General features: G+C 38.6%; 58 protein-coding genes (2 of these 58 cut by a window edge). 45 read left to right on the plus strand and 13 right to left on the minus strand.

The features are described from left to right. From SPK86_RS08195 to SPK86_RS08205, 3 genes are all read left to right on the plus strand, one after another. Positions 1-134, plus strand: partial view of a YbgA family protein gene (locus tag SPK86_RS08195; protein ID WP_284141638.1) — the 3' portion only. Its footprint begins 838 nt before the window's first position; 134 of the gene's 972 nt are visible here — the last part of the coding sequence; its start codon lies beyond the left edge, outside the window; the stop codon is at positions 132-134. Further along, entirely contained in the window at positions 131-565 is a 435-nt protein-coding gene (locus SPK86_RS08200) for a hypothetical protein (RefSeq protein ID WP_330949083.1), read from the plus strand. The genes SPK86_RS08195 and SPK86_RS08200 overlap by 4 nt, the downstream gene beginning before the upstream one ends. A 126-nt stretch (positions 566-691) precedes the next feature. Next, entirely contained in the window at positions 692-2,215 is a 1,524-nt protein-coding gene (locus SPK86_RS08205) for a phytoene desaturase family protein (RefSeq protein ID WP_330949084.1), read from the plus strand. An 18-nt stretch (positions 2,216-2,233) separates the two neighbouring features. On the opposite strand, the gene SPK86_RS08210 is transcribed toward SPK86_RS08205, so the two are convergent. Beyond that, complete coding sequence (locus SPK86_RS08210) at positions 2,234-2,857, minus strand: TetR/AcrR family transcriptional regulator (RefSeq protein ID WP_284141641.1); 624 nt, start codon at positions 2,855-2,857, stop codon at positions 2,234-2,236. Between the two features lie 168 nt (positions 2,858-3,025). Between SPK86_RS08210 and SPK86_RS08215 the strand changes: the two genes are divergently transcribed. From SPK86_RS08215 to argF, 16 genes are all read left to right on the plus strand, one after another. Further along, positions 3,026-5,257, plus strand: a complete 2,232-nt coding sequence (locus tag SPK86_RS08215; RefSeq protein WP_330949085.1) for an MMPL family transporter — start codon at positions 3,026-3,028, stop codon at positions 5,255-5,257. Between the two features lie 475 nt (positions 5,258-5,732). Further along, positions 5,733-6,896 (plus strand): CdaR family transcriptional regulator, encoded by a 1,164-nt coding sequence (locus tag SPK86_RS08220; protein WP_284141643.1) that lies wholly within the window; start codon positions 5,733-5,735, stop codon positions 6,894-6,896. Positions 6,897-6,987: 91 nt separating this feature from the next. Further along, positions 6,988-8,394: an FAD-linked oxidase C-terminal domain-containing protein gene (locus SPK86_RS08225; RefSeq protein WP_330949086.1), complete on the plus strand. Its 1,407-nt coding sequence runs from the start codon at positions 6,988-6,990 to the stop codon at positions 8,392-8,394. Further along, positions 8,394-9,758 (plus strand): (Fe-S)-binding protein, encoded by a 1,365-nt coding sequence (locus SPK86_RS08230; RefSeq protein ID WP_443089767.1) that lies wholly within the window; start codon positions 8,394-8,396, stop codon positions 9,756-9,758. The genes SPK86_RS08225 and SPK86_RS08230 overlap by 1 nt, the downstream gene beginning before the upstream one ends. Positions 9,759-10,223: 465 nt before the next feature. Continuing rightward, positions 10,224-11,138 (plus strand): cytochrome aa3 quinol oxidase subunit II, encoded by a 915-nt coding sequence (qoxA, locus tag SPK86_RS08235; RefSeq protein WP_284140297.1) that lies wholly within the window; start codon positions 10,224-10,226, stop codon positions 11,136-11,138. Between the two features lie 126 nt (positions 11,139-11,264). Beyond that, a complete protein-coding gene (gene qoxB, locus SPK86_RS08240) occupies positions 11,265-13,220 on the plus strand; it encodes a cytochrome aa3 quinol oxidase subunit I (RefSeq protein WP_284140296.1) in 1,956 nt (651 codons plus the stop codon). After that, the gene (qoxC, locus tag SPK86_RS08245; protein WP_284140295.1) at positions 13,210-13,806 is read left to right on the plus strand and encodes a cytochrome aa3 quinol oxidase subunit III; all 597 of its coding nucleotides are present in this window, start codon (positions 13,210-13,212) and stop codon (positions 13,804-13,806) included. The genes qoxB and qoxC overlap by 11 nt, the downstream gene beginning before the upstream one ends. 1 nt (position 13,807) lies before the next feature. Next, entirely contained in the window at positions 13,808-14,098 is a 291-nt protein-coding gene (qoxD, locus tag SPK86_RS08250) for a cytochrome aa3 quinol oxidase subunit IV (RefSeq protein WP_284140294.1), read from the plus strand. A gap of 123 nt (positions 14,099-14,221) precedes the next feature. Next, the gene (locus tag SPK86_RS08255; RefSeq protein ID WP_330949088.1) at positions 14,222-14,380 is read left to right on the plus strand and encodes a hypothetical protein; all 159 of its coding nucleotides are present in this window, start codon (positions 14,222-14,224) and stop codon (positions 14,378-14,380) included. 18 nt (positions 14,381-14,398) lie between these two features. After that, entirely contained in the window at positions 14,399-14,728 is a 330-nt protein-coding gene (gene csaA, locus SPK86_RS08260) for a chaperone CsaA (protein WP_284140292.1), read from the plus strand. Between the two features lie 33 nt (positions 14,729-14,761). Next, positions 14,762-15,118, plus strand: a complete 357-nt coding sequence (locus tag SPK86_RS08265) for an MGMT family protein (RefSeq protein WP_284140291.1) — start codon at positions 14,762-14,764, stop codon at positions 15,116-15,118. Positions 15,119-15,190: 72 nt separating this feature from the next. Continuing rightward, positions 15,191-15,559, plus strand: coding sequence for a CidA/LrgA family protein (locus SPK86_RS08270; RefSeq protein WP_284140290.1), 369 nt, complete (start codon positions 15,191-15,193; stop codon positions 15,557-15,559). Continuing rightward, positions 15,552-16,241 (plus strand): LrgB family protein, encoded by a 690-nt coding sequence (locus SPK86_RS08275; RefSeq protein WP_330949089.1) that lies wholly within the window; start codon positions 15,552-15,554, stop codon positions 16,239-16,241. The genes SPK86_RS08270 and SPK86_RS08275 overlap by 8 nt, the downstream gene beginning before the upstream one ends. 318 nt (positions 16,242-16,559) lie before the next feature. Continuing rightward, positions 16,560-17,819 (plus strand): argininosuccinate synthase, encoded by a 1,260-nt coding sequence (locus SPK86_RS08280; protein WP_284140288.1) that lies wholly within the window; start codon positions 16,560-16,562, stop codon positions 17,817-17,819. Then, positions 17,816-19,258 (plus strand): argininosuccinate lyase, encoded by a 1,443-nt coding sequence (gene argH, locus SPK86_RS08285; protein ID WP_284140287.1) that lies wholly within the window; start codon positions 17,816-17,818, stop codon positions 19,256-19,258. Before SPK86_RS08280 ends, argH begins: the two co-directional genes overlap by 4 nt. Then, positions 19,251-20,216: an ornithine carbamoyltransferase gene (gene argF / locus SPK86_RS08290; protein ID WP_330949090.1), complete on the plus strand. Its 966-nt coding sequence runs from the start codon at positions 19,251-19,253 to the stop codon at positions 20,214-20,216. The genes argH and argF overlap by 8 nt, the downstream gene beginning before the upstream one ends. 57 nt (positions 20,217-20,273) lie before the next feature. On the opposite strand, the gene SPK86_RS08295 is transcribed toward argF, so the two are convergent. Together SPK86_RS08295 and SPK86_RS08300 are read right to left on the minus strand one after the other, a co-directional pair. Further along, positions 20,274-21,275, minus strand: a complete 1,002-nt coding sequence (locus SPK86_RS08295; RefSeq protein ID WP_443089768.1) for a M14 family zinc carboxypeptidase — start codon at positions 21,273-21,275, stop codon at positions 20,274-20,276. An 86-nt stretch (positions 21,276-21,361) separates the two neighbouring features. Then, complete coding sequence (locus SPK86_RS08300) at positions 21,362-23,143, minus strand: glycoside hydrolase family 3 protein (RefSeq protein ID WP_330949093.1); 1,782 nt, start codon at positions 23,141-23,143, stop codon at positions 21,362-21,364. Positions 23,144-23,460: 317 nt separating this feature from the next. On the opposite strand from SPK86_RS08300, the gene SPK86_RS08305 reads away from it, so the two are divergent. The 3 genes from SPK86_RS08305 (at position 23,461) to SPK86_RS08315 (ending at position 25,640) form a co-directional block, all read left to right on the plus strand. Next, a complete protein-coding gene (locus SPK86_RS08305) occupies positions 23,461-23,733 on the plus strand; it encodes a hypothetical protein (RefSeq protein ID WP_330949094.1) in 273 nt (90 codons plus the stop codon). Between the two features lie 441 nt (positions 23,734-24,174). Further along, a complete protein-coding gene (locus SPK86_RS08310) occupies positions 24,175-25,095 on the plus strand; it encodes a methyl-accepting chemotaxis protein (protein ID WP_284140283.1) in 921 nt (306 codons plus the stop codon). Positions 25,096-25,436: 341 nt separating this feature from the next. Next, positions 25,437-25,640: a CDGSH iron-sulfur domain-containing protein gene (locus tag SPK86_RS08315; RefSeq protein ID WP_284140282.1), complete on the plus strand. Its 204-nt coding sequence runs from the start codon at positions 25,437-25,439 to the stop codon at positions 25,638-25,640. A 52-nt stretch (positions 25,641-25,692) separates the two neighbouring features. On the opposite strand, the gene SPK86_RS08320 is transcribed toward SPK86_RS08315, so the two are convergent. Next, positions 25,693-26,415 carry a hypothetical protein gene (locus SPK86_RS08320; protein ID WP_330949095.1) on the minus strand — a complete coding sequence of 241 codons (723 nt, stop codon included), beginning with the start codon at positions 26,413-26,415 and terminating at the stop codon, positions 25,693-25,695. Next, positions 26,408-27,004, minus strand: a complete 597-nt coding sequence (locus SPK86_RS08325; protein WP_284140280.1) for a sigma-70 family RNA polymerase sigma factor — start codon at positions 27,002-27,004, stop codon at positions 26,408-26,410. The genes SPK86_RS08320 and SPK86_RS08325 overlap by 8 nt, the downstream gene beginning before the upstream one ends. A gap of 195 nt (positions 27,005-27,199) precedes the next feature. Between SPK86_RS08325 and SPK86_RS08330 the strand changes: the two genes are divergently transcribed. Further along, positions 27,200-27,349, plus strand: a complete 150-nt coding sequence (locus SPK86_RS08330; protein WP_284140279.1) for a hypothetical protein — start codon at positions 27,200-27,202, stop codon at positions 27,347-27,349. 111 nt (positions 27,350-27,460) lie between these two features. Here the strand turns inward: SPK86_RS08330 and SPK86_RS08335 are convergent, their stop codons facing one another. After that, the gene (locus SPK86_RS08335) at positions 27,461-28,522 is read right to left on the minus strand and encodes an NAD(P)/FAD-dependent oxidoreductase (RefSeq protein WP_330949096.1); all 1,062 of its coding nucleotides are present in this window, start codon (positions 28,520-28,522) and stop codon (positions 27,461-27,463) included. A 288-nt stretch (positions 28,523-28,810) separates the two neighbouring features. Between SPK86_RS08335 and SPK86_RS08340 the strand changes: the two genes are divergently transcribed. The 3 genes from SPK86_RS08340 to SPK86_RS08350 are packed head-to-tail and all read left to right on the plus strand — an operon-like array spanning position 28,811 to position 30,856. Then, positions 28,811-29,566 carry an SDR family NAD(P)-dependent oxidoreductase gene (locus tag SPK86_RS08340; RefSeq protein ID WP_284140277.1) on the plus strand — a complete coding sequence of 252 codons (756 nt, stop codon included), beginning with the start codon at positions 28,811-28,813 and terminating at the stop codon, positions 29,564-29,566. Position 29,567: 1 nt separating this feature from the next. Further along, the gene (locus SPK86_RS08345; protein WP_330949097.1) at positions 29,568-30,002 is read left to right on the plus strand and encodes a MarR family winged helix-turn-helix transcriptional regulator; all 435 of its coding nucleotides are present in this window, start codon (positions 29,568-29,570) and stop codon (positions 30,000-30,002) included. 47 nt (positions 30,003-30,049) lie between these two features. Next, positions 30,050-30,856, plus strand: coding sequence for an SDR family NAD(P)-dependent oxidoreductase (locus tag SPK86_RS08350; protein WP_284140275.1), 807 nt, complete (start codon positions 30,050-30,052; stop codon positions 30,854-30,856). A gap of 199 nt (positions 30,857-31,055) precedes the next feature. Here SPK86_RS08350 and htpX read toward each other — a convergent pair whose 3' ends face one another. Next, the gene (gene htpX / locus SPK86_RS08355; RefSeq protein WP_284140274.1) at positions 31,056-31,928 is read right to left on the minus strand and encodes a protease HtpX; all 873 of its coding nucleotides are present in this window, start codon (positions 31,926-31,928) and stop codon (positions 31,056-31,058) included. A gap of 212 nt (positions 31,929-32,140) precedes the next feature. On the opposite strand from htpX, the gene SPK86_RS08360 reads away from it, so the two are divergent. The 3 genes from SPK86_RS08360 to SPK86_RS08370 all read left to right on the plus strand — a co-directional run bounded on the left by SPK86_RS08360 (position 32,141) and on the right by SPK86_RS08370 (position 34,995). Further along, positions 32,141-32,626: a PaaI family thioesterase gene (locus tag SPK86_RS08360; RefSeq protein WP_284140273.1), complete on the plus strand. Its 486-nt coding sequence runs from the start codon at positions 32,141-32,143 to the stop codon at positions 32,624-32,626. Positions 32,627-32,696: 70 nt separating this feature from the next. Next, on the plus strand, positions 32,697-33,341 hold the full coding sequence (locus SPK86_RS08365) for a LytTR family DNA-binding domain-containing protein (RefSeq protein ID WP_284140272.1): 645 nt from the start codon (positions 32,697-32,699) through the stop codon (positions 33,339-33,341). Positions 33,342-33,498: 157 nt separating this feature from the next. Continuing rightward, positions 33,499-34,995 (plus strand): acetyl-CoA hydrolase/transferase family protein, encoded by a 1,497-nt coding sequence (locus SPK86_RS08370; protein WP_330949098.1) that lies wholly within the window; start codon positions 33,499-33,501, stop codon positions 34,993-34,995. A 176-nt stretch (positions 34,996-35,171) separates the two neighbouring features. Here SPK86_RS08370 and SPK86_RS08375 read toward each other — a convergent pair whose 3' ends face one another. Beyond that, entirely contained in the window at positions 35,172-35,801 is a 630-nt protein-coding gene (locus SPK86_RS08375; protein WP_284140270.1) for an NUDIX hydrolase, read from the minus strand. A 370-nt stretch (positions 35,802-36,171) separates the two neighbouring features. On the opposite strand from SPK86_RS08375, the gene SPK86_RS08380 reads away from it, so the two are divergent. The 7 genes from SPK86_RS08380 (at position 36,172) to SPK86_RS08410 (ending at position 41,592) form a co-directional block, all read left to right on the plus strand. After that, positions 36,172-37,224, plus strand: a complete 1,053-nt coding sequence (locus SPK86_RS08380; protein ID WP_284140269.1) for a fatty acid desaturase — start codon at positions 36,172-36,174, stop codon at positions 37,222-37,224. Between the two features lie 237 nt (positions 37,225-37,461). Continuing rightward, positions 37,462-38,580, plus strand: a complete 1,119-nt coding sequence (locus tag SPK86_RS08385) for a sensor histidine kinase (protein WP_284140268.1) — start codon at positions 37,462-37,464, stop codon at positions 38,578-38,580. A gap of 34 nt (positions 38,581-38,614) precedes the next feature. Continuing rightward, positions 38,615-39,214, plus strand: coding sequence for a response regulator transcription factor (locus SPK86_RS08390; protein ID WP_284140267.1), 600 nt, complete (start codon positions 38,615-38,617; stop codon positions 39,212-39,214). Positions 39,215-39,521: 307 nt separating this feature from the next. Next, on the plus strand, positions 39,522-40,124 hold the full coding sequence (wrbA, locus tag SPK86_RS08395; RefSeq protein ID WP_284140266.1) for an NAD(P)H:quinone oxidoreductase: 603 nt from the start codon (positions 39,522-39,524) through the stop codon (positions 40,122-40,124). A 141-nt stretch (positions 40,125-40,265) separates the two neighbouring features. Then, positions 40,266-40,844 carry a TetR family transcriptional regulator gene (locus tag SPK86_RS08400; protein ID WP_284140265.1) on the plus strand — a complete coding sequence of 193 codons (579 nt, stop codon included), beginning with the start codon at positions 40,266-40,268 and terminating at the stop codon, positions 40,842-40,844. A 95-nt stretch (positions 40,845-40,939) separates the two neighbouring features. Beyond that, the gene (locus tag SPK86_RS08405) at positions 40,940-41,278 is read left to right on the plus strand and encodes a DMT family transporter (protein WP_284140264.1); all 339 of its coding nucleotides are present in this window, start codon (positions 40,940-40,942) and stop codon (positions 41,276-41,278) included. Further along, on the plus strand, positions 41,278-41,592 hold the full coding sequence (locus SPK86_RS08410) for a DMT family transporter (RefSeq protein WP_284140263.1): 315 nt from the start codon (positions 41,278-41,280) through the stop codon (positions 41,590-41,592). The genes SPK86_RS08405 and SPK86_RS08410 overlap by 1 nt, the downstream gene beginning before the upstream one ends. Before the next feature lie 54 nt (positions 41,593-41,646). Here the strand turns inward: SPK86_RS08410 and SPK86_RS08415 are convergent, their stop codons facing one another. Further along, positions 41,647-42,654: an LLM class flavin-dependent oxidoreductase gene (locus tag SPK86_RS08415; protein ID WP_330949099.1), complete on the minus strand. Its 1,008-nt coding sequence runs from the start codon at positions 42,652-42,654 to the stop codon at positions 41,647-41,649. A 179-nt stretch (positions 42,655-42,833) separates the two neighbouring features. On the opposite strand from SPK86_RS08415, the gene rlmN reads away from it, so the two are divergent. The 3 genes from rlmN to SPK86_RS08430 all read left to right on the plus strand — a co-directional run bounded on the left by rlmN (position 42,834) and on the right by SPK86_RS08430 (position 45,360). Continuing rightward, a complete protein-coding gene (gene rlmN / locus SPK86_RS08420) occupies positions 42,834-43,907 on the plus strand; it encodes a 23S rRNA (adenine(2503)-C(2))-methyltransferase RlmN (RefSeq protein ID WP_284140261.1) in 1,074 nt (357 codons plus the stop codon). A 116-nt stretch (positions 43,908-44,023) separates the two neighbouring features. Next, a complete protein-coding gene (locus SPK86_RS08425) occupies positions 44,024-44,677 on the plus strand; it encodes a DUF421 domain-containing protein (protein ID WP_284140260.1) in 654 nt (217 codons plus the stop codon). A 152-nt stretch (positions 44,678-44,829) separates the two neighbouring features. Next, positions 44,830-45,360, plus strand: coding sequence for an isochorismatase family protein (locus tag SPK86_RS08430; protein ID WP_330949100.1), 531 nt, complete (start codon positions 44,830-44,832; stop codon positions 45,358-45,360). Between the two features lie 45 nt (positions 45,361-45,405). Here SPK86_RS08430 and SPK86_RS08435 read toward each other — a convergent pair whose 3' ends face one another. After that, a complete protein-coding gene (locus SPK86_RS08435; protein ID WP_284140258.1) occupies positions 45,406-46,674 on the minus strand; it encodes a GGDEF domain-containing protein in 1,269 nt (422 codons plus the stop codon). Positions 46,675-46,883: 209 nt separating this feature from the next. Here SPK86_RS08435 and SPK86_RS08440 point away from each other — a divergent pair, with 209 nt between their 5' ends. After that, a complete protein-coding gene (locus SPK86_RS08440) occupies positions 46,884-47,576 on the plus strand; it encodes a VOC family protein (protein WP_284140257.1) in 693 nt (230 codons plus the stop codon). 52 nt (positions 47,577-47,628) lie between these two features. Here SPK86_RS08440 and SPK86_RS08445 read toward each other — a convergent pair whose 3' ends face one another. After that, a complete protein-coding gene (locus SPK86_RS08445) occupies positions 47,629-48,363 on the minus strand; it encodes an SDR family NAD(P)-dependent oxidoreductase (RefSeq protein ID WP_284140256.1) in 735 nt (244 codons plus the stop codon). Between the two features lie 241 nt (positions 48,364-48,604). Between SPK86_RS08445 and SPK86_RS08450 the strand changes: the two genes are divergently transcribed. The 4 genes from SPK86_RS08450 (at position 48,605) to SPK86_RS08465 (ending at position 53,953) form a co-directional block, all read left to right on the plus strand. Beyond that, positions 48,605-49,594: a LacI family DNA-binding transcriptional regulator gene (locus tag SPK86_RS08450; RefSeq protein WP_284140255.1), complete on the plus strand. Its 990-nt coding sequence runs from the start codon at positions 48,605-48,607 to the stop codon at positions 49,592-49,594. 178 nt (positions 49,595-49,772) lie between these two features. Continuing rightward, the gene (locus tag SPK86_RS08455) at positions 49,773-51,170 is read left to right on the plus strand and encodes a sucrose-specific PTS transporter subunit IIBC (protein ID WP_330949101.1); all 1,398 of its coding nucleotides are present in this window, start codon (positions 49,773-49,775) and stop codon (positions 51,168-51,170) included. Positions 51,171-51,243: 73 nt separating this feature from the next. Beyond that, on the plus strand, positions 51,244-52,188 hold the full coding sequence (locus SPK86_RS08460; RefSeq protein WP_330949102.1) for a carbohydrate kinase family protein: 945 nt from the start codon (positions 51,244-51,246) through the stop codon (positions 52,186-52,188). A gap of 316 nt (positions 52,189-52,504) precedes the next feature. Next, complete coding sequence (locus SPK86_RS08465; RefSeq protein WP_330949103.1) at positions 52,505-53,953, plus strand: glycoside hydrolase family 32 protein; 1,449 nt, start codon at positions 52,505-52,507, stop codon at positions 53,951-53,953. Between the two features lie 77 nt (positions 53,954-54,030). Here the strand turns inward: SPK86_RS08465 and fdhD are convergent, their stop codons facing one another. Together fdhD and SPK86_RS08475 are read right to left on the minus strand one after the other, a co-directional pair. Next, a complete protein-coding gene (fdhD, locus tag SPK86_RS08470) occupies positions 54,031-54,822 on the minus strand; it encodes a formate dehydrogenase accessory sulfurtransferase FdhD (RefSeq protein ID WP_284140251.1) in 792 nt (263 codons plus the stop codon). A gap of 19 nt (positions 54,823-54,841) precedes the next feature. Continuing rightward, on the minus strand, positions 54,842-57,193 hold the full coding sequence (locus SPK86_RS08475; protein ID WP_330949104.1) for an FdhF/YdeP family oxidoreductase: 2,352 nt from the start codon (positions 57,191-57,193) through the stop codon (positions 54,842-54,844). Positions 57,194-57,462: 269 nt separating this feature from the next. On the opposite strand from SPK86_RS08475, the gene SPK86_RS08480 reads away from it, so the two are divergent. After that, on the plus strand, positions 57,463-57,671 hold the start of the coding sequence (locus tag SPK86_RS08480) for a hypothetical protein (RefSeq protein ID WP_330949105.1). 367 nt of this gene lie beyond the right edge of the window; only the first 209 of its 576 coding nucleotides appear in the window; it begins with the start codon at positions 57,463-57,465; its stop codon lies beyond the right edge, outside the window.

A 57,671-nucleotide genomic window follows, 5' to 3' on the forward strand; every position in this document is an offset into this window, starting at 1 on the left:
ATAATGAGGAATATATCTTAGAGCAAACGATCTTTCGGCCTTATCCAGAAGGGTTTGTCAGTCATATTGAAAAAATAAGCTCATCGTTAATTCGCCTAAAGGTAGAGAATGAAAGTGGGGTGCATCATCTGTGAGAACGTGGCGTGAACTGCGCTGGGCTGTATTAGCAGGGCTTGTTGCGGGTGTTCTTTTGGGGTTGTTTTTAAAAGGGGTAGAAGCGATAACAGCAATAAACGTTTATACATTATTGTTAAATGTAGACTTTGTCCCAATGCTGAATGAATTGACTATGTCGGAAGGGATAGAATTTACACTACATCTCGTAGTGTCCATCGTATTAGCTGTTGCTTTGCTTTGGTTAATGAAAAGTCGGTTATGGTCAAAAAATAAATCGATGTCCATACTTTTGCTCATAAATGTCGGTATCGGATTTTTGTTGTTCCCTTTAACTTTGCTTTCTGAACGAACACCTTCCATATGGTCAGGTGAAGCATTACTTTTTTGGTTGTTCGGGCATGCATTATATGGCGTTATATTAGGCCTCTTTTTTAAAAAGAGTGCCTAATTTTTTTGCTTGTCCAACGGTGATATAAAAATTATTAACTTAATAGTTGGCAATCTAATAAACTATTTGTATAATGTTTGTATAAGGTTTGTATAACTTTATTTTGAAACTTGGGGAGGAACAATTATGAGTAAACGAACGATCGTTGTTGGTGCAGGTCCCGGTGGCTTAGCAGCTGCGATGCTGTTAGCGGGGAAAGGCTACGACGTAACTGTATATGAAAAGCAACCATATATTGGTGGGAGAAATTCAGAAATAAAGCTTGGTGACTTTCGCTTTGATATGGGACCAACCTTTTTAAATATGCCACATATTATGGAGGAGCTATTTCAAGCTGTTGATCGTAATGTCCACGATTATTTAGAATTAATCGAACTAAATGAGATGTATGAATTAACTTTTGCTGATAAAAAATTGGCGATGACACGAGATCGCGAGCTAATGAAAGAACGAATTGAGGAATTATTTCCTGGAAATAGCAAGGGCTATGATCAATTTATGCAGGACATAGGAAAGAAAATGGAGGTTCTAACTCCGTTACTACAACAGCGAATGAGTAAGATCACTGACATGCTTTCACCTAAAGTGCTTCGTGCACTTCCAGAGCTTGAGTTGGGCAAATCATTATTTGATGTTCTCTCGCGCTATTTTACCGAGGATGATTTAAAAATTGCTTTTACCTTTCAATCAAAATATTTAGGAATGTCCCCATGGGAATCTCCGGGTGCATTTGCCATATTATCTTATATGGAGCATGCCTATGGGATTTATCATATAAAAGGGGGATTAAATCAGCTTCCGAAGGCAATGGCTCAGGTTGTCAAAGAGTATGGAGGTCGCATCCATCTGAATCGTGGCGTAAAACAGCTTTGGACAGAAGGAAAGGATGTAAAAGGGGTTATATTAGAAAGTGGTGAACGTGTAGAGGCAGACGAAGTTATTGTGAATGCCGATTTTGCTCATGCAATGGTAAATTTAGTGGAAAAGGGTGTGCTGAAAAAGTACCGAGAAGAAAAGCTAGCTAAAAAATCTTATTCTTGCTCTACATTTATGCTATATCTTGGTCTGAACAAAGAAGTAGATCTTCCACACCATTCGATTATATTCGCAGACGATTATGTGAAAAACGTAGAAGAAATTACGAAATCATTTAAGCTATCAGATGATCCATCAATCTATGTGCAAAACGCTGGTGTGACAGATTCCACGCTTGCACCAGAAGGGAAATCAGCACTCTATGTATTAGTTCCAGTGCCAAATAATGAAAGCGGGTTAAACTGGGAAAAGGAAAAGGAAGGCTTTCGTCAGCTTGTATTAGAAAAACTCGCTGCAACGCTCAACATGGAAAACCTTGAAGAAGCAATTGAGGTCGAACGTATGATTACTCCAGCAGACTGGGAAAACGAAATATTTGTTTATAAAGGGGCTACCTTTAATTTAGGTCACCAGCTATCACAAATGATGATATTTCGACCGCATAACCAGTTTGAGGAGCTTCAGAGTTGTTGGCTTGTTGGTGGGGGAACACACCCAGGGAGTGGCTTGCCAACAATTTTAGAGTCAGCAAGAATTACTGTAAATGAGATTTTAAACGCACACGGAAAAGAAAAAATTGCTCAAACAGGCTTACCTATTTTAGAGCACGTATAAAAACATTTGAATTGACAGTTATTCGTTTGCGATGCTCTTCCAGAAGAAATTAATAATATTTAAAACCGAATCATCGACAGATGCGAAAAGGCCGTTATTGTCTGTATCTCGATAATTCCCGATTTTTAATAGTGAAATAAATGCATGTGCTGCAAAAAGAGGATCTATTTGTCTGATTTCCTTTGTATGCATGGCCGTTGCTAATGCGTTAGCGACAACACGATATATTTTTGCTTCTGCTTCTTGCATTGCTTTTATTTGCGTTTCAGATAATGAATTTTTGGTTCCTTTGATCATATCGTCCATATCAATATGCACGGTTGCATTTAAATAAGCTGAAGCAACTTGATAAAGCCGTGTATATAGTGGTGCATCTTCTGAGAGAATTTGAATCATAATTTGATGCACGCGCTCCATCATTTGAGTCATTGTTTCGGAATATAAATCTGCCTTTGTTTGGTAATAATAGTAAACAGTTGCTTTTGTTACTTGGCAGCTTTTAGCAACATCATCCATGGAAACGTCCTTATAGCCGTTTTCGAGAAATAGCTGGGCGGCTTTTTGTAAAATTAACTGATCAGTTGGCAGCTTTTGATGATTAGCAGGTGGTCTACCAGGGGTGCGTTGTTTTTTATGATTCATTGCATTTCTCTCCTCATACATTCATTCGGAAACAGTATACCACATATTGATTAATATACGAGGAAAAAAACAGTTGGAAATTAACCTACCAGTATATATAATTAAAAAAGAGTTTATTTTGTAAGTATTAATCGAAATTATTTTTTAAAGTAGGGAAGGGGAGTATCGATGAAAAATGGCATTTCGAAGTGGGGGGGAATTGTAGCAGGAGCGCGCTCAAGATGGATGACAATATTCATTTGGGTGCTACTTGTTGCAATATTTTCCTTCGTATGGCCACAGGTTAATGATCGAGAAACAAAATCAAATCAGCTCTTACCAGAGGATGCAATGTCAGTAGAGGCATCAAAGCTTACGGAGGAGCAGTTTTCCGATGATGCAGGAACACCTTTATTGCTTGTCTGGTATCGAGATGGTGGATTGGACACGGCGGATTATGAACAAATTCAACAAGTATATGGGGAGCTTGTTGAAAATCCGTTAGCATATCAAGCAATGATACCGCCATTTCATAAGTTGCCTCCACAAGCGCTACAGCAGGAGGCGTCATCAGACGGAGAAGCATTGACCACACCTATATTTTTTGAGCCAGATACAGCAACAGAATTGTTAGAAGATGATCTAGAACGGCTTAAAAAAGTAATCTCAAACAGTGTTGGAGAAGAGGTGTTTGATAAGGATTTAGAAAAATCTGGGCTTCATGTTCGTCTAACAGGACCCATCGGCATTCAAACAGATGCGGTATCATTATTTAGTCAAGCAGATGTAACGCTTCTTATTGCAACCGTGTTGCTCGTGTTGGTGTTATTAGTTGTTCTGTATCGATCACCAATTCTTGCGCTTGTTCCACTAATTGCTGTTGGGGTTGCTTATGGATTAATTAGTCCTCTGCTAGGCTTGCTAGCAGATAAAGGTTGGATAGAAGTTGATGCACAAGCAATCTCCATTATGACCGTATTATTATTCGGTGCTGGGACAGATTATTGTTTATTTCTAATTTCTAGGTATCGAGAAGAATTACGAATCGAAGCAGATAAATATGTTGCATTACGAAAAGCTGTAAGTGGAACCGGTGGAGCAATTATGATTAGCGCGATGACAACGGTTATGGGGTTATTGACATTAGGGCTTGCTTATTATGCATCCTATGATCGTTTTGCAGTTCCTTTTAGCTTATCCATATTCATTATGGGAATTGCAGCATTAACCTTATTACCGGCTATTTTAGCATTGCTAGGCAGATTTGCTTTTTTCCCGTTTATTCCTAGAACAGAAGCGATGATTCAAAATCTTGAAGAAAAGAAAGGTAAAAAGCTAAAACGTCCGAAATCGCAAAGTCGCTTCTATCGAGTAATCGGTCGTTGGGTGACAGAAAAGCCATGGACGATTATTATCACTTGTGTAGTCGTATTAGGAGGCCTTGGTCTTTTTGTTCCAAAAATGCAGTATACGTATGGCTTACTTGAATCGTTTCCAGAAGATATGCCTTCTCGAGAAGGATTCACCGTCATTTCAGAGCATTACCCACCAGGTGAAATTGCGCCTGCTCAGGTTATCGTACAAACAGATGGACAAGAAATTGCATTAAAAGAAAAGCTATCAGCGCTTTCCATTGTTGAAAATGTTAGTGATCCTACAAAAGGATCAAAGGATCCATCTCTACAGGAATGGTCAGTTACATTAGCGGTTGATCCTTACTCAACAGAGGCAATTGCAGCAGTTCCAAAGCTCCAAGAAATTGCAGAAAATAGCTTAAAGGATGCAGGAGTAAAAGAAGTAAACTCAAAGGTATGGATTGGTGGAGAAACAGCAACACTTTATGATACGGAGGAAGTAACGAGTCGAGATCAATCCATTATTATACCAGTCGTATTACTTATTATTGCTTTGTTATTAGTAGTTTACCTTCGTTCAATCGTTGCTATGGTTTATTTGTTAGCTACGGTTGTGTTATCCTACTTAGCAGCATTAGGGCTTGGCTGGATTATTATTCACTACGGTCTTGGAGCAACTGCAATGCAAGGCTTAATCCCGGTTTATGCCTTTGTGTTCTTAGTCGCACTAGGAGAAGATTATAATATTTTTATGGTATCAAGCATTTGGAAAAAGCGGCGTTCCATGCCTTTAAAACAAGCGATAGCTGAAGGAGTTGGAGAAACAGGAACTGTTATTAGCTCAGCGGGCTTAATTTTAGCAGGAACATTTTCTGTTTTAGCGATGCTACCACTTCAAGTGCTCGTTCAATTTGGCTTAGTAACAGCGATTGGCGTACTGCTCGACACATTTGTCGTTAGACCATTGCTCGTTCCGGCGATAACGACTGTTTTAGGGCGGTATGCTTTCTGGCCGGGAAAACTGTGGAAGCTAAAGGATAAAGAAAGACAAGAAGAAGTTCAATAACGAATAGCTAAATAAAGGCTTGACGCTGTTCCATGAAGGTTTGGGACAGCGTTTTTTATTATTTTGAAAACTATAAGATTGCTTGCGTGAGGAAAAATGCTTTATAGAACAATAGCCAGTCTAGCTCTCTGTTTTTAAACGAGCCTTGGCATCACACAATAATCGATCGGGTTTATCAGGATAACGATAAGAGCTATCTAATAGAGTGTAATGTTTCAAGTCCATAATAGTTTCCTTGTATACTATAAAAAGAAGAATTGTTGATATTGTCGAAAGATGAAAACAAGTATAAGAAAGGGTTTATATTGAATTTATTTCCGGGGAAATAGTCTATACAAGTGAATACCAATCAATAGCATCGAAAGAAGTTATGATAGAAGTAACGAAAGAAATGAGAAACATGTCAAAATGAAGCGATCAATTAGGATGTTGATCGACTTCTGTTGGCTAAATTTATAGAAGGTAGGTGGTAAGTGTGCGTTCCGTTTTTCAAAAAAATAAATTGTATCATTCCATCGTTCAAGAAATTAAAGGGCTCATAAATGAAGATGTCATTTTAACCGATGAAGAAGGGACAATTGTTGCTAGTACAGAAGAAAAACGAGTAGGGGCATTCCATGAAGGAGCATGGCTGGCAATGCAAAAGAAGGAAAAAATGATTATGACAAAAGAGCGGACACGAAGCTTGCAGGGAGTTCGAAAAGGAGTTGTTTTACCAATTATTATGGAAGGTTCTCCATTGGGAGTTCTTGGAATTACCGGCGATCCATCACTTGTTGAGCCGTATGCGATGGTTGTTCGTAAGGTAACAGAATTGTTTATTCAAGATTCGACCAACCGAATATATCAAGAAGAGCATGCAAGAGAATTAGAGCTTTTTATTTTTGATTGGCTCCACCATTCAGGTAATTTTGAGGCCTTATACAAGAGAAGTCGTTTCTTTCCTATTGACATGCATAAATATGTGCAAGCGATTGTTTTTCGCAGTGTAGATAAAGCGATTCATTTATCGTTTAAAGAAATGGAAGCATTGTATGATAAGTGGGGAAGTAAGGAGAAGGGATTATTCGTTCGTCTTGGAAGTGAAAAGCTCGTTTTACTTTGTTCAAAAATGGAAAAAAGTGAATTAAAGCATAAGGTACGTGAATTTCAAGAGGGAATGAAAGAACGGTTGGGAATCGATATTGTTGCTGGAATAGGAGAAGTCGTGAGCGCAGAAATGCTGTCCGAATCATTTAAACAGGCTGAATGGGCATCACGCATCGCGTATAAGAAAGCGCCGATTATTTTTGAAACAGAATTAAAATTTGCAATGCTGCAGCATGAATTAAAGCCGGAGACGAAGCTAGAATTTATTCGAAGAATAATAGGGACATTGAGTGATGAGCATGTTTTATTAACTACGCTAGAGAGCTGGTTCGCACATGATATGGCAATTCAAAAAACGGCAGATTATATGCATCTGCATCGAAATACGCTGCACTATCGCTTAAAAAGAATTACCGAAATAACGGCTTTAGATTTAGATAAGGTTGAAGACCTCGTTAACTTATACATTGCAGTCCTATTTTGGAAGGAAATACATGCAATCGAATCATTTGAAAACAAGAATTTGTTCACAAGAACAAATTATATTTAAAATAGGCCTATATTTTTATTTGCGCGCACATATATTTTTCTCGCTCGATTTCATACAATAGAATTAATATGAATAGATTAGGAGAATGCGTATGCTATGTGAGGAAATAAAGGCGAAATTTATAGATATCGTTGGAGAAGCAAATTTCGAAGATAATAATGCAAGCTTGCTTGCTTATTCCTATGATTCGACACCAAGGTATCAAACTATTCCAGACGCAGTGATTGCACCACGTACGAAGCTTGAGGTTGCAGCAGTTGTCAACGTATGCAATACATACAAAATCCCGATCGTTCCACGTGGTTCTGGCACCAATTTATGCGCCGGAACAACGCCTGTTGAAGGTGGGATTGTACTAATCTTTAAAAATATGAATCAAATTATCGAAATCGATCAAGAAAACCTTACGATGACCGTTCAACCTGGCGTATATACAAAGGATATTTTGGAAGCGGCACTATCGGTGGGCCTGTTTTATCCGCCTGACCCTGGATCGATGCATATATCTCAAATCGGTGGCAACATCAGTGAGAACTCGGGCGGATTACGCGGACTTAAATATGGCGTTACGCGCGATTATGTGCTTGGACTGGAAATCGTTCTTCCAAACGGAGAAATCATCCAAACAGGAGGAAAGCTTGCGAAGGATGTTGCAGGCTATGACTTAACGCGTTTGTATATTGGAGCAGAAGGGACACTTGGTATCATTACCGAGGCCGTTTTAAAGCTAATCCCACAGCCAGAGACAAAGAAAACCATGCTTGCGCTTTATCATGATCTAGAAGCAGCAGCGCAATCTGTTTCTGCAATTATTGCGAATCGCATCATTCCAGCAACATTGGAATTTTTAGATCAGGCAACGGTAAAAGTTGTTGAAGATTTTGCGCAGATCGGGCTACCTACTGAAGCGAAGGCGATATTATTAATTGAACAGGATGGACCTGAAGAGGTTGTGGCAAGAGATATAAATAAAATAGGCCTACTTTGTAAAGAAAACGGCGCATTTGCTGTACAAGTAGCAAAAACTGCCGAAGAAGCCTTGCAGCTAACGGAGGCAAGAAGAACTGCATTATCTGCATTGTCTCGACTAAGACCAACAACGATTCTAGAGGATGCTACTGTTCCTCGATCAGAACTGGCAAAAATGGTACGGGCTATTAATGAAATTGCCAAGAAGTATAATGTGACGATTTGTACGTTTGGTCATGCTGGGGATGGTAATCTTCATCCAACCTGTTTAACCGACGCACGTGATGAAGAAGAAATGGCATTGGTTGAAAAGGCATTTGAAGAAATCTTTGCGAAAGCGGTTGAGCTTGGGGGAACGATTACAGGAGAGCATGGAGTAGGGATGATGAAGCTTCCGTATCTTCATTTAAAGGCTGGGGCAGCGGGTGTGGAAGCGATGCGAAGTATTAAAAAGGCACTTGATCCGAATTTCATTATGAATCCAGGAAAAGTGTTTGCAATGTCTCCTCGAGAAGGTGTGGTGGAATGATGGACGCACGAGAGAAAACGCGTATACAGCAAGCATTTAAAGAAAAAATAGATTACGATGAATTGATGAATTGCACACGGTGTGGGTTTTGTTTGCCTACTTGTCCAACTTATATAGAAACTGGCAGAAATGAAGTTCATTCACCAAGAGGCCGGATTGCGTTAATGAAGGGGCTTGTTGATGGCCTGATTGAGCCAAGTGAAGAAGTAAAGCAATCGATTGATATGTGCTTAGGGTGCAGAGCCTGTGAACCGGTTTGTCCATCAGGAGTAAAATTTGGTAGATTGCTTGAGCAAGCAAGAGACGCTATTTATCAAAGCCATCACCGTTCACTACCAGAGAAAATAATGAAAGGCATATTTTTTAAAAATTTGTTTCCTTATCAAAATCGCATGATTGGATTAACCGGACTGCTCGGGTTTTATCAACGCTCAGGCACACAAAAGCTCGCACAAGCAATTGGTATTATGAAGCTTTTTCCGGAAAGTATGCAAGCGATGGAAAAAGTCCTGCCACAAGTACCAAAAATGAAGGAAATGAAGCAACGTCCTCGCCACATTCCCCCTTTAACAAAAGAGCGAAAGCAGAGGGTGGCATTTTTTTCAGGCTGCTTAATGGATACGATGTTTATGCATACAAACGATGCAACGATCCAATTATTACAGTATGCAGGCTGTGAAATAGTCGTTCCAGAGACACAAAGCTGCTGTGGAGCACTACATGGACATAGTGGCGAACTAGATCAGGCACGTGAGATGGCAAAGCGAAATATTGCCGCGTTTGAGGATGCCGCGGTTGATTATATCATTACAAATGCTGGGGGCTGTGGCGCATTCTTAGTCGAATACGATCATTTATTAAAGGATGATCCTGAATGGAACGGGCGTGCACAAGCATTTTGTGCAAAGATAAAGGATGTTACTAAAATCCTGATCGAGCTCGATTTTCACAAGCTACCATTACGGCTAGAAAACCAAATTGTTACGTATCAGGATTCATGCCATTTGAGAAATGGCCAAAAAACGTTTATCGAGCCGCGCCAATTATTAGAAGCAATCGATGGGGTGACTTTTATAGAAATGAAAGATGCGGATCGTTGCTGTGGCTCCGCAGGAATATACAATATTGTTCAATCGGAAATGTCGATGCAAATTTTAGATTATAAAATGGAACAAGCAACAAAAACAAAAGCAACAACAATTGTAACAGCAAATCCAGGTTGCTTGCTGCAAATGAAGCTCGGAATAGAACGGGAAGGACTATCAGAGAACATGGAAGCGGTCCATATCGTTGACTATTTGTTAGCGGCATATGAACAAGCAAATTTCGAAGAAGCAGCTACTAAAGTGATCTCTTCTCGTTAAGATGGGATAATTACAGGCATTTGTAGGTTTGAAAAAAAACCTACAAATGCTTTTTTTATTTGTTTTACTGTTTTTCGTAAAGGTTTTTTCTCTTGCGGTTATTAATATAGATCTTAAACGTGAATTCCTCTAATTTCCTTCTAAATGAATAAATTGGAAGCCCATTACTAAAACACCTTAAACCATTGGTATTGCTACTTTTTTTACCGATCATGCACTATGAGTTTTTAAAATATTCTACTTCTTGTCACTAAATGTATATATTTTGATGAACTTTTTGTGACATATGTCATATTTTAATGCATTTTAGGGCAAAGGGTATTACACTGTTCAAGCTAAACCATATAACGTCTTCAATAAAATAACACATAAGACATTTTCCGAAGCAGCATATATCTGATCTTCATCGATTGGATAAATACACAGCATGTATCTACAGCTTTGAAAAGAGAAAGGGGTACCTTCATGAAAAGGAAATGGGGTTTGTTATTATTAGTTTTCACTATTGTCACAGTGCTTACAGGGTGTGACTTAATGGTGCTGGATCCTAAAGGTCCAGTTGCTGAAACACAAGCCAATGTAATAAAGTTATCGATTTGGACGATGGCTTCTATCGTATTTACAGTTATTGGACTATATATATTTATGCTCGTAAAATATCGTGCTTCTAAGGCAGATAAGGATTATAAGCCACCTCATATCGAAGGAAGCAAGCTTTTGGAGACGATTTGGATTACAATACCAGTCATTATTGTTATTTTTCTTTCAGTCGTTACGGTGAAGTCGACAAGTGAAATTGAGACAACACCGAAGGGCTATGAGGATCAAGAACCATTGGTTATCTATGCTGCATCATCAAATTGGAAATGGCACTTTAGCTATCCTGAGCAAAATATAGAAACAGTAAATTATGTTAATTTACCAATCAATCGACCGATCGAATTTAAACTATACTCTTATGGGCCGATTTCTAGCTTATGGATTCCACAGCTTGGTGGACAAAAGTATGCGATGAGCGACATGGTAAATACACTGCACTTATTAGCAGATACACCAGGGTCCTATATGGGAAGAAACGCAAACTTTAGTGGAGCTGGCTTTGCTGAAATGGAATTCGAAGCATTAGCAATGCCACAAGCGGAATTTGATAATTGGGTAGCAGATGTAAAAGGTACCGCAGAACCATTAACAGAAACAACATTTAATAAGTTGCTAGAAGACGGACATCTTGGTAGAAAAACGTATACCGGTACACATTTAACATTTTTACCTCCTCCAGAGGGAGAACATGCTGGTCATAATCATGGTAATAAAGATGAAGAAGAAAATGAACATAATAGTGAGCATGATACGTCAGCACATGATCAAGAAAAAGAATAATAGAAAAGTAGCTTTGCCTTCTACTACCAATTGGTAGGTAGGAGCTTTCGATTGAATCAAACAAATTAAAGATAAAAAGACTAATCGATGGGGATCGCTTTTTATCTAACAAAGGAGTTACACAACATGGATTACTTCTCAAGATTTGCCCCTCCACATAGTGACCCAATGATTGTGATGTCACAGTTTGCGATTGTAGGCGTTATGATCGCAATTGTAGCTGGGTTGACCTACTTTAAAAAGTGGGGGTATCTTTGGAATGAGTGGCTTACAACAGTTGATCATAAAAAAATTGGAATTATGTATGTTCTATCAGCTCTATTGATGTTATTTAGAGGTGGGGCGGATGCATTATTAATGCGTGCACAAACAGCAATTCCGGAAAATGGGCTGCTAGATGGACAGCATTATAATGAAATTTTCACAACACATGGTGTCGTTATGATTTTGTTTATGGCAATGCCATTTATCATTGGATTGATGAATGTCGTTGTTCCATTGCAAATTGGCGCTCGTGATGTTGCTTTTCCACGCTTAAATGCACTTAGCTTCTGGCTCTTCTTTTTTGGGGCGATGCTATTTAACATTTCCTTTGTGGTCGGAGGTTCTCCTGATTCAGGATGGACTGCTTATTTTCCGTTGGCAGGAAATGAGTTTAGTCAAAGTGTAGGAACAAATTATTATGCAATTGCCATTCAAATTGCCGGGATTGGAACATTGATGACGGGAATTAACTTTATCGTTACGATTCTGAAAATGCGTGCACCGGGAATGACAATGATGAAGATGCCAATGTTTACATGGTCTGTTTTCATCACGAACATTATTATTGTGTTTGCCTTCCCAGTATTAACTGTAGCACTAGCATTGATGACAATGGATCGTCTTTTTGGTACAAACTTCTTTACAATGGCAAATGGCGGAATGGATATGCTTTGGGCAAACCTGTTCTGGGTTTGGGGACATCCAGAAGTATATATCGTTGTTCTCCCAGCGTTTGGAATTTACAGTGAAATTATCTCAACCTTTGCCCGTAGAAATCTTTATGGGTATAAGTCAATGGTATTCAGTATGGTGGCAATTTCGGCCCTTTCCTTTGTTGTATGGGCACACCATTTCTACACAATGGGCCATGGCGTAATGGTAAATAGTATCTTCTCGATTACGACAATGGCGATTGCTGTGCCTACTGGTGTAAAAATGTTTAACTGGCTATTTACGCTTTATAAAGGAAAAATCGAATTTAAAACACCAATGCTATGGGCCATGGCATTTATCCCGATTTTTCTTATCGGCGGGGTAACAGGCGTTATGCTAGCAATGGCAAGTGCCGATTACCAATATCATAATACAATGTTCTTAGTGGCGCATTTCCACTATGTGCTAATTCCTGGTACGGTATTTGCTGTACTGGCTGGTTTTACGTATTGGTGGCCAAAGATTTTCGGCTTCAGCTTAAGTGAAAAAATTGGAAAATGGTCATTCTGGTTTATTGCGATTAGCTTTAACCTTGCATTTTTCCCAATGTTTATTACTGGTTTAAATGGACAGGCAAGAAGAATGTATACGTACTCGGAGTCGACTGGATTTGGACCGTTGAACCTACTGTCCTTTGTTGGTGCTGCAGGGCTGGCAATTGGCTTTGCCTTAATCGTCTACAATATTTATTGGAGTACACGTTATGCACCAAGACATGTTACAGAAGATCCGTGGAATGCTAGATCGCTAGAATGGGCAACACATAGTCCTGTTCCTGAATATAACTTTGCTATCACTCCAACTGTTTCTTCAACAGAAGCATTTTGGGATGCTAAAGAGCATGGTAAACCATTATTCCAAGGAAGCTATGAAAAAATTCATATGCCAAACAATAGTGGTGCACCATTCATCATGGGCGTAATCTTCTTTGTTTTCGGGTTTAGCATGGTATTCAGTATGTGGACCTTGGCGATTATTTCTGCAATAGGTATCTTTGTCTTTATGGCGCTTCGTTCATTCGAAAAAGACCATGGACATTATATTTCCGTAGAAGAAGTTATGGAAACAGAAAAGAAATGCGAGGTGCTAAAAAATGAAAATTGACCACTCGCTTCCAAGTGAATATAGTACAGAAGAAAACCAATTGAAAATATTAGGGTTCTGGATTTTTCTAGGAGCAGAAATTGCGTTATTTGCAACATTGTTTGCAACCTACTTTACATTAGTGGACCGAACAGGGAATGGACCTACTGGTAGCGAAATTTTTGAACTATCACCGGTGTTAATTGAGACATTCGTTCTTTTAACAAGTAGCTTTACGATTGGTCTTGGAATTCATGCAATGCGATTAGGCAATAAAAAGGCAATGATGTCATTTTTCATCATTACGTTATTGCTAGGAGCAGGCTTCCTTGCAGTGGAAGTTTATGAATTCATCCACTATGTACATGTTGGTGCTGGAATACAAGTTAGTGCCTTTACTTCTATCTTATTGACACTACTTGGAACACACGGTGCTCACGTAACATTAGGGTTATTTTGGGGAATAATGATCCTCATTCAGGTGAAAAAGCGCGGGCTCACGCCTGAAACAACGAATAAGTCATTTATTTTCTCGCTTTACTGGCATTTCCTAGACGTTGTTTGGATTTTCATTTTCAGCTTCGTCTATTTGAAAGGAATGATGTAGAATGAGTTTAAAAGAACTTTTTCCTATCAAGCATGTCATGGGATTCGTATTTTCACTCATTTTAACAGTTGTGGCTTTATCTGTTTTAATGTTTGATCTTAGTCCAAAAACAGGTGTCATTATTTTACTCGTGACCGCATTCATGCAAGCGAGTATCCAACTCGTCATGTTTATGCATGCCGGAGAGTCCGAGGATAAACATTCGATTTATACAAATGTTTTGTATGCACTTTTCATCGCACTTGTTACCATTTTTGGAACATTGCTGACGATGATTTGGGGATATCAATAATAGAGAGTAGGCTCCTTCTAGTGAAGGGGCTTGTTTTCTTTTTTCTCCTAGTTTAGATGCTTAATGGGAAAGCGGAATATGGTATAGTTAATATATATTGGAAGGTGAAGGGAGGAAGCTATTTTGCATACATGGCTTTATACGATTTATGCAATCGTTCTTGGAGCACTTTCGTTTTTTACAGGTGAGATTGTCACCTTTGTGATGCTAGGGTTTATTTTGCTTACGTTGAGTAATATTAATCATAATCTAAAGAAGCTTGTTCATAGTAAAGGAAAATAGAAGCTAGGAGGCTATTATATGGCAACGTTCGACGATTTTACAAAATTAGATTTACGGATCGGAACAATTGTAGAAGCGGCGCCTTTTCCTGAGGCAAAAAAGGCAGCTATCAAGCTGAAAATCGATTTCGGCGAGCTTGGAGTAAAACAGTCGTCTGCACAAATCACAAATCGATATGAGCCAGAACAGCTTGTTGGGAGACAAATTGCTGCTGTCGTTAACTTTCCACCACTTCGAATAGCAGGGTTCAAGTCAGAAGTACTAGTTTTAGGCGGTGTTCCTGAGGAAGGCGATGTCGTATTATTAAATATTGACGAACAAGTTGAAAATGGAACGCGAATTTCCTAGTATTGTTTTTCTTCGGGGTAGGAGGTTCACAGAGTGAAAGCGGAAAGTTCAACGTTAACTCCTTTTACAAAACGTGTGCTAACAATTATTAATCAAATTCCAATTGGCCATGTTATGGCGTATGGACAGGTTGCTGCGGCGGCTGGCAACCCGCGAGCAGCGAGACAGGTCGCTCGGATTTTACATTCTATGAGTGATAAATATCAGCTTCCATGGCATCGCGTTTTAAATAAAACAGGCAAGATCTCATTACGTGGTGAAGCAGCAACTAGACAACGGCGACTATTAGAGCAAGAAGGCATCGTAATAAATGAACAAAATCAAGTTAAGATGGCAGCTTATCAATATATTCCAAAAGAAAATGCATTTGATCTTGGGGAATATATTTAGGAAGAACCGTTTTTGTTTTGAGAAGCGTAATAAGTATAGAGAAAGCAAAGAAAGGACTGTGAATTTACAACAATGACATACATTCGCATCATGGTTCATATTGCCGCCTTGTACGGCATTTTTTGGATAGGAAATACGATACAACATCTTTTTCATTTGTTCATCCCTGGAAGTATAATTGGGATGGTTTTTCTTTTTATACTATTATCCACGAACATAATTGATGTTCGTTGGGTGGAAGCCGGTATGCAATTCATGGTTAAGCACTTATCCTTCTTTTTTATTCCAGCAACAGTAGGTATTATCTCTTATTTTCATTTGTTTAATGGAAAAGGAGCTTGGTTAATTGCGATTGTACTCGTAAGTACGGTGCTTGTTATGGCGGGGTCAAGTCTTGTTAGTCAATGGCTCATTCGCAGAAAGGAGATGCGCCATGGTTAACCTATTGTATGGATTGTTGGCAATTGGCTTTACAATTGTGAGCTATCTAATCGCCGTCAAGGTACATCGGAAGTTTGGCTTGCCATTTACCGTACCTGTATTAATATCAACCGTAATCATTGTTACCGTTTTACTACTTTTTCACATTCCATATGAGACATATATGGTTGGGGGACATTGGATTAATGAGTTATTAGGACCAGCAGTTGTTGCGCTTGCATATCCATTATATGTCCAACGGAAGCTGTTGAAAGATCTACTTGGTCCGATTTTGATTGGAACAACTGTTGGAGCAATAGTTGGTGTAACAACAGGTATCTTACTTGCAAAGTGGGCAGGCTTTGAAGAGGTAATTATTCTTTCTTTAGCACCGAAGTCTGTTACAACGCCAGTTGCAATGGTAATTGCCCAAGCAGAAGGTGGTGCATTTGCGCTTGCAGCAGTATTTGTTATGATAGCTGGAATAGGTGGTGCTATCCTCAGCTCCATCGTATTTAAGCTATTTAACATTGAGCATGATCTTGGAAGAGGAGTTGGACTTGGCTGTGCATCGCATGCGATTGGCACAGCAAGAGCATTAGAATCTAGTGCTTTACAAGGATCGGTTAGCTCCATAGCGATGGTAATGAGTGCGGTAATCGTATCAATTATTACCCCTGGATTAGTAACTGTTTTATTGTAAATAGGAGTTGCTAGATTAAAACAATTTTTTATTAAATGTCTTTACTGAGTAGTTGAAATAGGTGAGACACCTAAAAAAAGAAGATCGCTTTTTCTACGGACAATGTATCACTGCTGAAGCGCTCCTTGTCCCGGTGGAAAAAGCGATCTTATTTGCCTGTCTTTGATACAAATGCTCCTGTTTTGTCTCATCTTCTCAAAATAGAAATAAAAGCAAGGACTTTTCTCCTGTTTTTTAGTGAAGGGTTGAATTTCTATACATATTAATGCATAATAATACGAAAATGTGTATAGATATACAGGAAAGGGAGTGGCAAAGATGGAAAAAGAAAAAATTGTATTGGCGTATTCTGGTGGGCTAGACACTTCAGTTGCAATTAAATGGCTTCAGGAAAATTACCATTATGAAGTTATTGCAGTCGCTATTGATGTTGGAGAAGGCAAGGATTTAGAGACTATAAAGAAAAAAGCAATCGAAATAGGAGCAATAAAATCATATGTTATCGATGCGAAAAAGCTATTTGCTGAGGGGTATGTATTACCTGCATTACAAGCAAATGCACTGTATGAGGGGAAATATCCTTTAATATCTGCTTTATCTCGTCCATTGATTGCGAAACTTCTCGTTGGTATTGCTAAAAAAGAGGGTGCAATAGCTGTTGCGCATGGCTGTACTGGCAAGGGGAATGATCAAGTACGTTTTGATGTGGCATTTTCAGCCCTTCATCCTGAATTGAAGATTGTAGCGCCTGTAAGAGAGTGGGCAATGTCTAGAGAAACGGAAATAGCGTATGCAAAAGAGCGAGGGATTGCAATTCCAGTCGATATCGATAACCCGTTTAGTATCGATCAAAATCTATGGGGCCGCAGTAATGAATGCGGGATTCTAGAAGATCCATGGATAGAGCCGCCTCAAGAAGCATTTGAATTAACAGTAGATCCACTTAAAGCCCCTGATATACCTGAAATCGTAGAGATTTCTTTTCAGCAAGGAAAGCCAGTTGCGTTGAACAGTGAAGCACTACCTTTAGAAGAATTGATCTTAACGTTAAATAAAATCGCTGGAAAGCACGGGGTAGGACGAATTGATCATGTTGAAAATCGTCTCGTCGGTATTAAGTCTAGAGAAGTGTATGAAGCGCCAGCAGCAACTACATTAATTGCCGCACATCAGGAGCTAGAGGCCTTAACACTTACTCGAGAAGTTGCTGCTTTTAAGCCATTGATTGAGCAAAAATTTGCGCAAGTAGTGTATGACGGATTGTGGTATTCCCCATTAATGAACGCACTAAGTAGTTTTCTGGAGGAAACGCAAAAAACAGTGACAGGAAAAGTACGCGTAAAATTGTTTAAAGGCAATATCCAAGTAATTGGTCGTTCTTCCGAGAATTCACTATACGATTTTGGGCTTGCCACATATCAATCTGAGGATAGCTTCGATCATAAAGCCGCAACAGGGTTTATTAAGCTTTGGGGGATGCCAACAAAGGTACATACAAAAGTAAATGACTCGCTAGCAACGAACAGTATCGAAGATTTAGAAACATTTATTGCTGTGAAGGAAGCGGTGAAAGAATGAAGTTATGGGGAGGAAGATTTACTAAATCAACGAATCAGCTTGTCGATGAATATACAGCATCCATCTCTTTTGATCAGCAATTAGCAAAGCACGATATAGAAGGAAGTCTTGCTCATGTAGAAATGCTACAGAGGTGTGAAATTATTACAATAGAGGAAGCTGACCAAATCAAGCAGGGATTAGAAACTATCGCGCAAAAAATTGATGCTGGAGAAGTAGCGTGGAGTGAAGAACAGGAAGATATTCATATGAATATTGAAAAGCTGTTAATGGATGAAATAGGCGGTGTAGGAGGAAAACTTCACACTGCTCGAAGTAGGAATGACCAGGTTGTACTTGATATGCGTTTATACTTACGTGAGCAACTATTGGAGTTAATTGAAATGCTTGTCCAGCTTCAACACGCATTAGTGATCCAAGCAGAAAATCATTTAGAAACGCTAATGCCAGGCTATACGCATTTACAGCGTGCCCAGCCAGTGTTGCTCTCACATCATTTCATGGCATATGTGTTTATGCTTCAGCGTGATATTGAAAGGTTAATGGATAGCTGGAAGCGAATTAACCGCTCACCATTAGGAGCAGGTGCACTTGCAGGGACTTCACTTCCCATTGATCGACAATTCGTTGCCGACGTATTAGGATTCGAAGAAATTACAGAAAACAGTCTTGATACAGTTAGTGATCGTGACTTTGTTGTTGAATTTCTAGCAACTGCATCGCTAGGGATGATGCATTTATCTCGCTTATGTGAAGAGCTCGTGCTATGGTCGAGTGTAGAATTTTCCTTTATTGAATTAGATGATGCTTTTTGTACAGGAAGCAGTATGATGCCACAAAAGAAAAATCCAGACGTTGCTGAGCTTGTTAGAGGAAAAAGTGGTCGTGTCTATGGTCATCTCATCGGTCTTTTAACCATGCTAAAAGGGCTTCCGCTCGCATATAACAAAGATATGCAGGAGGATAAGGAAGGTATGTTTGATACAATTGCAACCTGGAAAGGAGCTTTAGAATTATTCGCCCCAATGATTCGTTCGATGAGGGTAAATGAGGAAGCAATGAAACTAGCGGTACAGCAGGATTATTCAAATGCGACAGATTTTGCTGACTATCTCGTACAAAAAGGAATGCCATTTCGTGAATCGCATGCCGTTGCGGGTCAGGTCGTGCTATATTGTATCGAGAACAAGAAGTATCTTTTAGATCTTACGTTAGAAGACATGCAATCCTTTTCCAATCTGATTGAAGCGGATGTTTTTGATGTATTACAGCCGGAGAGAATCATTCATGCACGGAATATTGCAGGTGGTACGGCAAGCTGTCGGGTCAACGATCAAATGCAGATAATGAAAGAGAATATGATGAAGAGTAAAGTGTGGTTAGGCGAAAAGAAAGCGACAATCTCAGCAAAAAGGAGTGTGTTACTATCCGATGGCTAGTTTTCCTGAGGAAATCATGTTAGGTAGTTTATTATCAGGGAGAGACTTTTTAACACTTGCTGATTTTTCTAAGGAAGAAATTCATTACTTGCTTGATCTTGCGCAAGAATTGAAGCGGAAACAACTTCTTGATAATTCACCACAACCTCTAAAAGGCAAGACACTTGGAATGCTATTTGAAAAAGCATCAACAAGAACGCGAATTTCCTTTGAAGCGGGTATGTATCAGCTTGGAGGAAATGCTATATTTTTGCGAACGGAAGACCTCCAGCTTGCAAGAGGAGAAGCTATTTCCGATACTGCTCGTGTACTTTCAAGTTATTTGGACGGAATTATGATTCGAGCAAATTCACACGAGGATGTGAAAGTTTTTGCAAAGCAAGCATCAATTCCAGTAATTAATGGATTAACCGATATGTATCATCCTTGTCAAGTGTTGGCAGATTTGTTGACAATAAAAGAAATAAAAGGGACGTTTATAGATCAAAAACTTGTATTTATTGGTGATGGTAATAATATGGCTCATTCATTAATGCTTGGTGCTGCCCAAATGGGAATGTCCAATACGATTGTTACTCCAAAAGGATATGAGCCTAACGAGGTAATTGTGAAGGAATCTGTTTCAATTGCGCATCAAAATCAAGGAAATGTGGAAGTAACGAATTGCCCACGCACCGCTGTTCAAGATGCAGACATTCTATATACTGATGTATGGACGAGTATGGGACAAGAAGCAGAACAGGTAGAGCGAGCAGCAGCTTTTTCCGCGTATCAAGTGGATTCAGCACTTGTTTTACAAGCTAAAAAAGATGCAATCTTTATGCATTGCCTTCCTGCTCATCGTGGAGAAGAGGTAACAGCATCTGTAATAGATGGCTTGCAGTCAGTTGTTTTTCAGCAAGCAGAGAATAGGCTGCATGCTCAAAAGGCATTACTAACAGCCATAATTGGCAAGTGAAAATTACACGCCAGTTGGTTTAGGACCTAACTGGCGTGCAATACATGAAGAAGCTTATTATTCGGTTGGCCTTCTATTTTGCGTTTCAAGTGTATCCCAGAAAGAAATATCTTTTTGTTGAATCGATTGATCCGCAATTGCTTTAGCGGTTTCTTCCATCGTTAGCACTGTTTGCTTTATAAGGTATCCATTACTTTTTTGCCCGAGAATATAGGAGTCACGATAATGATCAGCCATTCCACGAACCTCAAATAAAAGTGTTGCAATACCATATTCTACCGCAATACCATTACGGCTAATTGTTTCAGCAGATCCGCCCGCGTATTTTGCGAGGTGCCCCCAGCCTTTTGGTTGTATGGCATCATATACGACTGCACCAAGCTGTTTTGATTTTAATAAAACATCGGCAGCAACATTTTCAGTTGTCGGATGAAGAATAGAGCCAGAAACGAGCTGTTCATCTCTTTCGCTTTGTGTTGCCTGATGATGTAAATCAATCATATAATCAATGTCATATTTACCTAGCACCTGCTCGTGAAGTGCGCTTGTTTCAGGTTGAATGCGATCAACATGATCACGGTTCAAGTCTACTTCATTGGCATTATAACGTGTCATATGACGGTCGCCATCTGCAATATAGTCATCTAATGAGAAGTTCACATCTCCCATAGCTCCATCGGGATTGAGCATCGGAACGATTAAAATATTTACGCCATCAAGCATGTCCTTCATTTTACCAGAACCCATTTGCTTAATAAAATCAAGTGCAGCCTCGGTATTTAAAGCTTCATTTCCGTGCTGCTGTGTTAGAAATAAGATGGTCGGATTAGCAGGGTTTTTCATATATTTTACTAAATATAAGTCACGGTTCTTAACGGATTGACCGATCACTTCTAGCTCCATTGCTTCCTGCTTTTTTTCTTGCTTTTTTAGAAAGCTAGCCATTTCAGAATGTGTATGGAATATTGAAGTTTGAATGGCTTCATTTCCTCCATAGTTTGGTCCGTTTCCTACAGCGTGAATTGCCGGAGAACCAGCTATCGATGTTCCGAGAACCATTGTACCTATTAGTGCAATCTTTATTAATTTATTCTTCAAATGTATTTCCTCCTTATATTCTAACGGAATGTTTATTTAACTAGTCTTTAATAGCTTAATGAATGGCCGTAGTTGTAAAGCCCTGGAATTGTAACAGGGAGCTTTCCTTGTGGATTTATTTCCCCAGCTAGGATACGAGCCAATGCTTGGACAGATACATCCTTGTTGCCGTACGTTGCAACATATGCATTCACTTCTGGAAATGCCATGACATCATAAGGATTGTTCATTGCAATCGCAATAACGGGCTTTCCGGTATCCATTAGTGCCTTGACAAGTCTTTCTTGGGCGCCATTTGTGTTGGCACGATAAGTTGGTGCGATAATGACATCCGCTGATTCTGACAGCCTTGCAGCTTCTTCAATCTCTGTTGCTGTCGGTGAAGTACTTGTTGAAAAACTACTTGCTTCAAATCCCTTATTTTGCAATTCAACGGTTAGTGATACTGGTGCACCAGCAGAAGGACCAGCAACGAATAATGCTTGGTCTTGCTGTAGCGGAAGAAGCCCACCACTGTTTTTAACAAGTGTAATACTTTCATTCGCAATATTCATCGCTTCTTGTAAATGCTCTTCAGAACCGATGTTGTCTATTGCATCTTCATCGACAAACGGATCACCAAATAACCCTTTTTCCATTTTTGCTTTTAAAATACGATACACCGATTCATCTACACGTCTTTCACTAATTTCACCGGACGTTACCGCCTCGACCATCGAACGGTATGCAACTTCTACATTCGGAGGGTTGAGCAATATATCATTACCAGCTTTAAACGCTTCAACAGCAACTCGATCTTCAGGAACAACGTTCGCTCCAGACATGCCGAGACTATCCGTAATAATTAACCCATCAAAGTCCATTTCTTCTCGGAGTAGATCAGTTAAAATGGGCTTCGATAATGTAGCAGGTAAGCCAGAATCATCTAAGGCAGGTACGACAATATGTGCTGTCATTATTGCTTCTATGCCAGCATCGATTGCTGCTTGAAAAGGCTTTAAATCTACATTGTATAATGTTTCTAAATCATGATTGATAATCGGAAGTCCATAATGAGAATCAACAGCAGTATCTCCATGACCAGGAAAATGCTTCGCTGACGGAATTAGCTTTTTATCTTGGTAGGCTTGTACCTGTGCTACCGTCATGTCTGAGACAAGATCTGGATCCTCGGAAAAGGACCTTACACCGATAACAGGATTAGCTGGATTCATATTCACATCTGCCACAGGAGCAAAATTCATATTTATTCCTAAGCTATAAAGCTCATCACCCATAATGCCTGCAGCATTTGCAGCTTTATCAGTCGATCGTGTAGCACCTAAAGCCATATTTCCAGGGAAAACAGTTCCTGGACTTGTCACACGTTGAACAATGCCACCCTCTTGATCTGTAGAAACAAAGAGTGGGATTGGCATTCGCTGGTCTGTCGCTATTTCTTGTAGTCCATTTGATAAATCCTGCACTTGCTCAGCATCCAAGGGCATCCCTATATTGTCTGTCCAATTAAAATAGATCACACCACCAAGATGGTATTTTTCAATCGCTTCTTTAAAATTTTTAGCTCCACGATTCATTTGGAGGTTTTTCGCTTCATAATTTGGATCTTCTGGAGTTTGCCCATACATATGAATGATAAATAATTGTCCAATTTTTTCTTCCAACGTCATATGCTTTATTTTACTTGTTATCCAACCATGTTTTGCTTTTTCACCATCTCCCCAGCCTGGCTTTGTTCCATCATCCCATCCTTTTGCAGGAACAATTGCTGGAAAGAAGAGCATTAGAAAGATAATACTGAATACAAAAACTGTTCGTGTCATCTTCATGGAAATCACTCCTTGTCCAATTATTTGCTGTAATTAACCGCAACTTATAAAGCGCTTACAAAAAATATCACCTCCAAAAAACCTTCTACTTCCCACAGTCTCATCGTATCCATTTCCTATCTGTTCGTATATAGTCCGTTAGATGTGAAAGCAACAATAAGCAAAAGTTTCTACTACCTCTTTCCTGCATCCTTCTACCGATTTTTTGACGAGGAAATAGCACCATATACATTTCGCTCTATGACACCTTTTGAAATAGGTCGAAATGGTGGATAAAAACTAAACGATTGTATGGGATAGATTGGAGGAATGAATAAATGGAAGAAAAAGAGAAATATCTTTTAGATCTTACGTTAGAAGACATGCAATCCTTTTCCAATCTGATTGAAGCGGATGTTTTTGATGTGTTACAGCTAGAGAGAATCATTCATGCAAGGAATATTGTAGGTGGTACGGCAAGCTGTCGGGTTAACGATCATATGCAGATAATGAAAGAGAATATGACGAAGAGTAAAGTATGGTTAGGCGAAAAGAAAGCGACGATCTCAACAAAAAGGAGTGTGTTACTATCCAATACAAACTTTGTGTGAAATACATACGTTACAGCATTTAGGCTATACAAATGTCTACAATGTTTCTGGTTCATATTTAGGAATATGTACGAATACTTTAATGACCAAACGACAGAGAAAAAATCGTTATAGCATATAATTTTAACTGATTAGAACGACCATTAAACCTCTCATGTGAAGCGCTATTTCATATGAGAGGTTTTTTGTTGACGGTTAGGATTGCGTGATAAACCAAGTTAAAATAACAATACTAACTCACCACTCATATCTAGGTATCCTGAGCTTCGTGTTTTACTTTTCTGTTTGTTTCAACATTGTGTCTTATATTTTTTGCTGTCATAATTATATCAAAATGATTACGAGGTTTATAAAAGAAAAAATAGGGTATAAAGTACTGAATCTGTGTGCAAGACATTTAACGTCAATCACCGGTTTATATATATCGAGGAGGATAAACATATGGACATATCACGGTTCAAAACAGGTGAGGATGTTACAGATCAACATGTTGTTAAAGCATTAGAGGAGAATTTATCGATGGTTCGTTTTGATCGGGATCGTCGGATTGCTTATGTCAATGAAGTATTCTCTGAAACGTTTGGCTATAACCGTTCAGAGCTTATGAACATGCCTCATAAGGCGTTATGCTTTGATGATTTTTCAAATAGTCATGAATACAATCGCTTTTGGCAAAGTTTATTTTCAGGAAAGAGCTTTCAAGACAAAATAGAGCGGCGCAATAAAGCTGGCGAACGGGTATGGCTAGAGGCGACCTATATGCCCATTTATAACGACGCTCATACAGAGATCATTGGTGTGTTCAAGGTTGCTACGAATATTACGGAAAGGTTTAATACGCTATCAGAGGTCGCGACACATTTAGAAGACATGTCCAGTACGTTAAATGATAAAGCAGAGGAAGGGATTGAACGTTCAGAGTCCCTATTAGCTGCAATTGATCATATTACAAATGTATCGAAGACAAATACAGAGATGCTACATGAACTTCAAAATGAGGCACGCTCCATTAGCAAGGTTGTTGAAACTGTTCGGAAAATAGCATCCCAGACTAATTTGCTTTCATTAAATGCTGCCATTGAAGCAGCACGTGCTGGAGAACATGGTCTTGGTTTCAGTGTTGTTGCAGATGAGGTACGTAAGTTATCGAATCATGTTGATCAGTCAATTATTGAAATTCGTGATACAGCTGAAAAGATTATGACGAACATTCATGCCATAAGTGAAGGCACACAAGCCGTTCAATCGCAGGTTGGAGATGGACAGAAGCTCGTTCACATTACGGTAGATGATTTTAAGAATTTTAACCGCTCTTCGAAAGAGCTAGAAGCGCAAGCAAAGCAATTTTCCAAACTGCTGTAACATGATTTTTGTCATTACTTCATGTAAGCCCCTTTTGTAACAAGGAACCGTTGCAAGGGGCCATTTACTTTTTTATATAATTATACAAACACGATTCAATCAGATTAGTTAAGGAAACGATTTGCCTATGAGGGCAATAACTCTATCGTTACGTTGCTATTATTTTGGCGATGCATTTTGTAATACCGAGGGTACTGATAATGAAAGGAAGGACAACGCGATGTTTTTGACGAGGAAATAGCATCATATACAATTCGCTCTATGACACCTTTTGAAATAGGTCGAAATGGTGTATGATAAAAACTAAACGATTGTATGGGATGGATTGGAGGAATGAACAAATGGAAGAAAAGGCACAATTAAAAGTCCTTGATAATGGATCAATTCGTGTATCTGGAAATGTAGAGTTAGTTGATGCAGAAGGAAATGTATTTGAAACAAAAAAAGCTTTTTCGCTTTGTCGATGTGGCCATTCTGAGAATAAGCCCTTTTGTGATGGAACACATAAGAAAATTGGTTTTGAAAGTAGTCCACGAGCAGAATAGAGTTGAAGAAACCGTATTGCCTTCCTAGCAATACGGTTTCTTTATCGTTAAGTTATTCGCTTTGATCGATTTCAAGTTCTATTCGTGATGCTTTTTCAGAATAGAAATACGTGATAGCTGTTATGTTAATGTTCCTTTCTTTATTCTCTAAGCCCGGCTTCATTTGATACATTGCCTCTACTTTTTCTTGCTCCTTAAAATACAGTGGAATTTGCTTCACATTATCTGAAGTCGCTATTGGAATGTCAGGAATTGCTTGCTCGGATACGTTGAATTGGAGCTTCTCCTGCCTGTATTGGAATTCCCCAGACAATCGTGTGTTTCCAGAAAAAAGAATTGTCGTTTGTCCTTTTTCTCGTTGCACTTCTGTTACCGTCATTCCACTATATACATCGCCAAACTGGATTGTTTCAGGGTTAAATATGTTGGAGACGTCATCAAAACGTTTCTCTTCACTTGACTCATCCTGCATGATACCCAATTCAGCATCATTTTTTTCCAATTCCTGTTCCATTTGCTCGTTTTCATTTGACATGCTTTTTGCATTATCCTCCGTACTAAGCTGTAATGGAATATTCGTAATAACGAAGCCAATAAAGATGGCAAAGGCAGTAATTCCGACAGTTAATAAAGCTTTAGGATAAAACGCTTTATTCTTTGACTTTGACTGGGTAGCTTTAATCTTTTGGAATACATTCTGCTTATCTTCTTCTGTAAAAGCTACAGGGAGATTATTTTCATAATGTGCTTTTAATTGTTTTATATTTTTATTCATTACTCTCACCTCTATTCATGGACAAGAGGGCTTTCAATTTCTCGCGACCACGGTTTAGTCTTGTTCGTACGGTAGCGTCATTTAATTCTAGAATTTGGCTTATTTCCTTTGTTGCTAGCTCCTTAAAATAAAACAGAATAATCACTTCTCTATATTTAACGGGTAAGTCCATTACTTGTTCAAAAAGCTTACTTTGTTCATCCTGCTGAATGGTTACCTGTTCAGGAGTTTCCATGTTTTTCGTTCGGCTTTCTTCTCCTACAATGGATAGTTTTTCTTTGAGACGTTGGTTTCGGTAATGCCAGCTTCTTAAGTAGTCCTTACATTTATTAATGGCAATCGCGTAAATCCAACTTCGGAGAGTAGATTTCCCTTGAAACATGTGTAATTTTTGATAAACGGTTACAAATACTTCCTGTGTAACATCATCTGTATCTGCGCCGTTTTTTAAATACGTAAAAATTAATCGTTTTATTTCATCGCCATACGTGTTCATGATGACTTCAATCGCCTCGATGGGATCATGAATACTCATGATGTGTTTGTCTCGTTCATCGTATGATGGATGGAAAGCTTTCGAGTGGCCCACTCTTTATTTCCTCCTCATCGTAAAATCATATATAAGACGTAATTAATTAAAAAGATGTTTCATCAATCTAAGTAAGCGCAGCTTTTTGACATGTTAGCTAAGCCAAACCTTCATGATAGAGCATAAAAATGTTGCGAATAAAGGGATATAAAAGATACACACTATTAAATGAACAAAAAGGAAGGGAGGTATTGTATGGTCAATAAGGAAAAGAAATTTAATAATCAATTTAAAGATAATCAACATCATGGAGAGCATCGTAATGGAAGGTTAAGTCCCTTTAAAAATTCCAATTCGCAAGGCGAAGGGGAAATGAATGAATATGTTAGTCAGAAAAAGAAGTAAAAAGGGTGTTGATCACTTGTCTCTTCGAACGATTATAAGTGGTCAACACTCCTTTTACAGAGGCTAAAAATAATAAATGTTACGTTGTTTTCTTCCATTTATTGCGCTTTTTTAATGCCGCTTACTTAACCATAATACGCCAGATTTCGCGAGTCTTGGTAAAAATCCCGTAAATGGCTGCTGGAACATGTTCCCGAATCCATCAGATCTCCCTAATGATCCAAGTGTTCCTTTTAATTTAATCTCTTTTGGTTTTTTGGGCTCTCTGTTGTGGATTACTGCATATAACACATCCGCAATTTGCTCACCTTGTAGTCCAGCAAGCTGTCCACTAGGTGAGTGTTCGGAGGAAGCACAGTCACCCAAAACATAAATGTTCGATTTTGAAGGAACTTGATAAAAATCATTAACGATAATTTTTTCATGGACATCTTTTTCAAAAGGAAGAGCTCGTACTAATCGATGAGGCTGGACACCTGCCGTCCAGATTGTAACATCATTTACATAACAAACCCCATTGTTACAAACGCCATCTTTTTCAACGTACTCGACATTAGCATGGTGTAATACTTCAACATCATTTTTTAAGAACCAGTCAGATACATGTGCTTGAATGCGTGCATCAAAGGCGCGAAGAACGGAAGAACCACGATCCAATAAGCGGATGTTCAAATCTTTTCTACTTTCTCTTATTTCAGAAGCGACTTCAATCCCACTTAAACCTGCACCAACGATTGTAACCTTGCCATAAGCCTTTAAATTACAGACAGATAGCCCTGTATGACGCGCTTTCGAAAAAGATTGTACACTTTCTGTAAATTGGTCTGCACCTTGAACTCCATGAAAATTATCCTCACAGCCTAGTCCAACCACAAGATAATCAAAGTTCAATACAGTGCTCGTATCCGTAAATAATAGCTGATTGTTCTCCGAGTCTATTTTTTTAACCTCGTGATAAAAATACGTAATTCGATCGCTCTCTGGAAAGTCCATCCGCACATCTTTTTCTGCAGCGGTTCCAGCGGCAATGGTGAAAAATTCGGTTTTTAAGGAATGATATGGATTTTTATCCACCAAGATAATTTGAACATCATCAGGTAACTCTTTGTTGATCAGTCCTAATGCAACCTTAATACCGCCATATCCCCCGCCTAAAATCACTAGATTTTTCATGAAAGATCCCCCATCCCTGTGAAATGAATATCCGATTTATTTACGGGCATTTAGTTGTGTGAAGTCACCATATAAAGAGTAACAAACTTCATAACAGAACACTAGAAAAATAAGCAATTTAAGTTAATTGAGGGGGATTAAAACAATGAAAAGGGAGCATCGTATGTAGAGAAGGATTGGTTGAAAAATGGAAACAATTAATATATATTTACATGTTGCATATTGTTTTAACGTTAAATAGTTTAATGTTAAAATAAATTAGTATAAAACAAAAAGGAGTTGGATTTCATGGGAAAGCTAGATGGAAAAGTAGCTATCATTACTGGTGGTGCAGGGGGTATCGGGAGTGGAATAGCTAAAGCATATGTTAAAGAAGGAGCAAAGGTAGCAATCGTTGACTTGAATGAAGATACAGGAAACGAAACATTAAAAGAACTACAACAAATTAGTCCTGAATCAATTTTTATTCAAGCAAACCTTGCAGAGCGTAGTAAATTGAAGGATATCGTACAAAAGGTAATTGACAAATATGGCAAGCTTGACATTCTAGTCAATAATGCACATGCTTCTAGAAATAAGCCGTTTGAAGAACAAACACAAGACGATATGGATCTTTCGTTTAATACAGGTTTTTATCCAACATTCTATTTAATGCAAGCAGCATTACCATATTTAAAGGAAACGAAGGGTTATATTATTAACTTTGCATCTGGGGCAGGATTAAATGGAGATGCAACGCAAGCTTCTTATGCAGCAGCAAAAGAGGCGATTAGAGCGATTAGCCGTGTAGCTGCAAATGAGTGGGGACCATTTGGTATTAATGTAAACTTAATTTCTCCAATTGCGAATTCACCTGGTGTACAAGCTTGGGCAAAAGCAAATCCGGAATATTACGAAGGTATGCTGAAAAAAATCCCACTAGGTCGCTTAGGCGAGTTAGAAGAAGACCTTGGTCGTGTGGCGGTATTTTTAGGTAGTGAGGATGCTAGCTATATTACTGGTCAAACGATCATGGTAGATGGTGGATCGATTAAGTTACGCTAACATGATGACAGAAAATAGTGATCGTGTTTTAGAATTAATCCGCGCATCAGAACAGTTCTCAAATGAAATGATAATACGATGGTCGAAATCCTTTCCTAAAAAGGTTGGGATTTCGCCTATCCTTGTTTTAGCTGAAATTGAAAAGCATGGTCCTCAAAAGCAATCGACACTTGCAAAAGAGCTTGGCTACACACCGGGAGCATTAACGAATATCGCGAATCGATTAATTAAAGAACGTTTAGCAATTCGAATGAACGACCCTGATGACCGAAGAGTTGTCCGACTTTCGATTACTGAAAAAGGAATCGATCTATTAAAAGAGGCAAAGCAAAAAGGACAGGAAATTAGACAAGAAGTGTTTGCGGGATTAACAGAGGAAGAATTACACTGGTTTCTAAGAATTCATCAAAAACTATTAAACAAGTTAATGAAGTAGATGATTCGATTGAAATATAGAATAGATAAAACAAAGGAGTTTTTAGAGTGGGAAGAGTAGAAGGGAAAGTAGCGCTCGTTACAGGCGGTGCTTCAGGAATCGGCTTGTCTGCAGCTAACTTGTTGGCAAAAGAAGGAGCTAAGGTTGTAATTGGTGACTTTAATGTGGAAGGCGCAAAAGAAGCGGCTGCCAATATTAAAGCAAATGGTGGGGAAGCAACAGGTATATTCCTTGATGCATCAAAAGAAGAATCAATCAAAGAAGCGGTTGACTTCACGGTAAATACATATGGAACACTAACCGTTCTTTACAATAATGTTGGATTAACTAATTTACAAAAGGACTTAGATGTTGTAAATATCGACCTTGATGAATGGGATCGATTAATGAACGTTAATACAAAGAGTGTTTTACTTGGAAGCCGTTATGCGATTCCACACATGCAAAAAGCAGGTGGAGGATCCATCATTAATACAGCTTCAATGGCAGGATTCGCCGGAGATACGCTTCGTTCAGCATATGGTGCTTCAAAAGCAGCTGTTGTCAATTTGACGAAATACATTGCTGCACAGTATGGTAAAGACAATATTCGTTGTAATGCAGTAGCACCAGGCTTAATTATGACACCAGCAGCAGAAAAGAATCTACCACCAGCTGTACAGGACATCTTTTTGAAATATAATGCAGTAAAACATCACGGAAAAGCAGATGATATCGGAAATACGGTATTATTCCTTGCATCAGATGAAGCTGGATTTATCACTGGTCAAACGATCAAAGTAGATGGTGGTCATTATATGACAAATCCAAGTATTTCAGATTTTAAAGAATACATGGCTAGCTTGCAAAAATAAGCTATCTTTAATATGAAACTAGCGCTGTTTCCTATTGTTTGAAAAAACGTAGGGGGCAGCCTCTTTCATTTAGTAAGCAGACAAGAAAAATCGCCCATTCCGAATCGATGCAATTGATCTTGGGATACAGGCGATTTTTGTTTTTTTCTATCCTTATTAGCGTCTTGTTATCTCTTGCTAGATTAAAATGATCATGTAATTAGGCAAGACGCTTGATACGTTCATCAAGTGCTGGATGCGTGGAAAATAGAGACGTTTTTCGTTGCCCATTTATTTTTAAAGTAGCAACCGCTGTCTGATCCTCGGTTTGAATCCGATTTGAATATGCTTTTAGCATTTCTAATGCATGGCGCATCTTGTCTTTTCCTGCTAAATCTGCCCCACCACGATCTGCGTGAAACTCACGATGACGTGAATAAGCAAAGACAACAATACTTCCTAGAATAGAAAATGCGATTTGAAATACGATAATCGCGATAAAGTGTACAATTGGCGCTAAATCTTCTTTAACCAAACGAGATACCGCAAATGCGACAATTCGCGCAAGGAAAACAACAAATGTGTTAACTACTCCTTGCAATAATGTCATAGTAACCATATCGCCATTCGCAACGTGAGCAACCTCATGTGCAATGACACCTTCGATGGCATCTTCATCCATCTCATGGAGCAGTCCTCTAGATACAGCAACAAGAGAGCGTTTTTTTGATGGTCCTGTTGCAAATGCATTCACTTCAGGAGATTCATAGATCCCTACCTCAGGCATATGCATTAAGCCAGCAGCTCTTGCGAGACGATGTACTTTCTCCACGACTGCAGTTTCTTCACTAGAAAGATTCGCATTTGGATCCAGAATACGAACTCCCATGAGTCTTTTCGCTACCCAGCGTGACATGGCTAGTGATATAAATGATCCTGTAAAACCAATAACCGCACTAAAAACAAGTAAAGAGCCAAATTGAATCTGATTTCCTTCGATGTAACGCCCACCACCAATTAAAGAAAAAATAATACTAATGGTGAGTAAAACTAGAATATTTGTTAACAAAAAATAGAATATACGTTTTCCCATACTTCTCCTCACGATCTTTCTTTATTATTTTCTTTATTATATGGTCAAGCAGTACGGAATACAACCTATGCAACGTGAAATAAGGAGAAAGTCAAAAAATAGACAAAATTACTTCCTCGTTTTGCTAAATGGTAATGCATGCATGTAAACCTTAGTAAAGGGAAGGAAAATAAATTTTCATGCTATACTAAGTCTAAAAGGGGGAAGCGTTTATGTATGATAAAGTAAAGCACGCGATTCAAGACGACTATGATGAGGATTATGCTTGGTGCTATGGGTGTGGTCGATTAAACGAACAGGGGCTGCAGCTTAGAACAGGATGGCTAGATGACCGGACCCTAACCATCTATCAACCACGTCCAGAGCATATCGCTATTCCAGGATTTGTATATGGGGGATTAATTGCGTCCATTATTGATTGTCATGGAACTGGGTCAGCAGCCCTTGCATTACATCGAAAAAATGGACATGAGCCTGGTGATGGTTTAGAGCCACCTAGATTTGTTACAGCATCGCTAAAGGTTGATTATGTAAAGCCTACCCCACTACAAACACCATTACATATTATAGGAGCTGTTGAAGAAATCCATCCTAAAAAATGGCGCATTACAGCAGAAGTATTTGCGGAAGAAGTATGCTGTGCAAAAGGTGAAGTTGTAGCTGCAATCATGCCAGCTACCTTTCAAAAAGGCCGTTAGCGGGAGCGGGGAAAACAGTCTATCATGAAAACGATGCTGCGTTTTGTAGATGGAAGAAAGGAGTCTACCCATGCAACAATTGAATTTAAACACGTTGTTAGATGTCATTGGAGAGTTGTTTTCGGATGAGATTTCAATTGGTATCACTAATACAAAGGAATATGTTTATTATCGACCGAGTAAGCGGGTGGACTTAAAGATTCATCCTGGATATCCGATAAAACAAGGAACGATTGCTTATAAAGCATTACAATCTGAGCAAAAAGCTTCCGAATTTATTCAAAAGGAAGTGTTTGGAATTCCTTATCATGGAATGGCGGTTCCGTATCATCAGGAGGGCAAGCTGGCAGGGACTGTTTTAGCGATTTATCCAGCTTTTACGGAAGGGAAATCCGTTGTAACTGTAAAAACGGCAGATGGATGGAAACCAATTCCTTTTCAATCGGTAAAATATATCGAGGTAAAGGATAGAAAAACGTATATTTATGCAGATAATTTTTTTGGGTTAAATAAAACAACCCTGCAGGAATTTGAATATATATTGCCGCGCGATTTATTTATCCGTTGTCATCGCTCCTTTATCGTTAATGTACATCACATTAAAGATATTTTTCCAGACACCCATTCGACCTTTATACTAGAAATGAATAATGGGGCACGAATTCCTGTGAGTCAATCCTATTCCAGCTATTTTCGAAAGCTTCTTGGATTTTGAGAACGGGAATTCTCGAATCTGCATATGCAAAAAATACTGTTTTGTACATTAAATGTTGTCGTTCAGTCGTAAATTTCGTTTTTACGTTTTATATCCCCAAGTCATTTTAATTAAACGTTACAATTATGTGAAAAGTGCATAAAAGGATGATTAAATAATGGGGAGAGAGCTAGAACGAATTCAAGTTCCTAATTTAAGAGAACGTGTTGTCTCGGCAGAAGAAGCTGCTTCATGGATTGGTGATGGGATGACATTAGGTCTTAGTGGTTTTACACGTGCGGGAGAGGTAAAGGCGGTACCAAATGCATTGATTGAGCGAGCCAAGTATGAACAATTTAAAGTAAATGTATATACTGGGGCTTCTTTAGGATCAGAGATTGACAAATTATTTGCAGCATCAGGTATTATTCATAAAAGACTGCCATTTCAGGCAGATGCAACAATGCGTAAAAAAATCAACGCTGGTGACCATTTATTTATTGATCAGCATTTATCCCATACAGCAGAACTGATACGAGCAAATGTGATGGAACCGATTGATTACGCTATTTTGGAAGCGGTTTCTATTAAAAAGGATGGCTCGATTATTCCTACGACTTCGATTGGAAATTCGCTCGTATTTGCAGAGCATGCCAAACATATTATTGTGGAGATTAATCTTTCACAGCCAGAGGAATTAGAAGGGCTACATGATTTATATAGTCCAGAAAAACAAGGTGAACGAGCGCCTATTCCATTAAAAACAGTCTCACAACGTATCGGAACAGAAGGAATCCGAGTCGATCAAGCTAAAATAAAAGGCATTGTATTTACCAATCAAATCGATTCACCGTCGCTAATTGTCCCCCCTGATGAAGAAACAAAAGAAATAGCGGGTCACTTAACCGACTTTCTGCGTGCTGAAATAGCAGCTGGCAGATTAACAAATGAGCTAGCACCGTTACAATCAGGAATTGGATCTGTAGCAAATGCGGTGCTTCATGGTATGCTTGACTCCGAGTTTACGAATTTAGCGGTTTATTCTGAGGTGCTTCAAGATGCCGTATTTGATTTAATTGACGCAGGCAAAGTTACAATTGCTTCTTGCTGTTCGATTACGCTTTCCGAGTCTAAAATGAAAACGGTTTATGGCAATTTCGAGAAGTATCGGGAAAAGCTAATTATGCGTCCGCAGGAGATCTCGAATCACCCGGAAATTATTCGCAGGCTCGGATTAATTTCAGTAAACACGGCACTAGAATGTGATATTTATGGAAATGTAAATTCTACGCATGTTACCGGGACAAAGATGATGAATGGGATAGGTGGATCTGGTGATTTTGCTCGAAATGCCCGTTTGGCTATTTTTGTTACAAAGTCAATTGCCAAAAATGGTGACATTTCTAGCATTGTTCCATTCGTTTCACATGTTGATCATACAGAGCATGATGTAGATGTCATTGTTACAGAACAAGGCTACGCCGATCTACGTGGTTTAGCCCCTCGTGAACGTGCACCATTGATTATTGAAAAATGTGCACATCCAATATATCAATCAAAATTGAAAAGCTATTTTGAGGAGGCAATTACACGTGGGGGACAAACACCACATGTATTAGAAAAAGCATTGTCCTGGCATACTAATTTCTTAGCTAAAGGAACGATGCAAGATTAAGGTTAATACTTTCAGTTGATCGAACAAAGGGGTTCATATAGGAATCATAGTTTACGTCGGATTTTCTTCTGGGGGGAGGAAAATCCGACGTTCATTTTCTTCTGCTTGCGTATAGGTACATAGGAATCAACGAGAATGGTACCTTTTTTATTCGTTTAGAAAGAAATAATCATCCATTAGCTCGAATGTTCTTCTGTAAGCAAGCTGACAAAATGCGTTACAATTTTTGCGGTTAACCCCCATATTACTTTATCCTTATAAAGGTAAAAAAGCTCTTCAACCTGAGGAACCTGCCAATTATAATCTTTTCCTCCAACGATTAAATCAAATGGAAAGTCAGCTTCTGGAGTTACGCGAAGACTGACATTATAACGCTTTGGATCTGTTTGTTGGAAAAAGCGTAATGGAACCGTAAAGACATTCTCTACTTCATGCGGGTTTGGAGTAATCTTTTCAGGCTGTGTTATTGTTCCGGCATAAGGATAGATCATTCTACCGAAGTCAGAAACGATGTAGTCGAGTGGTGTAACGTCGATAATATCACTGCTTTGAAGACCTAGCTCTTCTGCCGTCTCACGAATGGCACATTGTAATGGCCCCTGATCAGTAGATTCGATTCTTCCACCAGGAAAGCAAATGTCGCCGGGCTGTCTTCTTAAATTCATTGATCGAGTTTCAAATAAAACGTGAACTTCATTTTTAACGTTGATGAGGGGTAGCAAAACGGCAGATGTGCGCAGCTCCTCAATCCCCATAATTGTTGGCTTTCTTCCCTTTAGTTGAGCAAGGATACGAGTTGAATTCATAAGACTACCTCCCCAATATTTTCCTACTATTATACGATTGCATAGTTAGAAAAGACAGGAATTGATATCACGGATTACATCCATGACACTTGTCATATACCTTCCTTGACATTTATGTCTTTTAGGAAAAGCTCATTTCTCCTATGCTTATATTAATAAATAAATTTCATAATTAGCAGCTCATAGAGGGCAAAGGTTTTCAAAATATAAAGCACCGTTTATTCCGAGGAAGTTAGGCGGTTCCCACGTAAATCGAGGTAGATCCGGTTGGAATACAGATTGCATAACCTGGATTCTAATAAGCCCGATTATGAAATTGATTAAAGCAAATAAACTTTCGGATGATTATATGTTCTGTTAGGAGGAAATGATGAGTAAACAAAAACAAGCGCAATTAAGAAAAAGTGTCGCACCATATGCAAAGTCGGAATTAAAGGCGAGTATGATTCAGTTAGGTAATACGATTGTACCATTCTTTCTTCTCTGGTATTTAGCCTATGAAAGCTTATCCATTTCCATATGGCTATCACTCGTATTTTCCATCGTAGCATCTGGCTTCGTTATTCGGATTTTCATTATTTTTCATGATTGTACCCATATGTCCTTTTTCAAAAGTGGTAAGGCGAACCGCATTGTCGGTACATTAACAGGTATCATTACATTGTTCGCTTTTGAAAAATGGAAACGCGATCACTCTATTCATCATGCGACAAGCAGTAATCTAGATAAGCGTGGTACTGGTGATGTATGGATTATGACAGTAGAAGAGTACATTTCTGCATCTGTATGGAAGAAAATAGCTTACCGTTTATATCGAAATCCAATTATTATGTTTGGTTTAGGTCCATTGTATCTTTTCCTTATTTCGAATCGATTTAACCGAAAAGGCGCGAAAAGAAAAGAACGCTGGAATACGTATTTAATCAATGTATCGATTGTACTCCTTTATAGTCTGCTTATTTGGATGATCGGTTGGCAGGCATTTTTAATCGTACAGGCTCCAATCTTATTTATTTCAGGTTCACTAGGAATATGGTTATTTTATGTCCAGCATCAATTTGAAGATTCTTACTTTGAAAATGAAGAAAAATGGGATTATGTAAAAGCGGCAGTAGATGGTAGTTCATATTATAAGCTTCCGAAAGTCATGCAGTGGATTACAGGAAATATTGGATATCATCATGTTCATCACCTAAGCCCTAGAGTTCCAAATTATCATTTAGAAAAGGCACATGAATCAACTCCACCATTAAAAAAAGCAACAACAATTACGCTAAAAACAAGTTTACAGTCACTCCGTTTCCGGTTATATGATGAAGAAAATAAAATCTTCTTAAGCTTTAAGGAAGTAAAACCATATCTAAAGAAAAAGAACATGCTAGTTCAATTGAAAGCACAGCGTCCAAGCCTTCAGGAAAAGTAGGAGGCTGTGTATATCATGTGATGTATGAGAAATACGTCACCACTTTATAAAGGCTGCCTATAACGATGTTAGAGGTTCTATTGCATCTTTTTAGATGCGAGGACTCGGACAAATAGGTGGTCTTTATTTTTATTGATGTAACCTGTGATAACGTATTTATCGCTAAGGTCGATAAGAATAAATAATTGCAATCATTTTTGGTATACTTAAATTACGCTTTTACAGAGGAGACTTCTGATGAAAAATTGGTTTCATATTTTCCCGAAAAATACGGGGTTAAGTTTATATGCATGGATTGCCTTTTGTATACTTCCATTTTATTTTATTATCCGATCATCTACGTCATCTGAAATAATTCTAGGGGTTATTATGATTGTCTTGTTTTTTGTTGCATATCGGTTAGCATTCATTAAACAAGGCTGGACGGTTTATGCTTCCGTAGGAGTAGAAATGGTTTTGAGTTTAGGCATGATCCTTTATTTTGGGTATGTCTATTTTTCACTATTTCTCGCTTTTTATATCGGCAATATACAAAGTAAGAATGGTTTTATAACCCTTTATGTAGTTCACCTTGTAACGACGATTACGGCAGTTACCCTAGGTTTTTTTATCCAGAGTCAGATGTATTTTTCGCAGTTTCCTTTTATCATTATTACGATTATAGGGGTCATCCTATTGCCAGTTAATTTGTATACGAAAAATAAAAGAGAGCAGTTAGAAGGCCAGTTAGAGGATGCGAATAAGAAAATAGCTGAGTTGATGGTGATTGAGGAAAGAGAGCGCATCGCTCGAGATCTTCATGATACACTTGGACAGAAACTATCCCTCATCGGTTTAAAAAGCGATTTGGCAGGAAAGTTAGTAATACGTGATCCACAAGCAGCTAAAATGGAAATAACAGATATACATAAAACAGCAAGAACGGCATTAAAGGAAGTACGTGAGATGGTGTCTAATATGAAAAACGCCAAATTATCCGATGAAGTAATTCGTGTACGACAAATGCTCAAGGCAGCACGCATCGATTTGAAGCTCGTAGGGAACACGGATCTTACTAATACGCCATTGCTTGTAGAAAATGTAGTTAGCATGTGTTTAAAAGAATCTATAACGAATATCGTGAAGCATAGTCAAGCGACACAATGTGAAATTCATGTGGAGCAAACAGCAGGGGAACTATGTGTGAAAATTAAGGATAACGGAGTAGGAACGAAAGGGCAGCCTGATTTATATAGTGGCAACGGCCTTCGGGGAATCCGAGAACGGTTGGAATTTGTAAATGGGAGCCTTGAAATTGTTTCAACAAATGGGATGACGGTTTTAATTAAAGTGCCAAAAGCAAAAAGCGGGCTTTAAATAAATGAAAGAAGCAAGAAAGGTGGGGATTAAGATGATTCGAATCGTTATTGCTGAGGACCAGCAATTGCTGCTTGGAGCGCTAGGCTCCTTGTTAAACTTGGAGGAAGATATGGCTGTCGTAGGAAAGGCGAAGGACGGTGGAGAAGTTCTTAAGCTTGTAGAAGAGCTGCAGCCAGATATTTGTATCATGGATATTGAAATGCCTGTCAAAAGTGGGTTGGATGCAGCGCAAGAACTGAAGGATCATTCTTGTCGGGTCATCATCTTAACAACCTTTGCCCGGGCTGGTTATTTTGAACGAGCACGACAAGCGAATGTCCACGGATACCTGCTTAAGGATAGTCCAAGTGAAGAATTGGCTAATTCTATCCGTGTAATTATGGATGGAAGAAAGGTTTACGCACCAGAGCTAATTGATTTAGCGTTTGAGGATGCAAACCCGCTAACGGAAAGAGAGGCGCAAGTCTTAAAGCTTATTGCACAAGGGAAAAGCACGAAGGATATTTCCAAAAAACTTTTTATAACAACAGGGACAGTCCGTAATTATGTTTCGGTAATATTAGATAAATTAGAGGTTAGTAATCGAATTGAAGCGGTTTCGAAAATGAGAGAAAAAGGGTGGTTGAAATAGTCACTTTTAAGTAGAAAATGTTGAATTTTTAAATAGAGTCAGAATTTGATTAAGCCAGGGACGCATTTGTCCTCGGTTTTTAGATAACTAATTACTTTTTATAACTAACTTACTTGACATAAGTAATAGGATGAGATATTATACTTACATAAAGTAATTAAATTGTTTATAATCACTAAGGAAAGATGATCTGAACAAAGATTACTTTGAAATATAACATGACAATATTTTTTATTTCAGAATAGGGAATGCTGTAAAAGGAATAAAATATTGCCTCATGATTAGAAAAATAAAAGGAGAGATTTTAATGTCAAAGGTAAAATTAGCAATTATCTACTATAGCTCAACAGGCACGAACTATCAATTGGCAAAGTGGGCTGAAGAAGCTGGAAAAGATGCAGGAGCGGAAGTTAGATTAGTAAAGGTGCCAGAACTTGCGCCAGCAGAAGCAATAGCGTCTAACTCAGCATGGAAAGCGCATGTAGAAGCAACAAAAGACGTTCCTGAAGCAACTTCAGCAGATTTAGAATGGGCAGATGCGATTATATTCAGCGTGCCAACCCGATTTGGAAACCTTCCATCACAAATGAAGCAGTTCCTTGATATGCAAGGTGGCCTATGGTCAACAGGAAAAACAGTAAACAAAGTAGTTAGTGGAATGGCTTCTGCAGGTAATGCACATGGTGGTCAAGAAGCAACCATTCTATCACTTTATACATCTATGATGCATTGGGGTGCAGTAATTGCAGCTCCTGGATATACGGATGCTGTTGCTTTTGCAGCAGGAGGAAACCCATACGGAACAAGTGTAACGGTGGATCAGGATGGAAATATGGTGGAAAATGTGGAAGAAGCAGTAAAGCATCAAGCAAAACGCACCATTGATATTGCAACTAAAATTAATGCATAATATATTTCAATAGAAAGATTAAGGGAAGAGAAGGATCAACACAAAGCTGTTAGTTGGTTCTTCTTTTCAATTACAAAAGGTTGCTCTCTTCTTTAAAAAGCGATATAATGAATGACAATCAGTCATTATCTGGGAGGAATTATGGAAAATAAAAAACAACGAATTATACATGCTGCAATGGATGTGTTTTGTGAGAAAGGAATTGAAAAGACGAAGGTATCCGATATTGTGAAGCGTGCAGGTATTGCTCAAGGAACATATTATATTTACTTTTCATCAAAGCTTGCGGTAATGCCATCGATAGCGGAAATAATGGTTGAAAAAATGCTAGCAGAAATCAAGGAAACGGTACAGCAGGAAACGCATTTTTTACCGAAATTAAAGCAGGTGATTGATGTGGCATTTTCGGTTACAGAAAAGTACCGTGAAATCTTTGCACTTATTTATGCGGGACTTGCTTCTACGGCGTATTTACAAGAATGGGAAGCAATTTATGCACCATATTATTCATGGATGAGTGAGCTGCTAGCAGCGGCGAAGCAAGAAGGAGTTATTCGTAGCAACATTAATCCAGAGCAAACAGCGGTTTTACTAATTGGATTAATTGAATCAGCTGCCGAACAAACCTTTTTATATTCGCAAGAGGACGGTAAGCGGGTTGCACAAAAGAAACAAGTGGTGCTCGATTTTGCTCTACACGCCTTAGGTGTTACAGCATAACAAAGACCGTATGCATATTGATAATTGATATAAAAAAGTATATTTAAAAGGAACAATGACTGAATGTCAGTCATTTATTGTGAAGGAGTATTAAAATGAAAAAAGCTTGGATGTATGTTGTATTAACGAGCTTAGCAGAGCTTGTTTGGATTTTTGGGTTTAATACTGCCACAGAATGGTGGCAATGGGTATTTATTGTTGCCTTTATTTTACTCGATCTTCATTTTCTAGCGAAAGCATGCGAGTATTTGCCAACAGGAACAGTGTACGCAATCTTTGCAGGTGCAGGAACAGTTGGAACATTCCTGATGGACCTTTTCTTATTTGATGAACAAATTAGCTTTGGTAAAATCTTTTTTATTTTTCTCATAGTTAGTGGAGTAGTTGGGTTGAAGCTAGCAGATGATAAACAAGTGGAAGGAGCTGCACAATAATGGGTTGGTTATACGTTTTTTTGGCAGCTATTAATGAATTAATTGGTGTTTGGGGATTGAACTTATTTAGTAAAAATCGGACCATTAAAAATGGCATTATTTATATTGGGGGCCTTGGTGCTTCTTTTGCCTTTATTTATGCATCATTTGCATATTTACCTGTTAGTGTTGCCTATGCGGTTTGGACTGGAGTCGGAACGGCAGGTGCAGTTATTTTAAACATGTTGTTTTTCGGTGAATCAAAAAGCTTGGGGCGAATCGTGAGCTTACTTGCAATCATCTTTGGTGTTACGGGCTTAAAGGCATTATCTTAATAGAATATCCCAGCCTCAATGAAAGAGGTCGGGATATATTTAAGTATCTCTTTATTATCCCATCATATTTGCAATGATTTCATAGGAGTGAAGCCGTGCTTCGTGACTGTAAATTTGTCCTGTGATAATTAGCTCATTGGCACCGGTTTTTAGGATAAGTTCTTCTAGTTTCTCCCTTGTTGTAGTAGGACTACCAATAATAGAGGCTGTAATTTCGCTTCCTGCATTCATTCCAAATCCTTGTAATGATTCGAAATTGTCAACTGGGGGCTGAAGCTTTGTTGGCATTCCACTACGTAAGCTAAGCAATGCTTGTTTTTGCGAGCTAGCAATTCTTTCTGCTTCCTCGTCGGTATCGGCAGCGATGACGCTTACGCCAAGCATCACATAAGGCTCCTTTAATACGTCAGATGGTTGAAAGTTATCGCGGTATAATTGAATAGCTGTGAGTGTATTATCTGGTGCAAAATGACTTGCGAATGAAAATGGGAGCCCTTTGTAGGCAGCTAACTGTGCACTAAATCCACTGGAACCTAGCAACCAGATTGGGATGCTTGCACCCTCTCCAGGTACAGCGCGGATACGGGATGAACCATTAAAGTACGCCTCTAATTCTTCCACCTGTAACGGAAAATCCTCTGCTTTTTGGTTTAATGTTCTACGGAGTGCATAGGCTGTTAGCTGATCTGTTCCAGGTGCTCGGCCGAGCCCAAGATCAATCCTCCCAGGATAAAGGGAATCGAGGGTTCCGAACTGTTCAGCGATAATAAGTGCTGCATGATTCGGAAGCATGACACCTCCTGATCCTACACGGATAGTGTTCGTAGCGCCTGCAATATGTCCGATGACGACAGAGGTGGCGGAACTAGCGATGCCAGGATTATTATGATGTTCTGCAACCCAAAAGCGATTATAGCCCCAGTTTTCAGCATGCTGTGCTAGATCAACACTATTTTGGAAGGAAGTACGAGCATCACTGCCTTCAAGCACAGGAACTAAATCTAGAATAGATAACGGAATCTCTTTCCAGCGTTTTGCATTTGAAGAGATGAGTGAATTCATTCTACAAAACCTCCTTGTATAAAAAGGATACGCTTCTTATTCCTGTTTTACCATTTTTTCGCTTAAGCAATATTAGAAAAAAGTTTGCGTCCATTCATGATTTTCAGTAGTATAGGTAGGTAAAGATTTATCCCAAATTATGTTGCAACAAACGTATTTACTGGAAAAGAGGAATTTTGATGAAAAAAACATCCATTTATGGAATGACATATGAACAATTAACAGACTGGCTTATGGAAAGAGGACAACAAAAGTTTCGCGCTCGACAAGTGTGGGATTGGCTTTATAAAAAGCGGGTCAAGCAATTTTCTGATATGAAGAATGTCAATAAGCAATGTATTGCATTATTAGAAGCGCATTTTTCGCTTTTTACACTTGAAGAAGAAATTAAGCAGGAATCAAAGGATGGTACGATTAAGTTTTTATTTCGGCTAGAAGATGGTAACTTAATCGAGACCGTACTAATGAGATTTCATTATGGATTGTCAGTATGTGTTACTACGCAGGTAGGCTGTAATATCGGCTGTTCCTTTTGTGCAAGTGGATTGTTAAGCAAGAGCCGTGATTTAACTGCTGGTGAAATAGTAGAACAGATTATGAACGTGCAAGCGCATTTAGATAATGTTGGAAAAGGCGAGAGAGTTAGTCATATCGTTGTAATGGGTATTGGCGAACCTTTAGATAATTTTAATAACCTGATCGATTTTCTTCATGTCGTAAATGATCAGGAAGGTTTGTCAATTGGAGCACGTCATATTACTGTATCAACAAGTGGACTTGCCCATAAAATATATAAATTTGCTGATTTAAACCTCCAGGTTAATTTAGCGATCTCCTTGCATGCACCGAATAATGAACTACGCACGAGTATTATGAAAATAAACAAGGCATTTCCGATTGAAAAATTGATGGATTCGATTGATTACTATTTAAAGCAAACCAATCGTAGAATTACGTTTGAATATATAATGCTTCGCGATGTGAATGATCATAAGGAAGAAGCGGTACAGCTAGCAAAGCTGCTTTATAACATACGCCATTTAGCTTATGTAAATCTTATTCCTTATAACAGTGTGGATGAACATAGTCAATACCAACGAAGTGAAACAACAGCAATAACGGCCTTTCATGAAACCTTAAAAAAGAATGGAATTAATAGTGGTGTACGCTGGGAAAACGGAGCAGATATTGACGCAGCTTGTGGACAGCTACGTAGTAAGCAAATTAAAAAAGATCGAACCGTTTCACGATAAAAGAGAAGCTTCGTTTAGAAGCTTCTCTTTTATTTGGAAACCTATTCTTACGAGAAGAATAATCATTCCTATCCTACAAAAACTAGATTAAAATGAAATGTTAGGAGAGGAATAGTATGGATTTCGATTGGATATGGAAGGCAATAGTAATTGTTTTTGCAGGTACATTTTTATTACGACTAGCTGGCAGAAAGTCTATTTCTCAAATGACACTACCACAGACAGTAATTATGGTCGGGATTGGTTCCCTGTTAATACAGCCTGTAGCTGGAAAAAACATATGGATAACCGTCGGTGTTGGGGGCATCCTCGTGCTAACATTAATAGCAATGGAGCTAGCACAAATAAAAGGAAATGTTTTTGAAAAGCTGTTAACAGGAAAATCAAAAATACTAATCGAGGATGGACGCTTAAATGAGAAAAATCTACGCAAAGTAAGACTTACAGTCGATCAGTTAGAAATGAATTTGCGTCAAAATCAAGTTACAAACATGAATGATGTGCAATGGGCGACGTTGGAGCCAAATGGACAGCTTGGATTTACATTGAAATCGGAAGCACAGCCAGTGACGAAAAAGGAATTTCAGCAAGCGATGATGCGTATCGAACAAACATTAAATAAAAGATTAGAGAACCACCATTATGCAGAGCTTCATGCGCAGTTAAGCCAATTAAATCAGCATTTTCAACAAATGAATCAACAAGCAAGCTTATTTACAGAGGTAGAACAAAATGAGAATTTTCCACCCCCACCAAAACACTTACAGTAATCGATGCAAGAAGTTAGCTAAATGAATGAAACGCATAGAGCATCCTTGTAAACAATAAATGAATTTTCTAGCTGTGCATAAGAGCATCATGACATAGCGTGTGTTTATTGATATGATCACTTTAGAATCATAAGTAAAAAAGGGGGAGGAAGATGAAAGCTTTACTTGTCATTGATGTTCAAAATGGAATTGTGAATCATAACGACTTTAGGGAAGAATTGGACCGAATTGAAACAATCATCACTGATTTTAAAAGAGACAGTAGTCAAATAATTTGTATGCGTCATTTAGTTGATGACGATAGAAGTCCGCTGTACAAAGAATCAGAAGGGTCAGAGCTTCTTCCTTTTATCCAAGAAGCAGCCGATCACATCGTGATAAAAAAGACTCCTAGCTCTTTTTTTAAAACAGGGCTTGAAGAACTATTGATACAGTTTCAAGTGAAGCATCTATTTATCGTTGGCTTTAATACGGAGTTTTGCTGCATGTTTACAGCGATAGCTGCTTATGATCGTGGATATGATGTTACCTTTGTAGAAGATGCGACAGGGACTGTGAATGATGGGAATACGTATGAAATGTCCGGATTAGATATCCGAGACTTTGTCGGAACCGTTTTACATTGGTCGGATGCAATAGAAGTTCTTGATTTTGAAGAATACGTGGAGAAATATCGCAATTAATTTAGGGGCATCTATTTCAAGCGAACAGAAATAGATGCCCCTTTGTTAAGGATGAAAACGCATAGAAAGTGGAAGATCAGACATGCCATTTTTGGTGGAAGTGGTATTTCTTCCACGTTTTTTAGACTGGAGTAATAACTGATCTGCAAAAATATATGCTTTATGAATATCAAATACTTCATTTGTTCTATAAAAATACATACCAAAGGAGGCAGTTATCGTTAGTTCGACTTGTTTTTCTTGAATATCACTTATAGCAGGAGTTGCTGCGATTTTTTCTCGCATTTGTTCCACAAGGTCTACACATGCTTCATATTCACGATGACGTAAAATGATAGTGAACTCTTCACCACCACTTCGAAAAAGATAATCATCGTCGCTTAAACATTCTTGAATTGTGGCAGCAACGTGTTGAATAACACGATCTCCTACTGCGTGATTATACGTATCGTTAATTTGCTTAAAAAAGTCAATATCTGCAACAATGATTCCGACCTTTTCTCCGCTGTTATTTAAAGCAGCCATCGTCTTATCCATGAATGCACGATTATATACTTCTGTTAAAAAATCCGTGTAAGCCATCTGTTCGAATTTATCTCGTTCCATTTTATGCTGGAGGCTCTCCGACTTTTCAAAAAATGATCGGCTTACCAAGTAATTTAAAACGAAAAAGCAAATCAGCATTTCCCATTGATTTTCCTTTAGAAAGATAAACAATAACCCATTCGTGAAAGCGAGTTTCCCCATATCCAGTATGCTTCTGCTTTTAAAGAAATTAATGGCATCTTTGAATGTTTTCATGTCTCCCATCCATGCAAAGATAATGGATAAATATGCATCAGATAACAAGGAAACAAGCAAAACAAGGAAAATAATAAGGATCCAAAATCCAAATGGGATCGATGATACCAATGGGTATATTTGAAAAAACAAAAAATAGGCAATGGAATGATTTAATGTAAATGAACCAATGTTGTAGAAGGTATGAATAAACTCATCAGGGTCAGCGGTGTTTTTTGCTTTTCGATATAGATATACAGTAAATCGGTGAATCGTCTCAAAAATAAATAGCCCTAGTGGTCCTGCAAATAATCCGATTGAAAGACTGTATGATACGCCGTAATCTACATTGACTCTTCCTTTTTTAACAACGATTTTCAAGTGAGCATATAGAGATGAAAAGAACAAGTAGATGAATAATACTTTTACATAGGTCGTAAAGGAAATGGAAAACAAGCTTGGTCCTATGGAGAAAGCTATGAGCAAGGAGAGTGTAAATAAAAGTATAATAAATAGCTTGATACGTTTTGACATCGCTACCCCCTCTTCTTCGGAAAAGCTACTAAAGTATTGGGTAAAATTACCTATATTTATAATAATAGCATATTCTACAAAATAGGGGTACTAGATAATGCGAAAAAATTAAAGATGTATAGCAACCTTTTGTTAAAAAAGTTTGAATTTAAAAATATTTATATTACACTTGAGGAAGAAACGAAACTGCATTGGAGGTTAAGTAGTAAATGGAGATAGAGCTACTAACATTACATACCAGTCAATTAGAAGAGATGAAACAATTTTATACGAAACAATTAGGGTTCTCCCTTTTTAGTGAAGATGCAACGCATTTTCGAATTAAAGTAGGATCAAGTCTGTTAGAATTTACGAATGAATATGTTGTTGGAGAGCCGTATTATCATTTTGCATTCAACCTTCCCTCGAATCAATTTCAAGAAGCAAAAACGTGGTTGAAAGCAAAAACAACGTTGTTATTAGAAGATGGAGAAGATGAAGCGGATTTTTCATTTTGGCCAGCTCATGCCTGCTATTTTGAAGACCCAGCTGGGAATATCGTGGAGCTTATTGCTCGATATAACGTAAACCCAACTAGTGATGAACCATTTTCGGTGCACCAGATTCTTAATGTTAGTGAAATTGGGTTAATTGTAAAAGATGCTCCTAGTGTCGGGGAGCAATTCAAAAAAATAAGTGCCTATAAGAGCGACGATAAGCCAATTTCAAATGATTCTTTAAGCTTTATGAAAGCAAAAGATAATGGGGTTTTTGTTTTATTAACCGGTGAAGGGAGAAGATGGCTGTTTTCAGAAAAGAAATCTAAAATTTTCCCACTAAGGATAACCCTTCGAAATCAATATATACTCGGTGTAGATGATAGACATGAATTTTTTATTACAAAAAAGAATGACGAATTCTAATAATAAAAAAAGAAGCGCCTCCCAATTTTAAGAGTGCGCTTCAGATTTGTCCTTATAATGCAGAGTATCCACCATCAATTGGAAGTTCTGCTCCAGTAATGTAAGATGCATCATCACTTGCAAGGAAGACAATTGCTTTTCCTACTTCTTCTGGTTGACCAAGACGTCCCATAGGAGTCATTGCATTAATTCTTGCTAATGCATCATCACTTGATGAAAGTCCTTCAACCATAGGTGTTTCAATAACACCAGGGAATACTGTGTTTATACGAATGCCTTGTCTAGCATATTGAGTTGCTGCTGCTTTAGAAAGTGCACGTACTGCCCCTTTAGAAGCACTGTAAGAGTTTAAGCCCATTCCAACCATTGATGTAACGGAAGATAGGTTAACAATTGCACCTTTTTTCTGTTCTACCATGTATGGAGCAGTATATTTAATACCAAGCATTGTACCGAAGCCATTGATTTTGTTTAGGAATTCCCAATCTTTGTAATCAAGTTCTTCGATAGTTTTCTCTGTGCTTACACCAGCATTGTTTACAAGGATATCAATTCTTCCAAATTGATCCTTCACATTTTTAGTTAATGTTTTCCAAGCTTCTTCAGAAGAAACGTCTAGCTTCATTCCGTGCACATTTTCTTTTTCACTAATCTTTTTCAAGGCATCTTCGTTAATATCTGCTGCAATGACTGTTGCGCCCTCTTTTGTAAAAAGGTCTACCATCATTGCACCGATTCCAGATGCACCACCAGTGATTATTGCAATTTTATCTTGTAGTTTTCCCATTATTGATTACCTCCCAATGTATAGTTATAGAATGTTCAAACCTGTTTTAATTATACAGTTTGTGAAGCTAGCTTAAAAATGATTGCCTTATTTTAATGAAATTGTTTGTTGATTAGTTCACAAAGTAGACAAATTTTATATGACTTTTTTCAAAACAAATTAACGGAAAAGAAACAGAGCATTTTAAAACAAATTAAATTACAGTACAATATACATAATTGTATTGTACGGAGGAATGGACATGATTACAATTAAAGAAATCGCTCGTTTAGCAAAGGCATCCAGTTCTACGGTGTCTCGCGTTTTAAATAATTCAGGCTATGTCGGCGAGGAAACGAGAAAGCGGATTTTAAAGGTTATAGAGGAAACAGGATATATTCCAAGTGAACATGCTAAATCATTGCGTACAAAGCAAACAAAAGTTATTGGGGTTATTTTGCCACGATTAAGTACAGATACATCAAGCAGAATGGTAAATGCGATAAATGATGCGCTTGCCAAGCTTGGATATCAAATGATTTTAGCTAACACGAATTTGAATCCAGAAAAAGAGATTGAAAATTTAAAGCTACTTCGTAGTAGACAGGTCGATGGAATCATTTTACTTGCGACCAATATTAACGAAGCACTGATTGAAGAAATCAACAAGCTGAAGATTCCGCTTGTTGCTGTTGGGCAGGATATTCCTGGTGTTTCAGTGGTCATAAATAATGATTATCAAGCGGGGAAGGATATGACATCGTTGCTGATTGAGAAAGGGCATGAGCATATTGGTTTTATTGGTGTTCCTGAAACGGATCGAGCAGTAGGAGTAGAAAGAAAGCAAGGCTATTTAGATGCGCTAACAGACCATCGTCTGCAGACTAAACCTGAATGGATGGTAACCGCTAATTTTGATTTTGATTCGGGTTATTTGGCGATGAAAGAAATGGTAGAGCAAGCGGTAGAGTTGCCAACGGCGATTTTTGCTGTGACAGATACGATTGCTATTGGAGCAATGCACTATTTACATGAGCAAAAAATAGAGGTTCCAAATAAAATTGCCATAGCTGGAACAGGTAATTCCAAGGTATCACGATTTATTACGCCCGCTCTCTCTACGATTGAGTTTGCAAATGAAAAAGTTGGATATGAAGCTGCTCAATTAATTATTCGTCATATTCGCGGACAACAAAAGGAACGTAAAAAAATTGTTATGAAGTATAGATTAATTGAAAGAGATAGTGTATAATCATTTATATTAGAATGTGGAATCGATTCCACATTTGAGCATTATTTTTTTGTTTGATTCTCAACACGTTATTAAAAGATGTTGGCGATCAAGCAGCTATACTATTTTTTGTAGTTTGTGGAATCGATTCCACAAAATGAAAGCGATTTAATTAAAACCAAAAGAAGAGGTGAGTAGTATGAGGGAAAATCAACGTATTGCAAAAGAAATTGTCGAAGCAGTTGGTGGAGAGGAAAATATTCGTTCTGTAGCGCATTGTGCAACAAGGCTTCGCATTATGGTAAACGATAAGGAGAAAGTGGATCAAGAAAAAGTAGAAAGCATTGATAAAGTGAAAGGGGCTTTCTATAATTCAGGTCAGTATCAAGTTATTTTAGGAACGGGTACAGTGAATCGCATTTTTGAAGAAGTAGAAAAGCTTGGAATTACGGGAAAGTCGAAATCAGATCAATCGGAAACAGTTAAACAAGAACAAAAAGCGTGGAAACGTGCCATTCGCTCGTTTGGTGATGTGTTTGTACCGATTATCCCAGTCCTTGTTGCTACAGGTTTGTTCATGGGGCTTCGTGGTCTAGTCATGCAGCCGGAGATTTTAGGATGGTTTGGACTGACGCCAGCAGACATATCTGAAAACTTCATTCTCTTTACACAAGTATTAACGGATACAGCATTTATATTTTTACCTGCACTAGTTACTTGGTCCACATTTCGAGTGTTTGGAGGGACGCCAGTTATTGGATTGGTACTCGGATTAATGTTGGTAAGTCCATCTCTTCCAAATGCTTGGGCAGTTGCGGGGCAGGACATCAATCCGATTATGTTTTTAGACTTCATTCCAGTGGTAGGTTATCAAGGCTCGGTATTGCCTGCATTTATTGCTGGTATTATTGGTGCCAAGCTAGAACAAAAAATTCGAAAACGTGTACCTGAAGCGCTTGATTTAATTGTCACACCTTTCTTGACATTGCTCGTGATGATTACATTAGCATTATTTATTGTTGGACCGATCTTTCATGTTGTCGAGGATTATATTTTGAAAGGAACGGTGGCAGTATTAAGCTGGCCACTTGGTATTAGTGGATTAATTATTGGATTCTTTAATCAAATAATTGTTGTTACAGGTGTGCATCACATATTTAATTTGATGGAAATAAAGCTACTTGAGCAATATGGATTTAATGCTTACAATGCGATTGTCACAAGTGCGGTAGCAGCACAAGGAGGAGCTGCACTTGCTGTAGGGTTAAAAACAAAATCAAAAAAGCTAAAAGCGTTGGCACTCCCATCTTCTTTTTCTGCGTTTCTTGGTATAACAGAGCCGGCAATTTTTGGGGTAAACCTACGGTACGGCAAACCATTTATTATGGGATTAATTGGTGGAGGTGTTGGAGGCTTTGCGGCAGCCCTTCTTGGCTTAAAGGCAACCGGTATGGCCATTACAGTTATTCCTGGAACATTGCTTTATTTGAATAATCAAATCATCGGTTATTTATTCGTAAATATTCTTGCGATTGCAGTTGCGTTCATGCTTACTTGGGTGTTCGGTTTTTCAGATAAAAAGGATCTAGTACAATAAATCATATAATTTCGCTCCATCAAATATGAAAATAGGGGCGTTCGATGATTTCACGGTTAGGAGAGAACAATATATGAAAAAAGGGATTATTTCACTTGGTGAAGCATTGATTGATTTTATTCCAATGGATAAAGCGAATCTCCTCTATCAAAAAAGTCCTGGGGGTGCGCCGGCTAATGTTGCTGTCGGATTAGCAGCTTTAGGTATAGAGGTTACTTTTCTAGGCAAGGTTGGCAAAGATGTGCTGGGATCGTTTTTGCATCGGACACTTGCTTCTTATGGAGTCGATGTTTCTCGTGTCTCTTTTAGCGAAGAGGTGCAAACAGGCGTTGTATTTGTTGAGCTTGATGCGCATGGAGAACGAACCTTTTCATTTTTTAACCAACCAAGTGCAGATAGCTTTTTGGAAGGAGAAGAGGTTGACGAGGAGCTATTTAAATCGAAAAAAATACTTCATATTGGATCTATATCTCTTATTCATGAGTCAGTTCGAAAGGCTACTTGGAGAGCAATCAAGCTTGCTAAGAAAAACAATATGCTTCTCTCCTATGATCCTAATTTACGTATAAGCCTATGGGAAAATGAACGTGTTGCAAAACAAACGATAACATCGGTATTGCCTTATGTAGATGTTTTAAAGCTATCTGAAGAAGAACTTGCATTTTTAATGGGTGGATCAGGAGAGCAAGAGCTGGTAACTTTAGCTCGTCACTATAATATACCACTTGTATTCGTAACAAGAGGTGCGCACGGAAGTATAAGCTACTGTCTTGAGGGTATTGTTCATGTGCCAGCAATAAAGGTGGAAACGATTGACACGACAGGTGCAGGAGATGCCTTTGTTTCTGCGATGCTCTATCAAGTACATGAACAAAAAAAATGCATTTCCAATTGGAGTGTAGAGGAAGTGAAAAGGACGGCTGCTTTTGCAGCAGTATCAGGTGGATTAGCAACAGCATCGAAGGGGGCTATGAGCGCTCTTCCAACCTTGGAAGCGATTCAGAAATACTTGAAGTAATAATCAACAGCCCTGTGATAGTATGTCAAAACAAAATGAATTAGTTATTTGATTATTAAGTTTCAGATTTAGATAAGTAGCAATAAATTAAAGATGATAGCAGTTGGAAAGAAGGCGGCGACTCCAGCGGGAGAACTATGAAACTTGAGACTCTAAAGAAAGTGGATTTCTTCCGAGGTGGCTCATTCTATGCCCGTGGAAAGCGTCCGCCTCCAGTGAAAAAGTGGTTTAACAGATGTAATAATCTAAAGATCAGTAAGAAAGAACAGGTGGAAATAATATAGTGTCTAAACATAATATACAAGGAGTATCTACGATGAATAAGAAGCAGGTAATCGAAAGCGTACATCAACGTATAAAGCAATTTGAACTACTCGTGCATCAAGATCCGTTTCGATTAGCATACCACCTTATGCCTCCGGTTGGATTGTTGAATGATCCCAATGGATTTATTCAATTTAATGGACGTTACCATCTGTTTTATCAGTGGAATCCGTTCGCTACTTCACATGGGGCAAAATTTTGGGGACATTACAGCTCCTCTAATCTCGTAGAATGGGTGGAAGAAGAAATCGCACTTACTCCTACGGATGCCTATGATAGAAATGGCTGTTATTCAGGAAGTGCTATTGAACATAATGAAAAGCTATATTTGTTTTACACAGGAAATGTGAAAAGGGAAAGCACGCGAGAAACTTATCAATGCCTAGCCATTTCTTCGGACGGCATTCAATTTGAAAAGAAAGGCCCCATTCTTCACTTACCTGAAGGTTTTACGCCGCATTTTCGTGATCCAAAGGTTTGGAAGCAAGGAAATACATGGTTCATGGTAATTGGCGCACAGGATATAATGGAGCAGGGGTGTGTTGTTCTTTTTTCCTCGCGAGATTTATACAACTGGAACAACGAAGGGGTTATAGCTGGATCTAATCGACAAGGACTTGGTGATCATGGCTATATGTGGGAATGCCCAGATCTATTTTCTGTCGATGGGCAGGATGTGCTTCTCGTTTCTCCACAAGGAATGGAAGCGCAGGGATTTCAATTTAATAATCTATATCAGTCAGGCTATTTTATTGGAAAGTTAGATTTGGAAACAAAACTATTTCAGCATGGTAGTTTTCAAGAACTGGATCGTGGGTTTGATTTTTATGCACCACAAACAACAGAAGACAGTCGAGGTCGTAGGCTATTGTTTGCTTGGATGGGAATTACCGATTCGAATGAAGCCTTGCACCCGACAATTGCAAATGGCTGGGTTCATGCGATGACTTTGCCACGCGAATTAATCGTAAAGGATAATAAATTATTGCAGCAACCGGTTTCGGAGCTAACCTTACTTCGAAAAAACGGAGAATCTTATCGTGAGACGGTAGTAGAGGATGAAACAATACAATTATCAGGTGTACAAGGGGCTGTGCTGGAACTGGAATTAAATCAGTTTCAATTTGATACGAAAACAAGCTTTACCATTGAATTTCGCAAGTATGCGAGACTAACCTTTAATGCAGTCCGCCAAGAAATGATATTAGAACGAAAAAGATTAACTGGTGATGGAATGGAAAAAAGGGGAACCTCTTTAATTAGCTTAACATCGTTACACATTTTCCTTGATCGTTCGTCAATTGAAATCTTCGTCAATGATGGAGAAGAAACCTTTACTGCGCGGATTTTTCCTGATCCAAATGAAGAACGAATCGAATTTGCAAGTAGGGGGAAGGTTCGCTTTGACTTAAATTATTGGGAGCTTAGCTCGTTCGGCTAAGCTCTTTTCGTTGGTCAAGCGAACAGAATGGGGTGTTGGGCAAAATGAGCGAGCGGCTTCACTTGATAGGTGAGCAGCTATTGCTCGTTTTCTTTTATACGCCAAGCGTTTGTGTATACATTCATTTTTTTTCCTCGTATAAAGCCAATAACAGTAATTCCTAAATCATTTGCAAGCTGTAAAGCTAAATCCGTAGGTGCTGATTTTGAAAGTAGAATGCCAATTCCAATTTTAGATATTTTTAAGAGCACTTCAGAGGAAACGCGCCCGCTAAATGCAATAACTTTATCGTGAAGTGGAATCTGTTTTATTAAGATATCTCCGTATAATTTATCAAGTGCATTATGGCGGCCAATATCGGTTCGAATTGCTAGCACTTGTTCTACATTGCATAGTGCAGCATTGTGTACCCCGCCTGTTATGTGAAAGGAATTGGACTGTAGTTGAAGCTGTCCCATTAGGTTATAGCATTGTGTAGCTGTTAGTGAAATTTTATTTCTAATGGTTTTAGCAGTTTTTACATCACTTTTAAAATAAAATTGTCGACTTTTTCCACAGCAAGATCCGATAAAACGCTTAGAATGATCCTGTTGCTTTATTGGCTTGTTTATTTCTACATAAGCAAAGCCTTGTGTTTCATCAATATCTAGTGATAGCAATTCATCATAGTGGCGAATGATTCCCTCCGATGCTAAAAATCCAACAATTAGTTCTTTCAAATGAGAAGGAGAACATACCATTGTTGCAAATTCCTCCCCATTTACGATTACGGTTAGAGGAAACTCAGTGGCAACGACTTCTTGCTTCTGCGAACGTACGTCGCCATGAAATTGAGAAACCTCCCAGCTTATCTTCTTCGTGTTGCTCATCCAATATCACCTACTTGGTTTACGTCATCTCCGTTTCTAATTCTTCCATTCGTTTTTCTGCATACTTCGTATCTTTATGAGCAAAGTATGTTTCCGCTTTTTCGACGATAACGGAAGTATTATACTCAGGAATCCCTGCTTCGGCCTCATATACGCCTTTAGGAATAAGCACATTTCCTTCTGGCCAATGCACCTCTATATTTCCATTCTTCAAGGGTACAAACTTGGCACGTCCTGTGAAGGAACCGAATTGATTAAAGGCTACAATTGCATCGCCCTCTGAAATCCCATGAGATTCGCCGTCTTCGTGATTCATAAGAATATCATAGCGATCTGCATCATTAAATGGATCGGTATCACTATATATCATCGAATTAAATTGCTTCCCCCGACGTGTCGTTACATAAAAGTGGCCTTCTGGTTTACGGAGCTCCGGCAGCTCGATTGCGATAAGGTTCCCTTTTCCATCCTTTGTTGGACATATACCTCCTTCACAAAGCCAAGCGCCACCCCATTGAAATACATCACCTTTCTTTTTTAGGTGTTGAATGCCATCATAATTAGGAGCGGCTTGCGCAATTTCTTCCCGTATTTCTGTTGCATTAGAAAAGTTGATTAATTCCGTTTTCTCCGGTATTACTCGCTTCGCTAAATCAACATAAATCTCCCATTCTGCTCTTGCCTCTTCAATGCGTGGTCCTTTAATCTCTGGCGAATAGTAGACCATCCGCTCTGTGGAAGTAGACGTTCCACCACCAGGCTGTTCATACCGAGTCATTGCTGGAAGTACAACAACCGCTTCTTTCGCATCGACTAGTGTGGAACTATTTAAGATAATATCTTGATGTACTCGAACTTCTATGTTTTTTAGGCATTGCTGGACAAAATCAGGATCAGGCATCGTTTCGAGAAAATTTCCACCTGACATATAATAAAGCTTTAGCTTTCGTTCATGCTCCTCTGGTAATAATGCATTTTCAAGTGAGACCCCAACAATGTCTCCTTGCCATTCAGGAATTGGAAAGCCCCATATGTTTTCTACACGTGTTCGATTTTCTTCATTCATATTTCCACCAGGTAATACAAATGGATCTGCACCCATTTCTCCTGATCCTTGTACACCAGAATGACCACGAATCGGCATTACTCCACAATGCTCCCGTCCGATAAAGCCACGAAGCAATGCTAAATTAGCTACTTGTGAGACATTATCGGTTCCGAATCGATGTTGGGTTAGCCCCATCGACCACACAAATACTGCAGATGTTGATCTTGCTAGAAGAACCGCGAGCTCCTTTATTCGTTCCTTCGATATCCCTGCGGATGCTTCAAGCTGCTTCCAATCAAAATGTTGGACGAACGCTCGGAGCTGTTCATACCCGTTGACATGTTCTTTTACAAACGAATGATCAATTGCTGAACCATGCTCCTCTTCTTCCATTGCAAACCAATGCTTCATTATTCCATGCATGAAGGCGATATCTCCACCGATATTTACTTGAAACACATCATCTGCAATTTTTGTGCCGAATAAAGCCGATTCCGTAATCGAAGGTATCCAATATTGATCCATAGCAGGTTCATGGTAGGGATTAATGATAATAATCTTGGTTCCTTTTCGTTTCGCTGCATACATATATTTAGTTGATACAGGTTGATTATTTGCTGCTACAGAACCCCAAAAAACGAGCACATCAGTACCTATCCAATCCTTATAATTGCAGCTAGACGCACCAATCCCTAATGAGCGACTTAAAGCTGTTTTTGAAGGTGAATGGCAAATGCGGGAGGCGTTGTCAATGTTGTTTGTTCCTAGAAATCGTGCCACTTTGGCGGCGGTATAATAAGATTCATTTGTAATTCCTCGTGATGTTAAATAAAAGGCGGCCTGCTTCGGTTGAATTGCTTTATACTTATTCGCAATCAATGTCATTGCATCCTCCCAGGAAAGACGTGAAAACCTTCTTTCTCCAGGCTTGCGAATGAGTGGATATGGGATACGACCAAGTTCGCGAAGCTCTGTGCTGCTTCGTTCTTTTAATTCATCAATATCGGCATGGAGAATCTCCTTGTTAATTGATTTCATCGTATTTAGCCGTAATATATTTAATCGAGTCGTGCATAAATGTGGACCAGTGAGTGTTTGATCTTTTAAGCCAGAAACTCCAAGAGCACAGCCATCACAGACACCTTGTGTTAAAATGCGTGTAGCGTACGGTAAATTATCTTTGTTTTCCCAGACGACTTTCATCGTATCACGAAGATGGTGTGGTTTTATTTTGCCGAGTCCAAAAGGTATACTACTAACCCATAAGCTTGGATCAGGCTTTTTTGAAAGCTTAATTGGTCCTGTATGCTTTGTGTTTCCCATGCTTTCCCCTCCACTTCCCCTTGTTTCATATTTCGGAATTTTTATTATAATTAATTTCAAGTCTGATACTATCATGAAAGCGCATCCATTTCAATTAGTTAAAAGGATGAAAGATAGTTGGAATGGAAGCTGAATCGTGCAATTGATTGTGTTATTTGTTGTTAGCTCCAAATAATAACTTTGTTTGGTCGGGGAAACGGAAAGAACGCTTTATAGAAGGAGAAAATAGGTCGATATAAAGTTATGACATCGGAGATTGAGGTGGCGAAGTGAAGCATTTAACATTGTTAATTATCATCTTTATACTTGTTGCGTGCAGTAACGACCAACAGCATTCAGTAAATGAAGAAAAGACTGTGAATAATAATCGAGACACCGAAACACATTCTATAACATCTTCTTTGGGTGGAGAACTGGGATTAGAAGGTATTCGGTTAGGGAGCTCGATACATGATGTTGAGGAGACGATTGGCCAGGA

Origin of the sequence: Virgibacillus sp. MG-45 (assembly GCF_036409425.1) — a bacterium.
Taxonomy (GTDB): domain Bacteria; phylum Bacillota; class Bacilli; order Bacillales; family Amphibacillaceae; genus LDC-1.

What these genes read in the sequence shown, in the direction of transcription:
- SPK86_RS08305 (WP_330949094.1), top strand. Translation starts at nt 23,461, where the DNA reads ATGGAAGAAAAAGAGAAATATCTTTTAGATCTTACGTTAGAAGACATG.
- wrbA (WP_284140266.1), top strand. Translation starts at nt 39,522, where the DNA reads ATGTCAAAGGTAAAATTAGCAATTATCTACTATAGCTCAACAGGCACG.
- SPK86_RS08370 (WP_330949098.1), top strand. Translation starts at nt 33,499, where the DNA reads ATGGGGAGAGAGCTAGAACGAATTCAAGTTCCTAATTTAAGAGAACGT.
- SPK86_RS08460 (WP_330949102.1), top strand. Translation starts at nt 51,244, where the DNA reads ATGAAAAAAGGGATTATTTCACTTGGTGAAGCATTGATTGATTTTATT.
- SPK86_RS08430 (WP_330949100.1), top strand. Translation starts at nt 44,830, where the DNA reads ATGAAAGCTTTACTTGTCATTGATGTTCAAAATGGAATTGTGAATCAT.
- SPK86_RS08360 (WP_284140273.1), top strand. Translation starts at nt 32,141, where the DNA reads ATGTATGATAAAGTAAAGCACGCGATTCAAGACGACTATGATGAGGAT.
- SPK86_RS08380 (WP_284140269.1), top strand. Translation starts at nt 36,172, where the DNA reads ATGAGTAAACAAAAACAAGCGCAATTAAGAAAAAGTGTCGCACCATAT.
- SPK86_RS08315 (WP_284140282.1), top strand. Translation starts at nt 25,437, where the DNA reads ATGGAAGAAAAGGCACAATTAAAAGTCCTTGATAATGGATCAATTCGT.
- SPK86_RS08405 (WP_284140264.1), top strand. Translation starts at nt 40,940, where the DNA reads ATGAAAAAAGCTTGGATGTATGTTGTATTAACGAGCTTAGCAGAGCTT.
- qoxA (WP_284140297.1), top strand. Translation starts at nt 10,224, where the DNA reads ATGAAAAGGAAATGGGGTTTGTTATTATTAGTTTTCACTATTGTCACA.
- fdhD (WP_284140251.1), bottom strand. Translation starts at nt 54,822, where the DNA reads ATGAGCAACACGAAGAAGATAAGCTGGGAGGTTTCTCAATTTCATGGC.
- argF (WP_330949090.1), top strand. Translation starts at nt 19,251, where the DNA reads ATGGCTAGTTTTCCTGAGGAAATCATGTTAGGTAGTTTATTATCAGGG.
- SPK86_RS08225 (WP_330949086.1), top strand. Translation starts at nt 6,988, where the DNA reads ATGCTATGTGAGGAAATAAAGGCGAAATTTATAGATATCGTTGGAGAA.
- SPK86_RS08320 (WP_330949095.1), bottom strand. Translation starts at nt 26,415, where the DNA reads ATGAATAAAAATATAAAACAATTAAAAGCACATTATGAAAATAATCTC.
- SPK86_RS08275 (WP_330949089.1), top strand. Translation starts at nt 15,552, where the DNA reads ATGGTTAACCTATTGTATGGATTGTTGGCAATTGGCTTTACAATTGTG.
- htpX (WP_284140274.1), bottom strand. Translation starts at nt 31,928, where the DNA reads ATGGGAAAACGTATATTCTATTTTTTGTTAACAAATATTCTAGTTTTA.
- SPK86_RS08375 (WP_284140270.1), bottom strand. Translation starts at nt 35,801, where the DNA reads ATGAATTCAACTCGTATCCTTGCTCAACTAAAGGGAAGAAAGCCAACA.
- SPK86_RS08390 (WP_284140267.1), top strand. Translation starts at nt 38,615, where the DNA reads ATGATTCGAATCGTTATTGCTGAGGACCAGCAATTGCTGCTTGGAGCG.
- SPK86_RS08205 (WP_330949084.1), top strand. Translation starts at nt 692, where the DNA reads ATGAGTAAACGAACGATCGTTGTTGGTGCAGGTCCCGGTGGCTTAGCA.
- SPK86_RS08295 (WP_443089768.1), bottom strand. Translation starts at nt 21,275, where the DNA reads ATGGTTCTCGGAACATCGATAGCTGGTTCTCCGGCAATTCACGCTGTA.
- csaA (WP_284140292.1), top strand. Translation starts at nt 14,399, where the DNA reads ATGGCAACGTTCGACGATTTTACAAAATTAGATTTACGGATCGGAACA.
- SPK86_RS08385 (WP_284140268.1), top strand. Translation starts at nt 37,462, where the DNA reads ATGAAAAATTGGTTTCATATTTTCCCGAAAAATACGGGGTTAAGTTTA.
- SPK86_RS08280 (WP_284140288.1), top strand. Translation starts at nt 16,560, where the DNA reads ATGGAAAAAGAAAAAATTGTATTGGCGTATTCTGGTGGGCTAGACACT.
- SPK86_RS08345 (WP_330949097.1), top strand. Translation starts at nt 29,568, where the DNA reads ATGATGACAGAAAATAGTGATCGTGTTTTAGAATTAATCCGCGCATCA.
- SPK86_RS08415 (WP_330949099.1), bottom strand. Translation starts at nt 42,654, where the DNA reads ATGAATTCACTCATCTCTTCAAATGCAAAACGCTGGAAAGAGATTCCG.
- SPK86_RS08435 (WP_284140258.1), bottom strand. Translation starts at nt 46,674, where the DNA reads ATGTCAAAACGTATCAAGCTATTTATTATACTTTTATTTACACTCTCC.
- SPK86_RS08335 (WP_330949096.1), bottom strand. Translation starts at nt 28,522, where the DNA reads ATGAAAAATCTAGTGATTTTAGGCGGGGGATATGGCGGTATTAAGGTT.
- SPK86_RS08365 (WP_284140272.1), top strand. Translation starts at nt 32,697, where the DNA reads ATGCAACAATTGAATTTAAACACGTTGTTAGATGTCATTGGAGAGTTG.
- SPK86_RS08425 (WP_284140260.1), top strand. Translation starts at nt 44,024, where the DNA reads ATGGATTTCGATTGGATATGGAAGGCAATAGTAATTGTTTTTGCAGGT.
- SPK86_RS08450 (WP_284140255.1), top strand. Translation starts at nt 48,605, where the DNA reads ATGATTACAATTAAAGAAATCGCTCGTTTAGCAAAGGCATCCAGTTCT.
- SPK86_RS08330 (WP_284140279.1), top strand. Translation starts at nt 27,200, where the DNA reads ATGGTCAATAAGGAAAAGAAATTTAATAATCAATTTAAAGATAATCAA.
- SPK86_RS08310 (WP_284140283.1), top strand. Translation starts at nt 24,175, where the DNA reads ATGGACATATCACGGTTCAAAACAGGTGAGGATGTTACAGATCAACAT.
- SPK86_RS08455 (WP_330949101.1), top strand. Translation starts at nt 49,773, where the DNA reads ATGAGGGAAAATCAACGTATTGCAAAAGAAATTGTCGAAGCAGTTGGT.
- SPK86_RS08475 (WP_330949104.1), bottom strand. Translation starts at nt 57,193, where the DNA reads ATGGGAAACACAAAGCATACAGGACCAATTAAGCTTTCAAAAAAGCCT.
- SPK86_RS08445 (WP_284140256.1), bottom strand. Translation starts at nt 48,363, where the DNA reads ATGGGAAAACTACAAGATAAAATTGCAATAATCACTGGTGGTGCATCT.
- SPK86_RS08210 (WP_284141641.1), bottom strand. Translation starts at nt 2,857, where the DNA reads ATGAATCATAAAAAACAACGCACCCCTGGTAGACCACCTGCTAATCAT.
- argH (WP_284140287.1), top strand. Translation starts at nt 17,816, where the DNA reads ATGAAGTTATGGGGAGGAAGATTTACTAAATCAACGAATCAGCTTGTC.
- qoxD (WP_284140294.1), top strand. Translation starts at nt 13,808, where the DNA reads ATGAGTTTAAAAGAACTTTTTCCTATCAAGCATGTCATGGGATTCGTA.
- rlmN (WP_284140261.1), top strand. Translation starts at nt 42,834, where the DNA reads ATGAAAAAAACATCCATTTATGGAATGACATATGAACAATTAACAGAC.
- SPK86_RS08270 (WP_284140290.1), top strand. Translation starts at nt 15,191, where the DNA reads ATGACATACATTCGCATCATGGTTCATATTGCCGCCTTGTACGGCATT.
- SPK86_RS08410 (WP_284140263.1), top strand. Translation starts at nt 41,278, where the DNA reads ATGGGTTGGTTATACGTTTTTTTGGCAGCTATTAATGAATTAATTGGT.
- qoxC (WP_284140295.1), top strand. Translation starts at nt 13,210, where the DNA reads ATGAAAATTGACCACTCGCTTCCAAGTGAATATAGTACAGAAGAAAAC.
- SPK86_RS08465 (WP_330949103.1), top strand. Translation starts at nt 52,505, where the DNA reads ATGAATAAGAAGCAGGTAATCGAAAGCGTACATCAACGTATAAAGCAA.
- SPK86_RS08230 (WP_443089767.1), top strand. Translation starts at nt 8,394, where the DNA reads ATGGACGCACGAGAGAAAACGCGTATACAGCAAGCATTTAAAGAAAAA.
- SPK86_RS08215 (WP_330949085.1), top strand. Translation starts at nt 3,026, where the DNA reads ATGAAAAATGGCATTTCGAAGTGGGGGGGAATTGTAGCAGGAGCGCGC.
- SPK86_RS08300 (WP_330949093.1), bottom strand. Translation starts at nt 23,143, where the DNA reads ATGAAGATGACACGAACAGTTTTTGTATTCAGTATTATCTTTCTAATG.
- SPK86_RS08340 (WP_284140277.1), top strand. Translation starts at nt 28,811, where the DNA reads ATGGGAAAGCTAGATGGAAAAGTAGCTATCATTACTGGTGGTGCAGGG.
- SPK86_RS08400 (WP_284140265.1), top strand. Translation starts at nt 40,266, where the DNA reads ATGGAAAATAAAAAACAACGAATTATACATGCTGCAATGGATGTGTTT.
- qoxB (WP_284140296.1), top strand. Translation starts at nt 11,265, where the DNA reads ATGGATTACTTCTCAAGATTTGCCCCTCCACATAGTGACCCAATGATT.
- SPK86_RS08440 (WP_284140257.1), top strand. Translation starts at nt 46,884, where the DNA reads ATGGAGATAGAGCTACTAACATTACATACCAGTCAATTAGAAGAGATG.